Origin of the sequence: Streptomyces humi (assembly GCF_001005085.2) — a bacterium.
Classification (GTDB): Bacteria; Actinomycetota; Actinomycetes; order Streptomycetales; family Streptomycetaceae; genus Streptomyces; species Streptomyces humi.
The window spans coordinates 1-57,671 of the sequence record NZ_LBMU02000115.1 but is presented as its reverse complement, the minus strand read 5'-3'; the positions used below and the strand labels follow the sequence as shown (position 1 = coordinate 57,671).

The 57,671-nt window shown below is 68.4% G+C and carries 50 protein-coding genes, 1 other RNA gene and 2 pseudogenes (1 of these 53 running past the window's edge); 29 read left to right on the top strand and 24 right to left on the bottom strand.

Annotation, left to right across the window (positions count from 1 at the left end; genetic code table 11):
* From AAW13_RS40445 to AAW13_RS40425, 5 genes are all read left to right on the top strand, one after another.
* Positions 1-556: the 3' portion of a hypothetical protein gene (locus AAW13_RS40445; RefSeq protein WP_046732151.1), read on the top strand. Its footprint begins 134 nt before the window's first position; only the last 556 of its 690 coding nucleotides appear in the window; its start codon lies off the left edge, out of view; its stop codon occupies positions 554-556.
* 27 nt (positions 557-583) lie between these two features.
* On the top strand, positions 584-1,987 hold the full coding sequence (locus AAW13_RS40440) for an SCO6881 family protein (protein WP_046732150.1): 1,404 nt from the start codon (positions 584-586) through the stop codon (positions 1,985-1,987).
* Positions 1,988-2,062: 75 nt separating this feature from the next.
* Positions 2,063-3,535, top strand: a complete 1,473-nt coding sequence (locus AAW13_RS40435) for an SCO6880 family protein (protein ID WP_046732149.1) — start codon at positions 2,063-2,065, stop codon at positions 3,533-3,535.
* Between the two features lie 34 nt (positions 3,536-3,569).
* Complete coding sequence (locus AAW13_RS40430; RefSeq protein WP_046732148.1) at positions 3,570-4,022, top strand: DUF6238 family protein; 453 nt, start codon at positions 3,570-3,572, stop codon at positions 4,020-4,022.
* Between the two features lie 27 nt (positions 4,023-4,049).
* On the top strand, positions 4,050-5,621 hold the full coding sequence (locus AAW13_RS40425; RefSeq protein WP_046732147.1) for an ATP-binding protein: 1,572 nt from the start codon (positions 4,050-4,052) through the stop codon (positions 5,619-5,621).
* Positions 5,622-6,146: 525 nt separating this feature from the next.
* Here AAW13_RS40425 and AAW13_RS40415 read toward each other — a convergent pair.
* Positions 6,147-7,350: pseudogene (locus AAW13_RS40415) on the bottom strand (IS110 family RNA-guided transposase).
* Positions 7,351-7,561: 211 nt separating this feature from the next.
* On the opposite strand from AAW13_RS40415, the gene AAW13_RS40410 reads away from it, so the two are divergent.
* The 5 genes from AAW13_RS40410 to AAW13_RS40390 all read left to right on the top strand — a co-directional run bounded on the left by AAW13_RS40410 (position 7,562) and on the right by AAW13_RS40390 (position 15,303).
* Positions 7,562-8,260, top strand: coding sequence for a hypothetical protein (locus AAW13_RS40410; protein ID WP_240528893.1), 699 nt, complete (start codon positions 7,562-7,564; stop codon positions 8,258-8,260).
* A 509-nt stretch (positions 8,261-8,769) separates the two neighbouring features.
* Positions 8,770-9,465, top strand: coding sequence for a hypothetical protein (locus AAW13_RS45330; RefSeq protein WP_143145085.1), 696 nt, complete (start codon positions 8,770-8,772; stop codon positions 9,463-9,465).
* A gap of 97 nt (positions 9,466-9,562) precedes the next feature.
* Positions 9,563-10,333 (top strand): hypothetical protein, encoded by a 771-nt coding sequence (locus AAW13_RS40400; protein WP_046732145.1) that lies wholly within the window; start codon positions 9,563-9,565, stop codon positions 10,331-10,333.
* Between the two features lie 186 nt (positions 10,334-10,519).
* Positions 10,520-13,939: a serine/threonine-protein kinase gene (locus AAW13_RS40395; protein WP_052768678.1), complete on the top strand. Its 3,420-nt coding sequence runs from the start codon at positions 10,520-10,522 to the stop codon at positions 13,937-13,939.
* Positions 13,936-15,303 (top strand): hypothetical protein, encoded by a 1,368-nt coding sequence (locus AAW13_RS40390; protein ID WP_046732144.1) that lies wholly within the window; start codon positions 13,936-13,938, stop codon positions 15,301-15,303. The genes AAW13_RS40395 and AAW13_RS40390 overlap by 4 nt, the downstream gene beginning before the upstream one ends.
* Before the next feature lie 81 nt (positions 15,304-15,384).
* Here the strand turns inward: AAW13_RS40390 and AAW13_RS40385 are convergent, their stop codons facing one another.
* Both AAW13_RS40385 and AAW13_RS40380 read right to left on the bottom strand, forming a co-directional pair.
* Positions 15,385-15,816, bottom strand: coding sequence for a hypothetical protein (locus AAW13_RS40385; RefSeq protein ID WP_143145084.1), 432 nt, complete (start codon positions 15,814-15,816; stop codon positions 15,385-15,387).
* 44 nt (positions 15,817-15,860) lie between these two features.
* Positions 15,861-16,621 (bottom strand): IS5 family transposase gene (locus AAW13_RS40380; RefSeq protein ID WP_107483524.1). Its coding sequence is split into 2 segments (ribosomal slippage): positions 15,861-16,330 and positions 16,330-16,621, totalling 762 coding nucleotides; the frame shifts between segments, so codons are not numbered across the junction.
* Between the two features lie 636 nt (positions 16,622-17,257).
* Between AAW13_RS40380 and AAW13_RS47260 the strand changes: the two genes are divergently transcribed.
* The 6 genes from AAW13_RS47260 to AAW13_RS40345 all read left to right on the top strand — a co-directional run bounded on the left by AAW13_RS47260 (position 17,258) and on the right by AAW13_RS40345 (position 23,504).
* Positions 17,258-18,181 carry a hypothetical protein gene (locus tag AAW13_RS47260; RefSeq protein ID WP_240528891.1) on the top strand — a complete coding sequence of 308 codons (924 nt, stop codon included), beginning with the start codon at positions 17,258-17,260 and terminating at the stop codon, positions 18,179-18,181.
* 390 nt (positions 18,182-18,571) lie between these two features.
* Positions 18,572-19,249, top strand: a complete 678-nt coding sequence (locus AAW13_RS40365; protein ID WP_046732142.1) for a hypothetical protein — start codon at positions 18,572-18,574, stop codon at positions 19,247-19,249.
* A gap of 116 nt (positions 19,250-19,365) precedes the next feature.
* Entirely contained in the window at positions 19,366-21,153 is a 1,788-nt protein-coding gene (locus AAW13_RS40360; protein WP_046732141.1) for a type IV secretory system conjugative DNA transfer family protein, read from the top strand.
* Positions 21,150-22,073 (top strand): adenine nucleotide alpha hydrolase family protein, encoded by a 924-nt coding sequence (locus AAW13_RS40355; RefSeq protein ID WP_046732140.1) that lies wholly within the window; start codon positions 21,150-21,152, stop codon positions 22,071-22,073. Before AAW13_RS40360 ends, AAW13_RS40355 begins: the two co-directional genes overlap by 4 nt.
* A 37-nt stretch (positions 22,074-22,110) precedes the next feature.
* A complete protein-coding gene (locus AAW13_RS40350; RefSeq protein WP_046732139.1) occupies positions 22,111-22,344 on the top strand; it encodes a hypothetical protein in 234 nt (77 codons plus the stop codon).
* Positions 22,341-23,504 carry a DnaB-like helicase N-terminal domain-containing protein gene (locus tag AAW13_RS40345; protein ID WP_046732138.1) on the top strand — a complete coding sequence of 388 codons (1,164 nt, stop codon included), beginning with the start codon at positions 22,341-22,343 and terminating at the stop codon, positions 23,502-23,504. Before AAW13_RS40350 ends, AAW13_RS40345 begins: the two co-directional genes overlap by 4 nt.
* 245 nt (positions 23,505-23,749) lie before the next feature.
* On the opposite strand, the gene AAW13_RS46225 is transcribed toward AAW13_RS40345, so the two are convergent.
* The 10 genes from AAW13_RS46225 to AAW13_RS40295 form a co-directional block, all read right to left on the bottom strand.
* Entirely contained in the window at positions 23,750-23,977 is a 228-nt protein-coding gene (locus AAW13_RS46225; RefSeq protein WP_046732137.1) for a hypothetical protein, read from the bottom strand.
* A gap of 217 nt (positions 23,978-24,194) precedes the next feature.
* A complete protein-coding gene (locus AAW13_RS40335) occupies positions 24,195-24,770 on the bottom strand; it encodes a hypothetical protein (protein WP_143145083.1) in 576 nt (191 codons plus the stop codon).
* A gap of 566 nt (positions 24,771-25,336) precedes the next feature.
* Positions 25,337-26,623: an SAM-dependent methyltransferase gene (locus AAW13_RS44500; RefSeq protein WP_052768675.1), complete on the bottom strand. Its 1,287-nt coding sequence runs from the start codon at positions 26,621-26,623 to the stop codon at positions 25,337-25,339.
* A 41-nt stretch (positions 26,624-26,664) separates the two neighbouring features.
* A complete protein-coding gene (locus AAW13_RS40325) occupies positions 26,665-28,029 on the bottom strand; it encodes a cytochrome P450 family protein (protein ID WP_079179160.1) in 1,365 nt (454 codons plus the stop codon).
* Complete coding sequence (locus AAW13_RS40320) at positions 28,026-29,345, bottom strand: cytochrome P450 family protein (protein ID WP_052768674.1); 1,320 nt, start codon at positions 29,343-29,345, stop codon at positions 28,026-28,028. The genes AAW13_RS40325 and AAW13_RS40320 overlap by 4 nt, the downstream gene beginning before the upstream one ends.
* Positions 29,342-29,875, bottom strand: a complete 534-nt coding sequence (locus tag AAW13_RS40315) for a GTP-binding protein (protein ID WP_046732174.1) — start codon at positions 29,873-29,875, stop codon at positions 29,342-29,344. The genes AAW13_RS40320 and AAW13_RS40315 overlap by 4 nt, the downstream gene beginning before the upstream one ends.
* Before the next feature lie 49 nt (positions 29,876-29,924).
* The gene (locus tag AAW13_RS40310) at positions 29,925-30,287 is read right to left on the bottom strand and encodes a DUF742 domain-containing protein (RefSeq protein ID WP_046732136.1); all 363 of its coding nucleotides are present in this window, start codon (positions 30,285-30,287) and stop codon (positions 29,925-29,927) included.
* Positions 30,284-30,760: a roadblock/LC7 domain-containing protein gene (locus tag AAW13_RS40305; RefSeq protein ID WP_052768673.1), complete on the bottom strand. Its 477-nt coding sequence runs from the start codon at positions 30,758-30,760 to the stop codon at positions 30,284-30,286. The genes AAW13_RS40310 and AAW13_RS40305 overlap by 4 nt, the downstream gene beginning before the upstream one ends.
* The gene (locus tag AAW13_RS40300) at positions 30,747-32,102 is read right to left on the bottom strand and encodes an ATP-binding protein (RefSeq protein ID WP_046732135.1); all 1,356 of its coding nucleotides are present in this window, start codon (positions 32,100-32,102) and stop codon (positions 30,747-30,749) included. Before AAW13_RS40300 ends, AAW13_RS40305 begins: the two co-directional genes overlap by 14 nt.
* A 114-nt stretch (positions 32,103-32,216) precedes the next feature.
* On the bottom strand, positions 32,217-32,411 hold the full coding sequence (locus AAW13_RS40295) for a hypothetical protein (RefSeq protein ID WP_046732134.1): 195 nt from the start codon (positions 32,409-32,411) through the stop codon (positions 32,217-32,219).
* An 864-nt stretch (positions 32,412-33,275) separates the two neighbouring features.
* Here AAW13_RS40295 and AAW13_RS40290 point away from each other — a divergent pair.
* The 4 genes from AAW13_RS40290 (at position 33,276) to AAW13_RS40275 (ending at position 37,846) form a co-directional block, all read left to right on the top strand.
* Positions 33,276-34,673 (top strand): helix-turn-helix domain-containing protein, encoded by a 1,398-nt coding sequence (locus tag AAW13_RS40290; protein WP_052768671.1) that lies wholly within the window; start codon positions 33,276-33,278, stop codon positions 34,671-34,673.
* Positions 34,670-35,398 (top strand): HAD family hydrolase, encoded by a 729-nt coding sequence (locus AAW13_RS40285; RefSeq protein WP_046732132.1) that lies wholly within the window; start codon positions 34,670-34,672, stop codon positions 35,396-35,398. Before AAW13_RS40290 ends, AAW13_RS40285 begins: the two co-directional genes overlap by 4 nt.
* Positions 35,399-35,540: 142 nt before the next feature.
* Positions 35,541-36,974 (top strand): helix-turn-helix domain-containing protein, encoded by a 1,434-nt coding sequence (locus AAW13_RS40280; RefSeq protein ID WP_240528889.1) that lies wholly within the window; start codon positions 35,541-35,543, stop codon positions 36,972-36,974.
* Positions 36,971-37,846 carry a phosphotransferase family protein gene (locus AAW13_RS40275; RefSeq protein ID WP_046732130.1) on the top strand — a complete coding sequence of 292 codons (876 nt, stop codon included), beginning with the start codon at positions 36,971-36,973 and terminating at the stop codon, positions 37,844-37,846. Before AAW13_RS40280 ends, AAW13_RS40275 begins: the two co-directional genes overlap by 4 nt.
* Positions 37,847-38,106: 260 nt before the next feature.
* Here AAW13_RS40275 and AAW13_RS40270 read toward each other — a convergent pair whose 3' ends face one another.
* A complete protein-coding gene (locus AAW13_RS40270; protein WP_240528887.1) occupies positions 38,107-38,751 on the bottom strand; it encodes a hypothetical protein in 645 nt (214 codons plus the stop codon).
* Positions 38,752-39,074: 323 nt separating this feature from the next.
* Here AAW13_RS40270 and AAW13_RS40265 point away from each other — a divergent pair, with 323 nt between their 5' ends.
* Genes AAW13_RS40265 through AAW13_RS40250 form a run of 4 tightly spaced genes read left to right on the top strand, consistent with a single transcriptional unit; the run spans position 39,075 to position 42,436 of the window.
* The gene (locus AAW13_RS40265) at positions 39,075-39,431 is read left to right on the top strand and encodes a hypothetical protein (RefSeq protein WP_046732129.1); all 357 of its coding nucleotides are present in this window, start codon (positions 39,075-39,077) and stop codon (positions 39,429-39,431) included.
* A 5-nt stretch (positions 39,432-39,436) separates the two neighbouring features.
* Positions 39,437-40,738, top strand: coding sequence for a radical SAM protein (locus AAW13_RS40260; RefSeq protein ID WP_046732128.1), 1,302 nt, complete (start codon positions 39,437-39,439; stop codon positions 40,736-40,738).
* A 44-nt stretch (positions 40,739-40,782) separates the two neighbouring features.
* Positions 40,783-41,643, top strand: a complete 861-nt coding sequence (locus AAW13_RS40255) for a radical SAM protein (protein WP_046732127.1) — start codon at positions 40,783-40,785, stop codon at positions 41,641-41,643.
* A gap of 7 nt (positions 41,644-41,650) precedes the next feature.
* Positions 41,651-42,436 carry a hypothetical protein gene (locus tag AAW13_RS40250; protein ID WP_046732126.1) on the top strand — a complete coding sequence of 262 codons (786 nt, stop codon included), beginning with the start codon at positions 41,651-41,653 and terminating at the stop codon, positions 42,434-42,436.
* A gap of 50 nt (positions 42,437-42,486) precedes the next feature.
* On the opposite strand, the gene aspS is transcribed toward AAW13_RS40250, so the two are convergent.
* Positions 42,487-43,809 (bottom strand): aspartate--tRNA(Asn) ligase, encoded by a 1,323-nt coding sequence (aspS, locus tag AAW13_RS40245; RefSeq protein ID WP_046732125.1) that lies wholly within the window; start codon positions 43,807-43,809, stop codon positions 42,487-42,489.
* A 1,135-nt stretch (positions 43,810-44,944) separates the two neighbouring features.
* On the opposite strand from aspS, the gene AAW13_RS40240 reads away from it, so the two are divergent.
* Positions 44,945-45,469, top strand: coding sequence for a hypothetical protein (locus AAW13_RS40240; RefSeq protein WP_338059083.1), 525 nt, complete (start codon positions 44,945-44,947; stop codon positions 45,467-45,469).
* Positions 45,470-45,495: 26 nt separating this feature from the next.
* On the opposite strand, the gene AAW13_RS40235 is transcribed toward AAW13_RS40240, so the two are convergent.
* Positions 45,496-45,972, bottom strand: coding sequence for an NUDIX domain-containing protein (locus AAW13_RS40235; RefSeq protein WP_046732123.1), 477 nt, complete (start codon positions 45,970-45,972; stop codon positions 45,496-45,498).
* Between the two features lie 119 nt (positions 45,973-46,091).
* Here AAW13_RS40235 and AAW13_RS40230 point away from each other — a divergent pair, with 119 nt between their 5' ends.
* Together AAW13_RS40230 and AAW13_RS44495 are read left to right on the top strand one after the other, a co-directional pair.
* On the top strand, positions 46,092-47,294 hold the full coding sequence (locus tag AAW13_RS40230) for a helix-turn-helix domain-containing protein (RefSeq protein WP_206306366.1): 1,203 nt from the start codon (positions 46,092-46,094) through the stop codon (positions 47,292-47,294).
* Positions 47,295-47,851: 557 nt separating this feature from the next.
* Positions 47,852-48,481, top strand: coding sequence for a helix-turn-helix domain-containing protein (locus tag AAW13_RS44495; RefSeq protein ID WP_079179159.1), 630 nt, complete (start codon positions 47,852-47,854; stop codon positions 48,479-48,481).
* 1,371 nt (positions 48,482-49,852) lie between these two features.
* Here the strand turns inward: AAW13_RS44495 and AAW13_RS40215 are convergent.
* Positions 49,853-50,233, bottom strand: a complete 381-nt coding sequence (locus AAW13_RS40215) for a DUF6221 family protein (RefSeq protein WP_071659846.1) — start codon at positions 50,231-50,233, stop codon at positions 49,853-49,855.
* Between the two features lie 94 nt (positions 50,234-50,327).
* Between AAW13_RS40215 and AAW13_RS40210 the strand changes: the two genes are divergently transcribed.
* A complete protein-coding gene (locus AAW13_RS40210; RefSeq protein ID WP_046732119.1) occupies positions 50,328-51,098 on the top strand; it encodes an IS5/IS1182 family transposase in 771 nt (256 codons plus the stop codon).
* 21 nt (positions 51,099-51,119) lie between these two features.
* On the opposite strand, the gene AAW13_RS40205 is transcribed toward AAW13_RS40210, so the two are convergent.
* The 7 genes and pseudogenes from AAW13_RS40205 to AAW13_RS40170 all read right to left on the bottom strand — a co-directional run bounded on the left by AAW13_RS40205 (position 51,120) and on the right by AAW13_RS40170 (position 55,894).
* Entirely contained in the window at positions 51,120-51,512 is a 393-nt protein-coding gene (locus AAW13_RS40205; protein ID WP_046732118.1) for a nuclear transport factor 2 family protein, read from the bottom strand.
* 484 nt (positions 51,513-51,996) lie between these two features.
* Positions 51,997-52,403, bottom strand: an RNA gene (rnpB, locus tag AAW13_RS40200) — RNase P RNA component class A.
* Between the two features lie 115 nt (positions 52,404-52,518).
* Positions 52,519-53,241: pseudogene (locus AAW13_RS47915) on the bottom strand (DMT family transporter); the annotation flags it as partial.
* 79 nt (positions 53,242-53,320) lie between these two features.
* On the bottom strand, positions 53,321-54,199 hold the full coding sequence (locus AAW13_RS40185) for a helix-turn-helix domain-containing protein (protein WP_206306365.1): 879 nt from the start codon (positions 54,197-54,199) through the stop codon (positions 53,321-53,323).
* The gene (locus tag AAW13_RS40180; protein ID WP_046732171.1) at positions 54,166-54,675 is read right to left on the bottom strand and encodes a TetR/AcrR family transcriptional regulator; all 510 of its coding nucleotides are present in this window, start codon (positions 54,673-54,675) and stop codon (positions 54,166-54,168) included. The genes AAW13_RS40185 and AAW13_RS40180 overlap by 34 nt, the downstream gene beginning before the upstream one ends.
* Positions 54,676-54,682: 7 nt before the next feature.
* Positions 54,683-55,174 (bottom strand): DUF4260 family protein, encoded by a 492-nt coding sequence (locus AAW13_RS40175; protein WP_079179158.1) that lies wholly within the window; start codon positions 55,172-55,174, stop codon positions 54,683-54,685.
* Between the two features lie 93 nt (positions 55,175-55,267).
* Complete coding sequence (locus AAW13_RS40170) at positions 55,268-55,894, bottom strand: TetR/AcrR family transcriptional regulator (protein ID WP_046732115.1); 627 nt, start codon at positions 55,892-55,894, stop codon at positions 55,268-55,270.
* A 46-nt stretch (positions 55,895-55,940) separates the two neighbouring features.
* Between AAW13_RS40170 and AAW13_RS40165 the strand changes: the two genes are divergently transcribed.
* A complete protein-coding gene (locus tag AAW13_RS40165; protein ID WP_079179157.1) occupies positions 55,941-57,551 on the top strand; it encodes an FAD-dependent monooxygenase in 1,611 nt (536 codons plus the stop codon).
* Positions 57,552-57,671: the final 120 nt, after the last annotated feature.

Genomic DNA, 57,671 nt, shown 5'->3' with positions numbered 1-57,671 from the left:
CTCCAAGGCTCCCGCACCGCAGACGAGTTCGGCTTCCCCCTCCTCCCCGACCGCTCCTGCCTCCGCTTCGTCACGTCCGCATGGGAGCCGGGGCGCCCTGCCCGTTCCCCCCTCCACGCACGACCCGATCGCCTTCGGCAAGGCGGCAGCCGCGGCGCTTTGGTCCTACGACACCCGCGCCTACTCTCAGCGCAAGCTGCTGGCTGCCCTGCACGGGTGGCTGACCAGCGAGACGAAGTACGCCGACACCGCCTCAGTCGACGCGCTCGTCCCCTCGCGCGTGCTGTGGAAGGAGATGGCCGCCAACGGCCAGTTCGCCACCGCCAAGGTGAACGAGGCGCACTTCCCCGACTCGTTCACCCAGGCCCTCCAGGCGGACCCCGGGGCGATCACCACCGCGTACGTCTACGCCGTGACGGTCTCCGGCAAACAGTCGATCGCCTGGAACGGCTCGCCGCACGGCGGCACCGAGAACCGCGTCACCACCCTCGCGGTCCAATGCCGCCCCTCCCAGCCCTGCGCCCTGGCCGGTGTCCTGTCGGCCGTCGCTCCCTGACCCCCGTCCGAGAAAGGAGGTATCGCCATGGGAGTCTGCGACTTTCCGCTGATGGACAAGGTCTGCGGCGCCGTCGACTTCGCCACCAACCCCGCCGGGACCGTCACCGACGGTATCGGGGCGTGGATCGCGAAGTCAGCGGGTGAGCTCGCCACCAGCGCGGCAGATCTCGCCGCCAAGGCCGTCAACGAGACCACCGCCATCGATCTCAACGCCGGATGGTTCCGGGACAACTACGAGCTGCTGTTGCCCATCGGTCTCGCATTGACCGTCGGCACGTTCTGCATCCAGTTGATGCTCGCGGCCTGGCGACGGGACGAACGCGCCCTCGCTCAAGCAGCGATCGGCACGATGACCGGCGTCCTCTTCTCCTTCTGTGCCGTCGCCTTCACCTCAGTGGCCATCACGGTGGTCGATGCCCTGTCCGACGGCCTGTTCCAAGCAGCCAACAGCTCAGTGGACGACGCGATCCGACGCGTCGTCAAGGTCAACGAGCTGGGGGCGATGTACAGCCTCGGCTGGGGCGTCCCAGCCCTCGTCGCCCTCGGCTGCGCGATCGGCGCCTTCATGTACTGGGGCGTGATGGTCGCCCGCAAGGTCGGCGTCCTGGTCATGGTCGCCCTCGCGGTCTTCGCCGGCTCCGGCGGGGGCTGGGAGGTCGCCAAACGCTGGCGGAGGGGCTGGATCGAGGCCACCGCCACCCTCGTCGTGTCGAAACTGCTGATGACCATGGTCTTCCTGATCGGCGCCTCGGCCATGGGCAAGTCCGACGCCAAGGACGGCATGGCCGCCCTGTCCGACGCGATGGCCGGCCTCGTCGTGATGGTCCTGGTCCTGCTCTGCCCGTACGCCACCTACAGGTTCGTCCACTGGGCGAGTGATGGCGGCGGACACGACGACCTGCACCGCACCGGTGTCGCCGGCATGGTGGTCGCCGCGGGCGCGGCGAAGACCGCGGGCAGCCTCGCGATGCAGGCCGGCACCGGCACTCCTGCTCCGCAGGGACCAAGCAAGGTCCCCGGCGCGGGCAGCGACGGTGTCGCCTCCAGCATCAACCCCTCCGGCGGCAACCTGAGCAAGGAGGGCATCGACGCCGGGCCCTCGAAGCCGCAGACCCGCTTCCGGTACGGCGAGGACCCGAATGCCTCCGGCGACAAGGGCCGCGCCCTGATCCAGCGCCCTGGCATCCCCGCGCTAGTCACACGGCCTGCCGATACCGAAGCAGGAGGCTCCGAGGGGGGCGTTCCCTCCGCCGGCCAGCCCGCTGGCGCGTCGATTCCCGGCAGCAGCCTGACCCGCGTAGGTGCCGTGTCGCCCGCCGGTCCCGCCGGTCCCGCCGCATCGCCGCCGCCCTCCACCGGCCCGTCGGCTACCGGCTCCCCGACTCCGACGAGCTGGGTCTACCCCAACCAGCCACCGTCCGGGTCCTGACCCGCCACCGCCCGGGGGGGGGCGGGCTGCTTCTCTCCAGCCCGCCCCCTTCCCCGACCACTGTCTGGAACCGCCATGTCTGACACCTCCCAGGCTGAAGCCACCACGGCCACCGTGAAGTTCCCACACCGCAGCAGGCGCGGCATCCTGCTCGGCCTGACCGCGCCGCAGCTGATCGTCGTGAGCCTCACCGGGCTGCTCCTGCTCGCCGTGATCCTCGCCCGTGGCGTGGTCGGCGCTCTCGAACTCGTCCCGCTGTGGGCCGCCATCGCCCTGCTCGTCTTCGTCCGTTACCGAGGCCGGGCCCTGGCCGACTGGGCACCGATCGTCACCCGGTACGCGCTCCGTCGGATGCGGGGCCAGTTGATGTGGCTGTGCCGACCCTCCCGCCGTCCGGTCCGCGAAGGACTGCTCCACCTGCCCGGGACCGCCGCCAGCCTGCGCGTGGTCAGCGCGCCCGACCGCAGGTACGGCGCCGTCCACGACCCTCACACCGGCACGCTGACCGCCGTCGTCAAAGTGTCCTCCCGCGCCTACGCGTTGCTCGACCCGGGCACCCAGAACGCCAACGTCAGCGGCTGGGGCCGTGCCCTCGCCGCACTGGCCCGCACCGGTCAGGTCGCCCGGATCCAGGTGGTAGAGCGCACCGTGCCGGACTCGGGCGACGCCCTTCGCCGGTACTGGGAAGAGCACGGCCAGCCCGATGCCCCGGTGGCCGGCCAGGTCTACAGCGAGCTGATCCAGAGTGCCGGCCCGGCCGCGGCTCCGCACGAGGCGTACGTGGCGGTCTCGTTGGATGCCAAGGCCGCCAGGCGTCTGATCAACCAGGCCGGAGGCGGTCTGACCGGATCCTTCAGCGTCCTGGCACAGTTGACCTCGACGTTCGACCAGGCCGCGCGTACCGCCGGGCTCAACCCCACCGGCTGGCTCACCGTCCGTGAGATCGCGGCAGTCGTACGAACGGCATACGACCCCAAGGCACTTGCCCCGCTGGACCGTTGGTCCTCTTCTGGCAGCCCCGAGGCCGACGCAGCTGCCGCAGGCCCGGTCGTGGTCGTCGAGAAGTCGGACCACATCGCGACCGACTCCGCCGTCCACCGCACGTACTGGGTGGAGAACTGGCCACGCATCGAGACGTCGGCGGGTTTCCTGCACCAGCTGCTGTTCACCGCCGGGGTGCGGCGGACCCTGTCACTGTCGTACGAGCCGAAGGGGCTGGACGCCGCCCTGCGTGATGTCCAGCGCAGGAAGGCCAGCGTGATCGCGGACGCCGCCGAGCGGGCGCGGCGCGGCCAGGTCGACTCCGAGGCGGACTCCATCGAGTACCAGGACATCAAGTCCCGGGAGCGTCAGCTCATCGCGGGCCACGCGGATGTCGCCCTGACCGGCCTGCTGACCGTCTCGGCCGACTCCGAGGAGGAGCTTCGTTCCGCCTGCGCGGTCGTGGAGACCGCGGCGGTCGGCGCCCAGCTCGACCTCAGGCCGCTCACCTGGCAACAGGCCGAGGCGTTCACCGCCGCCGCCATGCCGCTCGCCCTCTCCGCCTGATGCCGGCCCTCCTCCCTGCCGAAAGAGCGCCCCCATGTCCCACACCGCCAGCCCGACCGCGCAGGACTTCGTGCCCTTCGCCACCGCCGCGCTCGACTTCCACCGCGCTCTCAACGTGCCAGGCGGTCCTCTCGTCACCACACGCGCCGAGCTGGACGCTCTGCACGCCCACCTCGTCTCGCTGCACGGCCTGCTCGACGCCCACGCCGTCCGCACGGGCCAGCTCGTGCCGATCGAGGGCGACCAGCTCAGTGCCGCCCGCACCCGGATCTGGCAGGCCGCCGACCACCTCCACGCCGCCTACCACGCGGCCCCCCGACCCGGTTCCGGCGAGGTCCCCGACCGCGATGCGTGCCAGGCCGGCCTGCCGGAAGGCGCACCGGAGCTGACCATCTGCCAGCGCCACCAGCGCACCGCACACCTGGTCCGACGCCGTAGCACCCCGGCTGCCCTCCACGCTCCGTTCACCGGCCTCGTCCGCCACTGACCCCGCCCTCCGTCTGGAGAATCGCTCATGCCTCGCACCCGCGCCAGCGCCTCCCACCTGTTCGTCCCTCGCAAGGCATCGCGGGCCGATCAGCGCGCCGCCCGCGCCGGTTTCGCCGAAGCCCGTCGCCAAGCCCGCCTCGCCGGAGCCCCGCCCACGCGCCACGACGAGAAGACCCTCGACCCGGAGCTACGGCCGACCTACCCGCCGTCCGGTCGCCCCGGCCCCTCCTCCGCACGCGGCGGCAAGCTCAGCCTGCCTGCCCACCGGATGACCACCGCCACCGTGTCCGGCGCCTATCCCTTCCTCGCCGAGGGCGGCCTGGGCGCGGAGGGCATCTTCATCGGCCGCGACGTCCACGCGGAGGCCGCGTTCTGCTACGACCCGTTCTCGCTGTACAGCAGCGGCCGGATCGAGGGCTTCACCAACCCCAATGCGGTCCTGGCCGGGATCATCGGCATGGGCAAGTCCGCGCTGGCCAAGTCCATCGCCATCAGGGCGATCGCCCACGGTTACCGGGTGTATGTGCCCTGCGACCCCAAGGGCGAGTGGACGGCCGTCGCGCAGGCTCTCGGCGGCTACAGCATCGCGCTGGGCCCGGGGCTCCCGGGCAGGCTGAACCCCCTGGATGCCCCGCCCCGGCCCGCCTCGGTGAGCGAGAACGACTGGTCGACCGAGGTCCGAAAGCGCCGCCTCCTGCTCCTGGCCGGCCTCGCGCGCACCGTACTGAAGCGCGACCTCCAGCCAATGGAACACACGGCCCTCGATCTCGCGCTGGACCTGGTCGTCACCGAAGCCGAGGCACGTGGCACCGTGCCCCTGCTCGGCGAGATCGCGCACACCCTCGGCTCGCCCGAGCGCCTCGACCGGGCCTTCGGCGACCAGGCCGGGCGGATGGGGGCCGCCGCACAGGACCTCGCGCACGCCCTGCGCCGTCTGGTCCACGGCGACTTGAGCGGCATGTTCGACGCGCCCTCGACCGTGGCATTCGACCCGACCACCCCGATGCTGTCCATCGACCTCTCCCGCCTGGGCGGCTCAGGTGACGACACCGCGCTGGTCCTCGCGATGACCTGCGCGAGCGCCTGGATGGAGTCCGCGCTCGCCGACCCCGACGGCGGCCGACGCTGGGTGATCTACGACGAGGCATGGCGCGTGATGAGGCACGTCGGCCTGCTGGAGCGCATGCAGAGCCAGTGGAAGCTCAGCCGAGGGCTCGGCATCGCCAACCTGATGGTCATCCACCGCCTCAGCGATCTGCTGAGCGCGGGCGACGCCGGCTCACGCGGCAGGGTGCTGGCCGAGGGCCTCCTCGCCGACTGCTCCACCCGCATCATCTACCGTCAGGAACCCGACCAGCTCGCCGCCGCCGCGTCGCTGCTCGGCCTGAGCGGAATCGAAACCCAGGCCGTGTCCGCCCTGACCAAGGGCCGTGGCCTGTGGAAAGTCGCAGGTCGGAGCTTCATCACGCAGCACATCCTGCATCCGGCCGAGCGTGAGCTGTTCGACACGGACGCCCGGATGCGAACAGAACCCCGTGAGTTCACCGGAACTGACGAGACTTCAGTTCCTACGCTAAGCGTGGAGGCGCGGCAGTGAGCCGCCGCGGGGTGTTCCCTGTTCGGTGCGGTCGAGGACGCCGCCCCGCTCCAGCGTCACCCAGCGACCGGCCCGGCCGCGAGTCCGGGCAGCGGCGCATCGGCAACTCACGGGAACGACCGCCTCGCCGCAGCCCGGACCGAGGAGTTCACCGATCTGTTCCGCGAGACGGTCACGGAGGACTTCGGCGCGGTGGCCCGCCTGCATCAGATTCTCGAAACCGCCTCCGAGTGGTGTCGCTGCCACGGTGCCCGCGGCAGCGCGTCCGAGCTGGACATCATCGCCTCCCGGCTGACCGACCTCGGCGAGGAGCTGCATCTCGTCGCGAAGAACGTCGACCACGAGATCCGCTCCCGGTCGCACCAAGCGGCAGCAGCGCCCCGTCTCTCGCCAGCAGCGTCGGCCCAGGGCACTTCCCCGGCCAGCAGAGCGTCCCTTCGGCTCCGGTCCCGCCCTCCGTCACGCGCTCGCTGCCGCGTTCGCGGTGAGGCACCCGCCCAGAAACGAGGAATCTCAATGATCGTGTCAAGCCGCCTGCGTGACCGGCGGGGCGGAGGTGAACAGCCTCTTGTCACGCAGCATCGCCCACAGCACGTCGACCCGGCGCCGGGCGAGGGACAGCAGAGCCTGGGTGTGCAGCAGCCCCTCGGATCGCTTCCGAAGGTAGTAGTCCCGGGATGGTCCGGGCCGCATCATGGCGGTCTGTGCGGCCATGTAGAAGATGTGCCGCAGGCGCCGGTTGTAGCGCTTGGGCCGGTGGTAGTTGCCGGTGCGGCGGCCGGAGTCCCGGGCCACCGGGGCCAGGCCCGCGTGCGAGGCCAAGCGGCCGGCGTCGCGGTAGCCGGACAGGTCACCGACGATGGCAACGAACTCCGCCCCGAGGATCGGGCCCATGCCGGGCATCGATTCGATGATCTCGGCGCGGTCGTCGGCGCGGAAGGGTCTCGCGGATCTCCCGGTCGTTGTCCTTGATCCGTTCGTCCAGAGCCAGCAGCTGGTGGGCGAGGTCACCGACCATCCTGGCGGCCCGCTTCTCCCCGGGCAGGGAGGTCATCTGGGCCTGAGCCGCTTCAACCGCTCTGGCGGCGACATCGCCGGCGCCTCGGACCTTGCGGCGCTCCAACCAGGTCGTCAGCCGCTTCACTCCGATTCGACGCAGAGCGGCCGGGGTCTGGTACTCGGTCAGCATGACGACCGGGCCCTTGGCCGCGGAGTAGTCGAAGGCACGCTCCAGAGCGGGACAGATGCCCACCAGCAGGTCACGGAGCCGGTTGACGAGCCGGACCCGGTCGGTGATCAGGTCGGCCCGGTAGTTGGTCAGCAGCTGGAGGGTGGAGACCAGCTCCGGCGGCGTGTCCAGCGGGGCGAAGTCCCGGCGCATACGCGCCTGGTCGGCGATCACCCTGGCATCGCGGGCGTCGGTCTTGCTCTCGCCCTTGTAGGCCGCGGACATGCGGTTGACCGTCCGTCCGGGCACGTAGACGACCTGCTGACCGTGGGCGATCAGCAGCGCCAGCAACAGCGTGGAGGAACGACCGGAGATGTCCACCGCCCACCGCACCTCACTGGCCCGCTCCCGGGCGGTCTCGATCAGTGTGAGGATCTGCGCTTCGTCGTTGATCACTTTCGTCGAGAACAGCGTCCCGCCGTCGGCGTCCAACGCCACCGCCCAGTGATGCCCCTTGCCGGCGTCGACACCGACCCATATCCGTGCGTGAGCCGTGCTCAAGCCCCTCGCTCCGTTCCACCGAGACCAACACCTTCATGGCCCGAGGAACACCCCGCCGACAGGTCCCTAACCAGCGATGACCGCAGTTCTCAATCAGTGGCCGGAGCGTCCCGGAGGACCGGGCGGCCATTCCTCGTGAGCCATCGACAGCAAACAACCATCAGCCACACCCAGTCCTCCCGGACCGCCAACCATTCTTAGGGAAACGACCATGCCTGTCCCTTCCCACCCCTCCGCCACCCCTGACCGCCAGCCGCAAGATGCCGGCGAGCGGGCGGCATGGCGGAAGCGCGTCCAAGCCTTGGCCTTCGCTGCTGACGGCATCAGGCAGGCTTCGGACCGATGGGACGCAGTCTCTGACTCGTACTGCGACGAGGACGGCTGGCCCGTCGACGAAACCGGGTACGCCGACGGCAAGGTGGCCCGGGACGCCGCCGCCTGGGAGCACGTCGAGACCTTCCTGGCCCACGGCCCCGAAGTCCTCGCCACTGTCCGGGCCGCCGCGCAACCAGCCGACTACGTTGACGGCCCGATCAGCGCCGACCTGCTGCGCCTGCGGGGAATCGACTCCGTACTGGAGCGAGCAGGCGAGATCCGCCGCGAGTGGGACCAGGTCATCGCGCTCATGCAGGGATCCATGCCCGGGTCGCGGGAGCTCTACGAAGAACAAGCCCGCGAGATCCGCAACTCCGAAGGCTGGCACTACGCCGACGAACTCAGCTACACCGGAGCGGCGTTGGCCAGGGCAGCCGATCACCTGACCGACCGGATCGGTGTCGACCAGTCCGCGCACACAGGACGTGTCCACGCGGCCCTGACCCGATCCACCTCTCCCCAGCGCGGTGCCTCCGCCGCTTCGCCGCCCGCCTCGGCGGCGTCCGACCACCCTGCCGTGCGCCGCTCGCGCTGACACCTCTAGCACCGACCTCCGGCGAGGCCAAACCGTCCGATCGCCGGATCCTCGACGAACGCCACCACCCCTGCTGTCCCCGCCTGGCTGCGGCTTCCCGCCGTCGCCGGCCGCTGGGACGGCCGACCACGGAGGAGTCCACGTGCGCCCCGATCAGACCCTGGTCACCCTCCAACGCGAGGGCACACACATCACGGCGCGCACCAGCGAACCCTTCGTCCAGGAAGCCGCCGCTGGCGCGTCGGAGCATGACCACCCGTACAGCCACCTGACCACGCCGCTTCGGAAACGCGGACTTTCCTGCACCGTCGAGTACGGCCTCAGCGACTACCTCGTCCACGCCGAACTTCCCGACGGCAGCGCCCTGAACATCTCTCCGCCCCAGGAACCGCCCACCGACCACCCGCCCGGATACCCGGAGAGCTGGTTGGTGACGCGCGGGCATCCCGACGACTCCACGCTCCACGAAGTGATCTACGACTCGGAGCCCGACGGTCCCCACGCCCGACATGGCGGCAGCATCCCCCCGCCTGTTCGCCGCCATCGACACCCGCCTCGATCAGCTCGGCCTGCCGCCCCGACCGGAACCGCGGCGACCTGCCCGGAAGAGTGCTGCCGACGCGGTGCTCCACCGTGCGGGCTTCGTCCCCGTCGTGCTGTTCCGCGAGCGCTTCCACCGGCTGCCCTCCGCCATGACCGACCTGGTCGAGCAGCGACAGATGGTGACCCGGGCCGTCGACATGCTGCAGGCCGAGGGCTTCGACGTCTCGTGCGATCCCGGCCTGCTCGACCCCAGCCTGCCGCCCCCTGGCGATCAGGGACTCAGCCTCGGCGACCGGCTCGGCCACCTGACCGAGTCCACCCAGTCGGCGGCGCGCACGGGCGAGGTCGTCGCCGCACTGAGCGAGCTGACCGCTCCCGGCGACGGCGTTCTCCAGCGTCTCGTGGAGTCCCTCGACACAACGGCCGACTGGTGGGAGGGCCTGGGCGAACCCGCCGATCCCCACTACGCGAACCGGCTGCGTTACATCGCCCAAAAGCTCGACTCCTACGCGTTGGACATTCGGTCCATGCGCGGCGAAATGGCCGACCGGCACCCGGGCTCGCCGGCCTCACGGCATACGACCCCGGCCGCGCTGCCGTCTGCTTCAGCCGCACCTCCCCCCCTGCCTCCTGCCCGGCCCTCGTCCGCACCCGGTCGCTGACCGCTGCCCAGCTTGGAGCCCGCCGTGTCCCGCACCAGCAGAACCGTCCCCGCCATCGCCCTCCCCTCTCCCCCTGCGCCCACCGGATGGACCCGCCATGCCCGCCCCCGAGCACGACCCGCTTCCCGACGTCGCGGTCAGCCGCCACCCCGACTTCGGCATCGTCGCCGCCAACGCCAAGCAACTGGCTGCAAGCACAAAGGGATTCGACTTCCACCCCGTCCCCGACCACCCCAACCTGTACGCGCTGGCCAACCAGAAGCGTGATGGGGAAGGCCGCGCCACCCGGGCCGTCGCACTGCTACGCAAGGCCGGTTACCGGGTCGACGTGGACGCCGTGTTCGACACCTCGCTGACCTCCGGACCAGCGCCCGCCCGTGGCCGGCCCTCGCGCGTCGAGCCGGACATCGCGTTCGCCGAGCATCCTCAGCTCGGCGTGGTCGCCGCCACCGTCGACGGTTCCTCCGCTCTCGGCGGCCCGCTCATCCTGGAAGAGCACGGCTGGCGGCACAACCCGAGCCTGGACATCTACACGCTGCCCACCACCACCGACCGCAGCGAGGCGCTCGACAAGGTCGCCACTGCCACGCTGGCGATGCACCGGTCCGACCTCCATGTGGCCGTGCAGCCCCTCCTCGCCCAGGACATAGCAGCGCGCCGCTCACCCGCGCCCACGACGGCAGCGCTCCACCAGCGTGGCCAGGGCTTCACCACTCCCAAGTTCCCCGTCAGCGCCGCCGCGCTCGCCGCCAGTCCGGCCAGCGCCGGCCTGCCGGGTAAGGCGCCGGTTGTCGCGCCTGCCGCCTCCGGCCCGGCGGCCAGCCCAGTAGACCCACGCATCGCGTTCTCCCGCAACCGCCGACAGTGAGGGTGAAGCCCAGCATGTGGGCCTGCACAGCCGGGCGTCGGGACTGTATCGGCGGCATCCGCGGCCGTGGCGCCTCTGCTCGCGGACAGGCCGGCGTTCCGGCCAGTTGTGCCGGTACTCCGTGGAATGAAATGATCTGACCTGCAGCCCGAAGGATGGGTGTGGTCGTCTTCGGGGAGGGCGAACGTGTCAGCACGAGACCAGGTCGGAGAGCACTTCACCCTGCTTGAAGTCGGTTCCCGCACCGGAAGCTTCGGCGTTGTTCGTAAAGGGATCGACAGGCGCGACGGCTCCTTTGTGGCCGTGAAGTTTATCAATAGCCAGGCCGACGAACTGAGCCAGCGAGTTTTTGAGCGCGAGCGGCGCACGCTCAAGGACCTGTCGCACCCCAATATCGTTCCCTACCGCGACTCAGGCATCGACGAGACCGGCAGTTACTACATCGTGCTGGACTGGGTTGAACGCAACCTCGACGACCTGCTTGCGGACGCTGGCCCATGGCAATCGTGGGATCGCCTCGCGAAAGAGATCGCGCTCCCCATCGTCGATGCGATGGCGTACACCCACCTCAAGCAGGTTGAGCATCGAGATCTGAAGCCAGCGAACATCCTGATCACATCCAGCGGGGTTCCGATGTTGGCGGACTTCGGCATCTCCAAGATCCGGGGCGACTTCGAGGAGACCACCAACACGGTCGCCGACTGGCACTCACGGCCTTATGCACCACCCGAGATCAATGCCGACATCCGCTACGTACGTGACGTCTACTCTCTCGGTGTCCTTCTGATTCAGTGCATGAGCCCCTCGCGCCTCAAGACATGGGATGACGTCGAGCAGGCCGTCCTGGACATCGGGGTTCCGCCGGAAATCCGGCGAATCCTGACCGCCTGTGTGGCACGTGTTCCGGGCGACCGCCCGAAGAACGCGAGCGACCTGCTCGCAGCGCTCACCGCCGCTCAGAAGAACCGCGTCGCGAACGCAGCGGCGGCATCACCAAAACCGATCTGGCTGCGCATCACGGGTAAGGCGACAGCAGGGCTGACCGGCGCGCCCGAGAAGCGCTTGGAGGCTCAGGCCATCGTTCAGGCCAACCTCACCGGAGACGTCCACGCAACGTTCCTGCTCGACCGCGATTCGGGAGAACCGCAGCGCGACAGCATCTTCATCATCGGCGACTCGTGGCGCTTCAACATCAAGTCTGACGCGGACGGTGCCGTGATGGTGTCAGCGCGGCAGATGGAACTGGACGCGCTGGAGGGATACCGGCGCCGAGGGCTCCTCCTGCCGAAGAGCTACTCGTGGACGTTCCATCGGCCTGCGAACCTCGAGGCTGCCAAACAGGCGATGGCCGACTTGATCCATGGACTTGACGAATTCTACGCTGAGAAGGCCGAGCAGATCGCTGCTGGCACGGTTGATCGAGCGGGCGACGACCTCTTCGATACCTGGCTTCGGATTCTGACTGCCCGTGAAGAGCTGGCGCGCGGTGAGAAAAAGCCTCTCCCATACAAAGCTTTCAAGGTCCGAAGGCGCGAGGCGACCTTCACACTCGCGGAACCGGTCGAGCAAGACCTCATCAACACCGAGTGGCGCGTAAAGGACCAGTACACCGACCGTCGTTTCGGTTGGGGCGAGGTCGTCGAACACGATGGAGACACCGTCGTCATTCTTGGCAATCGGTGGGAGAGCATCCCAGATCGCGGTGTGCTCATCCCCCACATCGGGCCGGACGAAGTGGCCATCGGACGCCAGCGCGAAGCCGTCATGTCAGTCAAGAGCGGTACGGCGGCACGGCCGGAGCTGCGGGAGTTGTTGCTCCAACCGGAGACTGCCTCGGCACCGACTCCAGTTGAGGTGACCGACTGGAGTCGCGACCTCGATCAGCGTAAACAGGAAGCAGTCAGCACAGCGCTCGGCGCCAAGGATGTGTACCTGGTGCAAGGCCCGCCAGGTACTGGCAAGACAAGCTTCATCGCTGAGCTGGTGGAGCAGTGCCTGCTCGCCAAGCCTGATGCCCGCGTTCTCATCGCCTCCCAGACGAACGTTGCGGTCGATAACGCCCTTGAGAAGCTCGATCAGGGCGGCTTCGTCCGCCTGGTCCGTCTGGCCAGCGCAGATCAAAGTCGGGTAAGCGAGCCGGTGCGCCACCTTCTGCTGGACGCCCAGATGAGGAAGTGGGCGCAATCTGTCCGTCGTAAGGCGGAGTCGTACCTCAGCGCGCAGGCCGAGGCTGCCGGTATATCGGGATCACACCTGCGGGCAGCGCTCGCGCTACAGCAGCTAGCGACGACCGTCCGTGAGATCCGGGCATTGCAATCGCGGGTCGTGGAAGAAGAGGAACTTCCCGAGCAGACGGAGCTCACGACCGCGCTGGGGGTGTCCGATTCAACCACTTCTGCACAGGAACGTGTCGACGCGCTGATTGACCTCCGTGATGAACTCTTCGAGGAAGCCCAAGCAGCTCTCGCCGGCGATCTGACGCTATCGCTCAGCATGTCGTCGGAGGAGGCACTCCACGCGGTCGACGCTCTCGTGGGTGAAGGCACCGAGTCGCGGGCACTGCTGACGCACCTTCGGCTTCAAGGTCAGTGGCTCCAGCGAATCGCATCCGACCAGCGCCTCGCGGCAACGTTCCTGGATCAGGTCAGCGTCATCGCTGGCACTTGTACGGGCTTCCTTCGTCATCCTGCTGTGCGCCATCTCGACATCGACGTGTGCATTGTTGACGAGGCATCGCGGGCGACACTGACTGAGGCGCTGGTCCCAGTTTCTCGGGCCAGCCGCTGGATCTTCGTCGGTGATACCAACCAGTTGCCGCCTACCGATGAAGAGCTGCTCCGCAGTAAGGAGCTCCTCGAGGAGCATCAGCTCACCAAGGCGGACATCCAAGAGACGCTCTTCCAGCGGCTCGCCACCCACCTGCCGGAGCACTCCCAGATCCTGCTGAACCAGCAGTACCGCATGATCCGCCCCATCGGCGATATGATCAGTTCCTGCTTCTACGGCGGTGAGCTGGTCTCGCACCGGCAGACCGGTCTATCGGGCTACGTCCAGGCGTACGGCAAACCCGTCCTGTGGATTGACACGTCGTCGCTCGGCGGACAGCGTCGCGAGTCAGCGCCGCAGGGCACTGCGACCAGCTACGCCAACCGCGCTGAAGTGCGCGTGCTCACCGACCGGCTCAAGGTGCTGAACAAGGCCATCGAACATAACCTCATTCAGCCTGCGAAATCCGGCACACCCTTGGACGTGCTGGTGATCGCGCCCTACGTCAGTCAGGTGACGGAGCTGAACGTGCAGCTCGCCGCAATGCGCCAGCGGCTCCCCTATCTCGCCATCACCGTGATGTCGGTTGATGCGGTTCAGGGTCGCGAGTCCGACGTCGCCATGCTCTCGATCACCCGTAGTAACAGTGCCGGGCAGCTCGGTTTCCTTGGTGCGGACTACTGGCGCCGTATCAACGTGGCGCTCTCCCGCGCTAGGTATGGCCTGACCATCGTCGGCGACGCCGGGTTCATCAAGGGCACGCTCGGCGCCCTTCGAAACGTGCTGTCCTACATCGAGACGCACCCCGATGACTGCGAGATCAGGATGGCCGACCGATGAGCCTCACCGCGTCAGAACAGATCCGGCGGCGGTTCGGGAACCAGAGGCCTGGACTGGAGCTGCTCGGGCTCGTCGAGGCCGCCGTGCCCGTCACAGTCCTCCGCGTGGACGTGCTTGCCCAGGAGCGCAAGCAACTGCCGCTGCTCGACGAGTTCATCATCCAGTTCGTATACGAGGGCGTGCAGACGATCGATAAACTGGCGGCGCTGCTCGGGCTTGAACACGAGCAGGTGCTCAACGCCACGGCTGAGCAGGTCAGCGAAGGCAACATCCGCCGGAGCGACGGGCGTCTCGCCCTGACAGCGCAGGGGCTGGAGGTTGCTCGCAACGTCGTGGCCATCCAGCCGGTGTTGAAGCAGCTGCCCGTCCCGTTCGACCGCATCATCTGGAGCATCAAGAACTACGCGCAGATCAGCTTGATCAAGAAGAAGGTGGCGGAGGAACGTGGTTACCTCCTGCTCCCGCGTAAGAAGCAATCCAGCGTCGCATTGACGGACCTCACGGTCGAACAGTTCAATGAGCTGATCCGCCACCGCGAGGACCGCGAGCGGCTTATCGAGATCCTCCGCATCCGTAAGATCGCGTCCCAGACTCAGCACCTCTACTTGCCGGCACAACTTCTCGTCTACGGCAACCCCGAGCAGGGTGAGGCTGAACTGGAACTGTGCATCGATGGCGAGCTCCAGTCGGCGCATGGGCTCGAGCTTGCGGCCATTGGCGCCTCCGAGAAGCTGGGGTTTCAGGTCGGTCAGCCCGAGCCCCGGCCGACGCTCAGCCCGGAGCTCGAAGAGGTGCGTGTCCCGGCCGAACAGATCGAGGCACTCGTTCAGGGCGGTGTGAAGACGCCCGACGGACGCACCCCTGCGACCGAAGCACCGCAGACGGTGGCGGAGATCCCCGTCCGGAGCGTCAGTATGTTGGAGCACCCCGATCACCTGACCGCCGCGCTCGACTCAGCCCGCAAGCGGATCCTCATCATTTCCCCGTGGGTCAAGGGTGGTGTTGTCAACACCCACTTCATAGAAAGGCTTGAGCGTCGGCTACGTGCCGGCGTCGAGATTCACATCGGCCACGGCATCGGTCCCGACGACCGAGGCAGCGACGAGTGGGTACTTCAAAAGCTGCGCAACCTTGCCCAGCGCTACGAAAACAGGTTCCACTTCGTGCGGCTGAACAACACCCACGCCAAGATCCTGATCTACGACGGGATCTGGATTAACACCAGCTTTAACTGGCTCTCCTTCAAAGGCGACCCGAACCGGACCTTCCGTATGGAGGAAGGCACGCTCGTGCAGATCCCGAGCGAAGTCGATAAGGCATACAGGCAGTACGTCGAAGTGCTAGAGACTGACGCCAAGCCGTAGCTCGACCGAGCACCGCACGCCATAGTCGGCGATGGCGACGGGTCGCCTCACTCGATCCCCGGATCACACTGGCCAGCTTAATCACACGCCGGCCACCCTAAGAACTCGTAACACGATCTTGGCTACGCGCCCGGGCGCTTTCCGTAGTAGGCGCTCACGGTCCTGGCCCAGCTTTCGCTGGATTGCCCGGAGGATCGGGAGGGTGGCCTCGTCGGTGAGCCCCGTGGTCGTTTGCCACTCGACGCCCGAGCCGACGAGGTCGCTGACGAAGACGATCTCTGCCGCCAGAAGGGTCCGCGCCCAATCGACCGGCTTGATTGGATCATCGTCACCCAGAGCGCGGCTCAGGATGCGGCACTGATCGAGCAGATCGCGAGCGTCCACAAACCCCATACCGAAGGCGAGTTCATCGCTGCACCGAGCTGGCCCACCCCATTCACCGAGAGCCCGTTGCAGCAGTCGGACCTCGTCTTGGGCCAGGACCTCGCTTGGCCTCACCACTTGTTCGGACACCCGTCCCGCCTTTCCGCCATTGCCTCCGCCGCAGGACGATCAAGCTACCTCTTCCGGATTCCCCTCCAGCAGATGAGGGCGCAGGCGAGCGAGGCGAAGGCGTCGTGGAGGTCCAGGCGACGTTCCCATCGGACGGCGAGGCGCTTGAACTGGTGCAGCAGGGCAAACGTCTGCTCCACGACGTACCGCAGCTTGCCCAGGCTCTGGATGTCGCGCTGCCATTTGCGGGAGATGATCGGCAGGATCCCGCGCCGTAGCAGTTCCTTCCGGTTGGGGTTGCTGTCGTAGCCCTTGTCGCCCAGGAGAGCGTCGGGGCGCTTGCGGGGGTGGCCGACGCGGCCGGCGACCGGCGGGACTCCGTCGACCAGGGCCAGGGTCTGGGTGACGTCGTTGACGTTGGCCGCGGTGGTGATGACCTTGAGTGGGATGCCGCCGCCGTCGGTGATTAGGTGGTGTTTGCTGCCGGTCTTGCGGCGGTCGACCGGCGACGGGCCCGTCGCGGCACCCCCTTTTTCGCGCGCACGTGGGAGGCGTCCACGCACGCGCGGCTCCAGTCCAGCTCGCCGGCCGCGTTCAGCTCCGACAGCAGTATCCGGTGCAGCTTGTCGAAGACCCCGGCTGCCTGCCATCGCTCCAGGCGCCGCCAGCAGGTCTGGCCGGAGCCGAAGCCCAGCTCCAATGGCAGCTGCTGCCACGGGATCCCGGTGTAGAGCACGAACAGGATGCCCTGCAGGCACAGCCGGTCGGGGACTGGTTTGGGTCCGGGCGAGTGTTCGGGCCAGGGCGGCAGGACCGGCTCGATCATCGTCCACAACTCGTCGTCCACGACCCACGGCTTGACGCTCACGCCTTCCCGAACGGCTCAATCGTCGTACCGGTTACGGCTGACCTGCATCAGACCACAAGATCGTGTTACGAGCTTTAATGACTTTTCAGCCTGACGGGACATAACGATCTCGCCACCGGCCAGAGCACGACGACGAAGACTGGTTCGAGCTGACGCGCGAGGTCCTCGACGTCACCGACATCGAGCCGGCCGGCGCCCTTGCGCACCACAGCCGACGGACTCGAAGTCGGCGCCGCTGGTCCGCCAGGACGGCCGCTGGGCCCTTGCTGCACAACGACGCCTACTTCTCCCGCTTCGCCGCCAGCGCGGACTTCGCCTACGATCACGGTCTCGACAAGCCGAATTGACTCAGGGCGTCTACCAGCCATCTCCGGCCGGGCCAAGTCGCGGATTCTGCGGATCCTCTCTCCCTGAAGGCCCGGCCTCCCGGGCTCCCGTTCGCCACCCCCTTCGAGGTAGACGTCGTGATCGCCCACCTGCAGCGCGTCAGCCACACCGCCAGCCTGCTTGAGTATCTGTACGGGCCGGGCGAGTGCGGCAACCACAGCAAACCCCACCTGATCGCGGGGGGACGGCCACGGCGCCCCGATCGAGATGCTCGCCCAGCCCAATGCGCCGACATACCTGGCCCACGCCCTCGACGCGCCCGTCGAGCGCCTCGCGGCCCGAGCGACCGAGCGGCCGGTGTGGGTCTGCTCGGTCCACTCCGATCCCCGGCACCCCGACCTGACCGACTGGCAGTGGGCCGAGGTGGCCCGCCGGTTGGTGGCGGCCACCGGCATCGCCCCGGAGGGCGATCCGGACGCCTGCCGGTGGATCGCCGTGCGCAACCAAGCCCGCCTGATACACGTCGTGGCCACTCTCGCCCGCGAGGACAGCGGCGTCCACCACGCCTACCGCGACGCCTTCCACCTCCAGACCGAGTGCCACCGCATCGCCACCGAACTCGGCCACCTGCCCCCAGCACCACGCCCAACACCCCGCGTACAGGAGACCCACGTGCCTGCCCCCTACATCACCATCAGCACAGAGCCCAGCGGAAGCATCTCGGCGAAGGGCGCCAGCGACGACCTGTCCGCCACACTCCTCAAGCACGCCGGATTCCAGCAGATCGAGGACTGGTACGGCCGCCGCCATCGCCTCGCGACCACCACCCCGCAGGCTCAGCGCGTCGCCATCGCCTCCCACGCAGCCGAGATGCTGCGCGCCGCCCGGTACAGCGTCGACCTGGACCCCGACCTCGACACGAGCCGGTTGACCACCCCTGCCAACCCTCTCGGGCTCTACACCGCCGGGGCCGAAGTCCTGCGGCTGACCGACCAGATCAGGGCCGCCGAGAACGGTGCCGGCCTTGCCCAGGCGGTCGATCACCTCCTTCACCCCGAGCACGGTGTCCCGGAGCGCCTCCGGGAGGCTCTGGAGACGGGAGGCGAACAGATCACCGACCTCGATGACGAGGTGTACTCGCTCGCCGACCGGTTCGGCTTCGCCGCGGAATTCGTCAGCGCCGCGCATTAGAACTCGTCGGAGCGGAACGCGAATTGCACCGTGTCAACGACTCGCAACAGGACCATGCAGGGGCGCAGACGCAGTCCCCCGCTCCGCCCGACGCCCGAAGCGCGGCCCTCGCCACGTCGCCCGTGACGGACAAGGTGAAGGCGTCTTCGGCGCTCGGAACTTCGTCTCAGGGGGTCAGTACAGCCGTAGGTCCGCCGCAGGTTTCCTGCCGACGGGCCCGGTGATCCCAATGCTCTCCTCCCGTACTCCTTCCGGCGGTCTGAGCGCGCCGGCCTCATGCGGACAGCCATAGACGCGCCGGTCAGCGCATCCGCTGTCAGAACGACCAAGGTCCGAGGGGTCTGTCCCACCCACCCGGCACCGACCCAACACCGCGCCCAAGGAGGAACAGTGCCCGAGTTCTACCCGAGCATCGGCGATGCCGTCGGCGCCGCGATGCTGCACAACATCCGGCTTGCCTACGGCGGCAAGGCGTCCGGCCCCGACGCGCCCCTGCAGGCCCGACACCTACCCCACCCGTCGGCCGACCTGGACTCCGTCCCCGGGATGATCGCCCGGCTCACGGAGACAGCAACTCCCCATGAGGTCGCCGGAATCATCGAGGAGGTCATCGGAGCCGTAGTCGGGGCCCTCCCGCAGCTGACCGAGCTTGTGGCCGCAACGGCCGACTGGACCCGAGCCCGTCTGACCTTCGAGAACCCGCACCACAACCCGACCTTCGAGACGTGGACACGGCTGGCCGCCGCCACTCGCATGCTGCGGGACGTCCAAGAGGAGCTGGAGGCCTCCGAGGACATGATCGCCGCGTGCCCTGCGGAACTCAGCGACCCCAGGTACCGCGACGAGGTGCCTGCCCTGCGGACCAGGGAACTGCTCACCGACGTCCTCGGCAACGACGCGGTCGCGGATACCCAACCGTCCGCCGCCCAGAACCCGGAAGCGGGTCGGCAGCGAGCCGCCCGCGCCTCCTCCCCGCACGCCGCCATCCAGCGGACCGCGCCTGTCGCCGGCACGACGTCCGAGTCCCCCACCAGCACCCCACCGCCCCGGCCGCCACGCTCCCGATGACTGCGGCCTGATCCCCGACCGCCGTCCCCTGCCCCGACTGGAGCTGCCCCGATGACCAGCAGAAGAGCGCCGCGCGCCCCGCCTCGCCCTGTCCGCTCTCCCTCCTTGGACCCGCCATGCCCGCCCCGCGTACAAGCGCGCCCTCGACCACCACCGGCACCGACGCGCTTCTCTATCTCCTGTTCGGCGTCCTCGGCGCCGCCATCGCCTTCGGCTCCCTTGCCTGGCTGACCGGCAGCCTCACCAACGCTCTCGTCGGCGCCAGCCCCTGGGCGCCATTCGAGGCCACCAACGCGCTGCTGCACCCCGACGCGCTGTGGCCGCACCTGAGCCCCACCGCCCTGCTGGTCGGCGCGCGGCTCGCCCCCGGGCTGCTCTCCGTCTGCCTCACCATCACCGGCCTGGTCGTGTGGCTGCGGCTGCGGGACGGTGCGAAGAACGGCCTCGCCCGCAAGCAGGATCTCGCCCCTCTGATGGACAAGGAGCTCACCGCCAAGGCGAAGAGCCTGCGGCCGAGCCTGTCCGGTCTCAAACCGAAGGAGGTCGCTCCCGCCGACCGCGGGATCCTCGTCGGCACGCACTCCCCGGGTCGAGCCGAGGTCCGCGCCTCCTGGGAGGACGTGATCGTCGCGATCATGGCCCCGCGTTCCGGCAAGACGTCCGGGCTGGCGATCCCCGCGATCCTCGCCGCTCCAGGCCCGGTACTACTGACCTCGAACAAAGCGGCGAACGACGCCTTCACCGCGACAGTGGACGCCCGCGCCGACGTCGGCACGATCTGGACGCTCGACCCGCAGCAGATCGCCCACCACCCGCGCGAGATGTGGTGGGACATCCTGGCCGACGCCCGCGACCTGGCCGGGGCGAAACGTTTGGCCGGGCACTTCGTCGCCGCCAGCGTCGACGAATCCAGCGGCACCGACTTCTGGTCCACCGCTGCGAGCAACACGTTGGGCGCGCTGTTCCTGGCCGCCGCCAGCCACCGGCGCCCGATCACCGACGTCCTGGCCTGGCTCGCCTCGCCCGCTGACCGCACGCCGGTGGACCTGCTCACCGACGCCAGCCACGAGGCGGTCGCCGCCCAGCTCCAGGGCACCGTCAGCGGGGCCACGGAAACCCGTGACGGCATATACGAGACCGCGCGACAGTACGCGAGCTGCCTGCTCGACCCGGACGTCGCCGCCTGGGTCACGCCCGACACGCGCATTCCCGAGTTCAAGCCCTCCGCGTTCGCCACCTCCCGCGACACCTTGTACCTGCTGAGTAAGGACGGCGGCGGCTCGGCATCGGCGATCATCGCGGCGGCAGCCGACGCGGTGATGCGCGCGGCCGTGGTCGTCGCCGAGCGCTCCGGCGGGCGGCTCGACCCGCCTGCCCTGTGCGTCCTCGACGAGGCCGCCAACGTCTGCAAGATCTCCGATCTCCCGGACCTGTACAGCCACTTGGGCTCACGGGGCGTGATCCCGATGACGATCCTGCAGTCCTACCGGCAGGGCCAGCGGTGCTGGGGGGAGGCAGGCATGGACGCGCTCTGGTCCGCCGCCACGATCAAGATCATCGGAAGTGGCATCGACGACGCCGACTTCGCCGACCGTCTGAGCAGGCAGGTCGGTGACCATGACGTGCAGACCACGTCGGTGTCGACCAGCGACGGCGGCAAGTCCACCTCGGTGAGCATGCGCACCGAGCGGATCCTGCCCCCCGACGCGATTCGCGCGCTCCCGAAGGGGAAGGCGCTGTTGCTCGCCACCGGCATCCGGGTGGCGATGCTCGACCTGCGGCCCTGGTACAAGGAGCCGTCCGCCAAGGTGGTCGGTCCGGCCGCGGCCCGCGCGACGAAGGCCATCACGGCGCGGGCCATCGCCAAGTCCCCGGGCCGCGACGACTTCGGGCTGTCGGCATGAACGCCCCGACGCTCAAGGTGCTCTCGCTCGGTGCCGGGGTCCAGTCGACGTGTCTGCTGCTCATGGCCGCCGAGGGCCATCTGCCCGGCCTTGACGTGGCGATCTTCGCGGACACGGGGTGGGAGCCCCGCGCGGTCTACGACCATCTCGACCGGATCGAGCGGGAGATCGCCGCGCCCGCCGGCATCCCGGTCCTGCGGGTGTCCTCCGGCAACATCCGTTCCGACGCGCTTGACCCCTCCAAGCACTTCGCGTCGATGCCGTTGCACATCCTCAACTCCACCGGCAGCGAAGGGATGTCACGGCGCCAGTGCACCGGCCAGTACAAAACCCGGCCGATCAAGGAGAAGGTCCGCGAGCTGCTCGGCTGCCCCCACCCTCAACGTATCCCCGCCGGGGTCCACGTCGAGCAGTGGATCGGTATCTCGGTGGACGAGTTCACCCGGGCGAAGGACGCGGACGTCTCCTACATGAAGAACCGGTTCCCGCTGATCGAGCACGGTTTCTCCCGCTCGGACTGCCTGCGGCTGCTGCGCTCGCGGGGGTTCGGCCAGACCCCGAAGAGTGCGTGCCTGGGGTGCCCGTACCACGGCAACGCCCAGTGGCGATCACTGCGCGACAGCTCGCCCCAGGAGTGGCACGACGTCGTGGAGTTCGATGCCGCGATCCGTTCGGGCAACGCCCGGGCGACTGCGGAGGGCACGCCTCTGCTCGGCCAGGCGTATCTGCACTGCAGTCGCCGGCCTCTGGACCAGGCACCGACCGACCGGGTCACCGCCCACGAGTGGTCGGGACGTCAGGGCGACATCTTCGACGCGCTCGCGGACGCCGAACTGGAGAACGGCGATCCGGACGGCTGCTCGCCCTGGTCCTGCCGCTCCGGCGCCCCCGTCCAGGCCGATGTCGACCTCACAGCCTGACCCTCCCCTCTACCTGTTCAGGAGTTCCCTCGTGTCCATGCGCACTTCGTCCTCCCCTCTGGCGCGCTCCGAGCGCCTCGCCCGGTCACCGGCCATCCAGCGCGGTGACCAGTGGTGGCTGGTCACCGGTTCCGGCTCGATCCTCGCCACCGATCCGACGTTCACCGGCGAGCTGGACCGCTTCGCCGCCGCGATGGCCGCCGCCGACCGCGCCGTCGTCGATCTACGCTCGTGTCAGGACGTTCCGCCAGCTCCCCGGTGGCAGCGATGAACCCGCTGCTGAGTGCCCAGCAGGCAGTGCTCGGCTCGGTGCTGCTCGACCCCGGTCAGCTCGCGCACCTGGAGTGGCTGGCGCCGGATCACTTCTACCGGCCTCTCCACAAGGCGCTGTTCGCTGCCCTGCGTAAGCTCCGGACCGAGGGTCACCCCGCCTTGGCGACCGAGGAACCGGTGCCGCTGTCCTGGGTGACCGACGCGGTCGAAGAGGCCAGCCACCACGTCCGGGGGCTGAGCGCCTCATACCCCCACATCCTGATTTCGGCGTGCCCGCGCCCCGAACACGCCCCTGTGTACGGCCGGATGGTGCTGGAGGGAGCGATCCACCGCACCGTGACCGAGCACGCGATCCGGCTCCACCAGGCAGCCCGCGCCGACGCCTTCCAAGGTGGGGCGGAAGGAGCGCTGCACCACGCGGACGTCCTGACCGGGGTGCTCGGGGACCTCGCGCGCCGCTGGGGGTCCGAACCGCGCCCGGTCGCCCCGGCCACACCGCCCTCCACAGCTCCAGTAGCGTCCCCGCCGGGACGAGCGGATCAGGTCGCCGAGGACGAGCAGTTCCTACTGGCGGTCCTGGTCGAGCAGCCGAAGGCGACGGACGAGGTCGTCGGCTGGCTGCGGCCGGGCGACTTCGCCGACCCCGCACACGGCCAGCTCTACCGCTGCCTGGGCGCACTTCACCACCGCGGCGAGCCCATCGACCGGATCACGGTGCTGTGGGAAGCCCAGCGGCGCGGTCTGCTCGCCGACGGCACGCTGACCAGCGAACAGCTCACCGCCATCTGCGACGGCGTCGGCGCCGGCAGCGCCGAGTGGCTCGGCGAGCAGGTCATGCGTTCCTTCGTCGCCCGGACCGCCGCCGCCTCCGCCCGCGCCATCCGCGCCCTGGCTGAGAACGAGACCCTGGCCCCCGGGAGGCTCATCAGCCACGCCCTGCACGCGCTCGGGCCGCTCGACGAAGTGCGCGCCCGCTGGCAGACCGCGAACGGCAACCCCGCTCCGCCACCCGCCGTGCCGCCGGCCGAGGGGCCGCCGACGGCACGGGTCCACGCCGCCCTCGCCCGCAGCACACCACCGGCCGCACGGCCCTCGAAGTGCCCTGGACCTGCCTCTACGCCATCGGCCGCACGGCCGCCATCGCGCGCCCACGGCTGAACCGTCCTCGCCCCACGAACCCAGCCCACCGACTGTCCCCAACTCTGGAACGCCCCGTGGACAACACCTTGCTCACCGATGCCTTGGCTCTGTGCGCCACGGCCTCCGCCTTCGACGCCCAGCGCGGCAAACTGCCGGTGCCAGGAGATCCCCACCGCTCACCCGATGTCGTCGCCGTCGCACGCCAGATCTCCGAGCTCGGAAAGCTGGTCACCGATCTGGGCGAGGAGGTCCTCTTCCGCGCCTCAGATGACGACCAGGGGGCCCATGCCACTCGCGTGATCACCGACTTCGCCGCCGCCGTCAAGCCCGCTGGCGAAGCGGCTTCCGCTCTGGGAGCGGTGGCCCACCAGCTCGCTTTCCTGCAGCAGACCGAGAGGCTGCGCGACCAGCCCGACGCCAAGGATGCCCGGGAGGCAGCCGTACGGGCGATGGAGGAAGGACTCGCCACCGCCAGCGCGGCTCTGGACCACGGTGCCAACTCCCTGCACGCCGCATCGGCGACGGCCTCTCCCCCGTCCGCGCGGCTCCAGGCTGCCCGCAGCCGGTCCGCGACCACCACGCCCGCTCCTGGGGCGCCGCCGCCCGGCGGAGCAACATCGGCAGGAACGGCGGGGTTGATCTCGGCGTGCCAGGCCACGGTGCCGCCGAGCGTCCTCGGGTGTGTGTCCTCACGGCCGGTTTCCCCTGTCAAAGACGTCTCCGTCGCCGGCCCTCCGCTTCCGGGGCCGCCTCCGCCCACGGCGGCAGGACCACCGCCAGCTTCTCTTCGTCCGACGACAGGCGGTCGCTGACCGTATCGAGGTGACGAGCCGCGTCGTCGGCCAAGCGGGACAGGACCGTCGGCGCGTCGTGGTGCGCGGTACCGGTGTGCCTTCCGGCCTGGTGCAGCTGGGCGAGGAGCAGGCCGGCCCGCCAGTGGACCGTCCTGAGCATGGCCTCCTTCAGCCGCAGCTCGGCAAGGGGTGTGCCGGGCAGGGCCGTCACGATCAGGGCCAGGTGCGCGGCGGAGGTGGCCAGCAGGCGTGGGGCCGCACCAGGGCCGAGGGCGGGCACAGCGTGTCGGTGGGCGAAGGTCTCTTGGGTGAAGGCACCAGGGTTCTGGGCGATCTTGATGTGGAAAAGAGCGCCGTCACTCGTGCGTACGACGTCCCATGCACCTGCGAGCGACGGACCGGCCGTGGCGTTGCGCAACAAGGCGAGTGGGCCGAGGGTCCGTTCCGCCCAGGCCATGACGGGTGCCGAGGGTGATTGCTCTCCGGTCATGCCCCCCACCTCGGTGTCAGGTGTCGCGTATCCAGGGCGTACGCCGGAGTGCTGCCAGGCGCAGTCACCCTGTGGCTCCGGAGGACTGCCCGGGCGGCCTCGGGGTGAGCGGTGAGCGGATGAACGAGGAGAGGCACAGGGACGGGATTCATGATTCCTCCGGTGGTTGGCCGAGCGACGACACGGTGGAGTGACGGCGGTATGCCGGGGCACGACCGTCCCGGATGCCGCCAACAACGCGACATCTGAACCGTGTTGGGGATGACTGATGATGACCGGGACAACGACCCGACGGCCCGACTCGAACACGCGTGTTTGAGTCGGATCCCCAGCCGTGTGAATTCGGGGGTCTCGCCTCGCCGACCGCCATCCAGCACGCTTCCCGAGGCACGGAGGATGGCCGAATCGCCGCGAACGGATACGTAAGTGATCCATGGGGCTGGAGTGAAAGTCGGTTTGCGTACCAAACCCGGAGCCCGCCCCATCCGCGACGGGGGGCACGGACGGGACGGGCGGCATGTGGGTCTGGCGCATCGCTCGGAAGGCCAGCTTGGAAGTTGGCGCCGTCACGGCTTTACGGCGATGGCCGCGAACGCTGCCGACGAACCAGAGGGATACGCGGTACCTGTAACGCCATGCCAGTGGGCGGTTTCCACCAGCCCGGGGGCGAGTAGACGCCATCCGTCGAAGAACCGGCCGAGTTCATGAGGGCTGCGCAGGGCGATGGGACCGATCGACTCGGTGTACAGACCTCCGACCCGGTTCATCGAACCTGGGTGCAGTGCGGCGGTGGGGTGGGTGATGGAGAGGGCACTGCCTGGGACCAGCCGACCCGTGAGAGCGGAGATGGCCGGGTAGGCGAGGCGGTCGGGTACTTCGTGCAGGACGGCGTGGGCGAGTACGGCCACCGGCCGGGACAGGTCCAAAGCGCCTCGCAGGTCCGGGTCGGTGAGGATGCTGTCGGGCTGGGCGAGGTCCGCGTGCACATGCGCCGTTCGGTGGGGGCGTGGCGCCGTGAGCAGTGTGGCGGCATGGGCCATGACGATCGGATCGTGGTCGACGTAAGCCACGGCGATCTCGCTTCCACGGGGCAGGACCGCGGCGGCGGTCTCGTACAGCGTCGGGGAAGTGGGGAGCCCACATCCGAGGTCGATGAACTGGGTGATGCCCAGCTGGCCAGCGAGCAGAGCGACCGCTTGGATGGCGAACGTGTCGTTGATGGCGACGGCATCCCGGAGGAACGGAGCGACGGTGAGGAGTTGTTCGGTCATTTCGCCGTCGACGGGGTAGTGGTCTTTGCCGCGTCGGAGGCAGTCCTGGACCCTTGCCGAGCTGGGCTTCGCGGTCAGCTGCCGCAGAGTGACCGCCGAACCCAGAGAAGGCAGTGGGGCAGGCGGTCCGACGGCCTGGAGGGCGGGCGCGATTCGGCTCTCCCCTACAGGCCGGACGGCGTGGTGCGCCGCATGCCGACGGCTGGCGGCAGCTTGGATGCGGCGCGGTTCGATGTCGTGCGCCTGCTCCAGCCAGCGCAGCAACTCCTGGGTCTGTCTGAGGAGCACCAGCAGGTGTTCGTACGCGAGATCCGGCCGCGGCTTCGAACTGGCACGGTCTTTGACCCTGCCGATCAGCGCCCGGAGTTCCGCCTGCTTCTCTCCCCCGATGCTGCTGGCAAGCGGCTCGGCGGCCGTCACCAGGCGCAGGGCGAGTGCCCCCAGGGAGGTGAGCGCTGCGGCGACAGCCATGGGAGCGTTCGGGACGCGGAATGCGATGGCGTCCAGCTCCCGCCGCGCGTTGGTCAACAACGTGGGCACGTCCGTGCCCTTCGTGGACGCGGCGGGAGTGGTGCTCGTCATGGGAGTGCTCCGTACGGTGCTGTAGAGGTTGAGGGACCAGGTCAGGCAGCGGGCGTCTCGGCGATGTGCGCAGGAGGTGGCGTTCGGCGGGGAGCTGCTGAGGGTGCGGCCCGGGCCGTGAGGTGATCAGGGGCCGGGGGCTTGGCCGGTGCGCCGTCGAGGTAGACGGGGATCTGCTGGTGGCCGTTGGAGATGAACGAGGCGAAGGGACTCAGGTTCTCGGCCGCCGTGGCCAGGGTGAGGCGAGGGAAGCGGCCGAAGAGGGCGTCCAGTGCGATGCGGGCTTCGAGGCGGGCGAGGCCGGCGCCGAGGCAGTAGTGCGCTCCCACGCCGAAGGACTGGTGGTTCTTTCGCGTGGGCCGGGTGGCGTCGAAGCGATCAGGGTCGGTGTGCACGCGGGGGTCGCGGTTGGCGGCGGAGTAGTTGATGACGATGAGGTCGCCGGCGCCGAAGGTCACCCCGGTCTCGGGGTCGTGGATGTCGACCGTGGGGAAGCGCGGAAGGATGTTGGCAACCGGGGCTTGGTGGCGCAGGGTTTCGTCCACGACGTCGTCCATAGTGATGCTGGCTTTCTCGGCCTCGACGAGGGCGAGCTGGTCGGGATGGGTCATGAGGTTGACCGCGGCGTGGTCGATCAGGTTGACCGTGGTCTCGTGGCCGGCGCCTATGAGCAGCAGGAGGCTGTCGATGAGTTCCTGGTGGGACAGTCGGGTGTCGGTCGCGGAGTCGTGGGCCCTGATCAGGTCGGAGGTGACGTCGTCTCCGGGCATCTCGCGCTTGGCGGTGACCAGTCCGTCCAGGGCCTTGTAGAGGGCGAGGTTGCGCGCCTCGGCTTCGGCCTCGGTGATGTCGGTGGCGAAGGCGCCGCCGATCAGCTCGCGGAAGGTGCCGTGGAGGTTGTCCGGGACGCCCAGGAGCATGTTGACGACGCGCAGCGGCAGCAGCCAGGCGAAGTGCTCCCGCAGGTCCACGGGGTTGCCGGTGCCCCGGTGGTGTTCGAGGTCGTCGAGGAGGGCGTGGGCGATGTCCTCGATGGAGGGGGCGAGCGCGCGGACCCGGCGGATCTGGAAGCCGGTGCCGATCAGACGACGCAGTCGCTTGTGCTCCGGTCCGTAGGCGGTCAACGCGTTGCGGACCTGGACCCAGAGGCGGAGCGGCCACTTCTCCGGGATCTGTCCGTCGACGAAGGCGGGCCAGTGCTGGTGGGCGTCCTTGGAGACACGGTCGTCCAACAGGAGGCGTTCGATCAGCCCCGGATCGGTGACCGACCAGGCGGCGACCCCTCCGGGCAGTTCGATCCGGGCGGCCGGGCCGAGGGCGCGCAGCTGACGGGCCTCGGCGTGGAGGTCGGAGCCCGCTGGGTCGATCGCGAACGGGCAGCGGGAGGGAGGGAGCTGGGTGGTCATCGCGGTCCTCTGCTGGAGTTCGGGACGGTGGAGGTCGTGCGAGGGAAGGCGACGGGGAGATGTGTCCAGCCGCTCTGGAAGGTGCCGGGGCGGCGGACGAGTTGGGCAGATGAGCAGGCGAGGGTGAGGTCGGGGATCCGGTCCAGGACGCGTTCGATGGCGGTCTCGGTGATGACGCGTGCGAGGTCGGGTGCCGGGCAGGCGCGGATGCCCGCGCTGAAGGCGAGGTGCGCCCGGTTGCCCGAGCGTCGGTCGGAGCCGGCGGCGAGGGCGGGGTCGCTGTTGGCGGCGGCGAAGGACACCAGGATCGGCATACCGGGAAGCAGCCGGATGCCCTCGTAGACGTGTTCTTCGCGCAGGTAGAGGGGGCAGTAGCTGGACACCGGCGGGTCGTCCCACAGGACTTGGTCGAGCGCGTCGGAGACAGGTCGGACGCCGGTGTGCAGGTCACCACTGAACCGGTCGTCTGTGATGAGCAGGAGCACGGCGTTGGCGATCAGGTTGGTGCACGGGGTGGTTCCGGCCCCGATCAGCAGGAGGATCTGCTGGATCATCTCCTCGTCGGACAGCTGGGCCTGGTGGGACACGAGCCAGGAGGTGACGTCGTAGCCCGGCCGGTGCCGTTTGAGCCTCGTGAGGGCCAGGCAGGCTTCTTCGAGTTCGGTGTTCACCCGGGCTGCGTCCTGGGTGGTGTCGAAGAGCCTCGCGATGGAGGTGACGATGGTCTGACCGATTTCGGGCGGGCAGCCGAACATCTCGATCAGTACCTGCATGGGCAGGGGGTCGGCGAAGTGGGCGACCAAGTCGGGGTGTTCCTGGTCCATGAGGCGGTCGAGCAGGCCGTCGGCGATGCGGGCCACGCCGGCGGTCAGGGCGTGGGTGTCGACCCAGGAAAGACTGTCGGTGACCGCGCTGCGCAGGCGTGTGTGGTCGTAGCCGTCGAGCCACAGCGCGTTCCTACGCGGCCGCATCATCATGAGCGCGGGGGCGTCGGCAGGTACGCGGCCCTCGCGAAGGGCCGACCAGTGGTGGGGGTCCTTGAGGAAGATGCTCGGGGTGTTGCGCAGCAGGTACAGGGCGGAGCGGTAGGTGGTGGTGATGTAGCCGTAGACGCCGTGGTCGATCTCGCATGGCGCGATGGGGCCCTGGGCCCGGAGCCTCTCGTACGTCTGGCGCGGGTTCGCGCTGAATTCGGGCCCGTGGATCGGTAGCGGCTGCGGCGGGACAGGCGCGGGCGGGTATCCCGCCGGGCTGTGGGGGCAGCCGCCGGCCGCAGGCGGCCAGTGGGGCGTGGGCCCGGGAGTCGGCATGGTCATCGGGGTGGCTCCGGCAACAGGGTGAGGAGATAGGACACGAGGCTGATCAGGGCGTTCTTGGAGCTGGGGCGGTCGCGCGCGTCGAAGAACACCAGCGGGGTCTGCTCGGACAGGTCCATCGCGGCCCGCAACTCGTCGACGGTGTGCCGCGGAGCGTCGGGGAACTCGTTGACCGCGATGGCGTAGGCCAGCCCGAGCTCCTCCACCGCGCCGATGACGGGATAGCTCTGCGCAAGGTGGCGTGTGTCCACCAGGACCAGCGCCCCGAGTGCGCCGTGGGCGAGGTGACGCAGGATGGGGAAGAACCGTTGCTGCCCGGGCGCGCCGAAGAGGTAGAGCACGAGTTCGGGGCTGAGGGAGAGCCGGCCGAAGTCGAGGGCGACCGTGGTCGCGCTCTTGTCCGGGCGCCCGTCCAGGTCGTCGACCGGGACGCTGGCGGCGGTCATCACCTCCTCCGTCCGGAGGGGACGGATCTCCGACATCGTGCCGATGACGGTGGTCTTGCCCACGGAGAAGGCGCCCGCGACCATGATCTTCACGGTGGTCTCGTCACCGCGCAGATGGGTACCTGCGGCGGGGTTAGAGCTTGCGGAGCCCCTCAAGGACTGCCTCCAATACCTCTCGGTCGGCCGCCTGGACGGCGTAGAACTTGCCGTTGGTGGTGATGTGGCCTCGTTCCATCAGGTCGGCGAGGAGGACTCGCAGGACACTGAGGGGAAGCACGAGATACGCCCCGATCTCGGCCACGGTCAGTGCTCCCGGCTGACACAGCTCCAGCACACGGCGCTGCTCCGGGGACAGGCCCGTGCGATCCAGGCCGGGGGTGGAAATGCGTACGGTCGTGACGAAGTCGAAGTGGTTGCGGCTCGGCTCGGAGCGGCCGCCCGTCACGACGTGCAGGCCCACCAGCCCCGGCCCCCGGACACGCCGGGACGCGGTCATGACGCGGACGGTGCCGGTTGCCGCGGGGGAAGGCCGAGGTAGTCGCCGATGCGGTCGACGACCTTCTCCATCTGGTACGACACGGCCTCGACGTCCGCCTTCTGGCTCATGGCCACGGCCAGGTACGTGCCGGCGCGGGCGGCGATGATGATGATGTACGCCTGCTCGTACTGGATCAGGGTCCGCTGCCATGGGCCGGCGGAGAAGGGCTTGTCTTCGCTGCTCCTCGGCTTGCTGGCGAACTCGGTCGACTCCTGGCTGACGGCCTGAAGCCCGGTGACGGCCGCGGCCACCCGCTCGGACATGGCCCTGGGGATGTCCTGGCCGCGGTCGATGTCCTTTGAACAGACGACCGGCAGTCCGTCGGCCGACAGCACCATGGCGCGCAGGACGCCGGGCTGCCCGAGGAGTTCCTCATCGAGCATCCAGCCCAGCCCGCTCAGCATGTCGAGCTTCTTGTTAACGGTCGTCATCGGTGTGCTTCCCTTCGTCGGGGAGGTGGGAGCCCGGGCCTGAGGGTTGGCCGCCCTGGGTGCCGGCGCGTTCGACGCCGCGCAGGAAGGCGCCCACGGCACGGCCGCCGTCACTCGGGGTCTGGGTCTCGTGGACAGGGGAGGCGGCGTGCCGCGGCCCGGCGCCTTGTCGGGTGCGTTGCGGGAGGCCGCTGTCGGCGCGCGTCGGATACTGCGGCGGTTCCCCGGCCACTGAGGCAGGCTCTGCCGGTGGCGCCGGGGCGGAGGTAGTGACAGGCGGGTGCGTGCGTGCTTGCTCGGCGGCTTTCGGTACGTCTGCGAGGGGCACCAGCAGCTCCTGTGGAATGAACACCCAGGCCCGTACGCCGCCGGTTGCGGATATCTGGTCGGCGCCCGCCCGGAAGCCGTAACGGTCGGCGTACTGTCCGGCCGTCACGAACCCGAGCTGGGGCGGGTTACGCATCTGGGTGATCCAGATCTGCTGGCCACCGGAGAGCAGCAGGCCGGCGTTCGCGCGGTTCTCGGGCGTCATCCCGATGCCCGCGTCGTCGATGAACACGGTCACCCCGTTGGCTGCCGAGACGTACCAGACCTGGACCTTGGTGCCCGGCTCGGAGTGGCGGGCCGCGTTGTCGAGCAACTCGGCCAGACTCAGCACGATGGGTTCCACGGCCCGGCTGGTCACGGCGAAAGGAGCCTCGCCGGTGATCTCGATGCGGTCGTAGTCGCGGATTCGTGAGACGCCGCCGCGCACGACATCGATCAGGGGTGCGGGGTCACGCTGGCGCCCGGGCCAGGATCCGATCAGCACGCTGAAGGCCTGAAGTCGCCGGGCCAGCTGGTTGCCACCATGGGAGATCTCGATCGCGTCCGCGAGCACCTTCGGGTCGTGGTGACGCTCGACCATCTCTTCCACCGCGCCCTGCAACTCGTTCACGAGCGGCTGGATCGCGCGGATGAAGGTGCCCAGTGTCGTGCGGGTCACGTTCTCCGCGCGGTCGGCGGACTGGACCGTCGTCTCGTGCACCGTGCGCAGGACTTCAGCCAGAGCCCGGCCGAACTCGGTCTTGCTCAGTTCCGGGTGGAGCGAGGGCGGGGCCGCCGCCTGTTGGCCGCTCAGCACGGTGTGGATCAGGTGGGGCACCTGCTGCTGAGCGAGATGCCGTACCTCGTCGTCACGGGCTGCGACCGCCTCCCGCTCCATCCGCAAGGACGTCTCCAGGCTGGCGACGCGACGCTTTCCGTCGAGTGACGCGGCACGAAAGCGCACGGCCGTGGCCACGGCTGCGAGAACAGCCAGGGCCGACAACCAAAGGGCCGGATCCAATACGCGCGAGGTCATCAAATCCCCGAAGTAGAAAGAAAGGTTGGCGATGGGGAGGCATCGGTCCCGATGCCACGCAGTGCCGGAAATGTGACGCACTTGCGATTCAGCCGGACGGCTTGAAACCGGCGGCTAGAAACTGATCTTTCCGACGATCTGGGCAACGCTGTTCACGGCCTGCGAGACGGTGGGGGCGATCGAGGAGTCTGCGAGGTAGAAACCGAAGAGCGTGCAGACGACCGCGTGGCTCGCCTTCAACCCGCTCTTTTTGACGAGCAGGAACGTGATGAACCCCAGCAGGACGACGGCCGAGACGCTAACCGCCATACCGGACCTCGACGTTCCGTACGCCGGCGGACCGTGTCAGGGACAGCCAGTGAAGGAGCGCGGGCGCGTGTGTGCGGGTGTTCCGCGGACCGGGCGGAAACAGCCACACCCCCGAGCACCGCGACCGTGGTGTCGGAAGCCCGCTGGTCGAGCACTCCCAGGCTCCCGGGCGGCACAGCGTCTGCGGAGCGTGCCAGCGGTAGGCGGTGTCCGACTCGGCAGGGATGTGCATCCTGACGTGGGACTCACAGCAGAAGACCGGGCCAACAGGAAGGCCGTCCTGCCGGATGCCCTCCACCGCACGGAGTCCCACCCCGAGCCCGACCTGCACGACGTCCACCGCGCCCAGCCGTGGCCTCGGGAACGCCGCCAGTTGGATCCCCCAGCTCAACTCGGACTGCGCGGGAGACGGCGACCGGGCCTGCGACGACACGGGGCGGTCGGGTGGAGCGCCCCAGCCATGCGACGGCCCCGCGAGCCCCGCCGGCCTCTGCGGCAGGGAGTCATCAGAAGCGACGCCAACTCGACCTGAAGCGAACATCATCGGGAGACTCCTGTGCGTCCGAACGGACCGGTTGAGCCGCTCGACCGGGCGACTTCTGTCACCGGAACGCGGGCTGGCCCCCAAGACTGTTCACTGGACGGTGATTACGCACATGCCGAAGGTGATATCACTAAGGTGATTCCGGCTCCGCGAAAGGACGCCCGGAGAACCGCACATCTCGCTCGGGGGAGGGAAGAGTGCCTCGCCAGGCGCAACGGCACTGCGATCGATGCGGCTGCTCCCTGAGCCAGTACAACTCGGATTCCCTGTGCGCTTCCTGCGCCCGCTCTCAACCCAGGCAAGCTCATTTCACGCCGCTCGTGCCGGAATACGTCTGGACGGACACGGAAGTCCGAAGTGCGCTCGGCAACTGGGATTTCAGCCGGGCCAGCCGCCTCATCCGGCTCCGAAGTGGCCTTCGTCAGGGAGACATGGCCCAGCTCACCGGGATGAGCCAGTCCTTCCTGTCCATGCTGGAGTCTGGCAACCGCCGGCTCACCAACATCGACAAGATCATCGAGTTCCTGACAGGCCTCGGCGTACCAGCCGAGTTGGTCGCCCTTCCTCTCCCACATGCTCACGGGCCAGCCCAGCAAGCGCCCCAGGCCCCGTTCGCCGGCGACGCCGATCCGAGCCTCCCCTGGACCTCGGCCCGTATGGTGGAAGCACTGGACAGCGCGGTAGGAGGCAACGCGATGAACCGTCGACGATTCCTCACCGCTGGCGGCATCGCCCTCACCACCTTCGTCAACGCCTGGGACACCGCCGAAGCCGAACCCCTCACCAGGGCAGCGGAGGGGAGTCAGCTCACCGGCGACCTGCTGGACGCCCTGCAACGCACCACCGACAGTCTCCGCACCATGGACGCGAGCGACGGCAGCGGCACCCTCACCGCTCTCGGGGACAGCCACCTCCGGTTCCTCAAGCACCTGCTGGAGGAGACCTCGTACGACGAGGAGACCGGACGCCGCCTCGCGGCGATCATCGCCGACACGGCCACGCAGACCGGCTGGTTCGTCTTCGACTCCGGCGACCGGGATCGTCCACTCAGCTACCTGTACGCGGCCCTGCGCGCGGCGAAAGCCTCGCAGGACGTACGGCTGGGCGCCGGCGCCCTGTCCTACATAGCCATCCACGGCTACTCCACCGGGGCCCCGCACCATGCCGTGGCCGCGGCCCAGCGTGCCCGGGACAGGGTCAGGCACCTCGGCACACCGGCGCTCGAAGCCATGCTCCTTACGCGGCAGGCTCGCGGGCACGCCAAACTGGGCGAACGCCAAGCCACCCTCACCGCACTCGGACGAGCGGCCGAACTCTGCGCTCAGGGCCGCTCCGAACAGGACCCGCCCTGGCTGTACTGGGTCAACGAGGGCGAGATCCACGGCCAGGCGGGCAGCTGCCACCTCGACCTCGGCGACCCGAGCAGCGCCGCCGCCAGCTTCACCAGGGCACGGCAGGCACTCAACCCGGCGGACCACCGCACCCGCGGCCTGTTCCTCTCGCGTGCCGCCACCGCCCACGTCGAGCAAGGCGACATAGAAGCCGGGGCCGCCGCGGCGCACGAAGTCCTCGACCTGGCCGCGAGGCTCCGGTCGGCCCGGCTCGACAGCCACGTCGCGGACATGATCCACGGGCTCCGTCAGGTCGCCCACAGCCCGTACGCTCAGGACGTACTGGAGCGACACGTCGCGATGCCGGCAACAGGGAGCCGAACTTGACCGCCGCACCTCGGACCCTCGTCCTGTGGGACATCGACCGCACCCTGTTGTACGTCGGCGACATCGACAGGCAGGTCTACCGGGAGACCTTCGCCGAGATCGTCGGTCGTCCCGCGGAGCACCTCCCGGCACGAGGTACCGGCGTCACCATGCCCCTGGCGATCCGCTCCCTCCTGACGGACAACGGCGTCCCCGATGCAGAGGTCCCGCATTTGTTGCCGCGCATGGTGGAACTCCTCCCCCGACGCCTCGCCGCACACACGGAAGATCTTCGCCGACAAGGTGTCCTCCTGCCCGGAGCCGTCTCCGCCCTCAAGAACGTGCAGGCCCAACCGGGATACGTACCGACGGTGGTCACGGGGAACCTCAAGCCCAATGCCCTGCTGAAGCTCCAGGCGTTCGACCTCACCGGCTTCCTGGACACGGAGATCGGGGGGTACTCGTCCGACAACGACCACCGCCCGAGTCTCGTATCAGTCGCCCAGACACGCGCCCAGACCGAATACGGCACACGCTTCTCCCGCTCCAACACGGTCATCATCGGCGACTCCCTCGAAGACGTCCGCACGGGCCTCGAAGGCGGAGCACCTGTGATCGCGGTCGCGTCCGGAAAGACCTCCGCCGTCGATCTGGCGGCAGCCGGAGCCGACGTCGTACTCGACAGCCTCGAAGACGTTCCGCAGCTTCTGGACGCGATCACGGCAGTGACCCGCTCCGACGTCTGAGCACACCCCGCCGCCCACCAACTGGGGTATCACCGGCGTGATTCCCGCCCGCGAGTGCCCGCACGTACGCTGCCGTCCGCAGACGAGGAACGGGGGCGCGATGCCGAGGAACCCTCGCACATGCGCCGGCTGCGGATGCCGGTTGAGCCAGTACAACCTTGACGAACTGTGCGCGGCGTGCGCCCGCACCAAGGGGACGTGGGAGCCGCAACCAGTCCGCAGCATCCCGGACACGGTGTGGACCGACCGCGACATCCAAACCGCCATCGCGGCGTGGGACTTCGGCCGTGCGAGCCGACTCATCCGGGAGAGAGCCGGTCTTCGGCAAGAAGACATGGCGTCCATGGCCGGCCTGAGCCAGGGCTTCCTGTCGATGCTCGAAGCCGGCAGCCGACGTCTCACGAACCTCGACAAGGTCGCGCGGTTCCTCGACGGCATCGGCACGCCGGACGCCCTGCTGGCTCCGCCTTTCCGCGAACAGGGGACGTACGACGTCTCTGTCCCCGCACAGATCGGATGGTCACCCGTCGACGTGCCTCCCGGGGTGACCGAGGCCACCGACCTGAACCAGTTGGCGGCCCAGGCCGCCGTGCAGTCCCTGAACTTCGCCAGCGACATCACGCGGAGCAACGTCAGCGACGTGGAGCTCGAAGGGATCGAGGCCGTACTCGCCGGGATCGCCGGTGACTACGTCCACGCACCGCTGCACCGGATCTTCACTGACCTCGTGTCGACTAGGGATCACCTCTTCGGCCTGCTGAACGGCCGCCAGCCTCTCGGCCAGACCAGAAAACTGCTCCTGCTCGCTGGCACCAGCTCCCTGTTGCTCGCTCACGCCTCGCAGAACCTCGGCGACGAAGACGCCGCTGTCGCGCAGTTGCAGACAGCCTGGACTCTCGCCGAACAGTCCGATCACAACGACCTGCGAGCCTGGGTGAAGGGCACGGCCGCGCTGATCGCCGAGTGGTCGTCGCGGCGGCAGACAGCTCTCGACTACACAAGGCAGGCCGCCCTGCTGTCCCCCGGTGGGGAAACCCGAATCCGGATAGCGGCGATCGAAGCCCGGGCGGCGGCTCGCATCGGCGACCGCCGGACTGCCATGGACGCCATCGAGGAACTCAAACGGGCCCGGGACCGGCATGGGGCTCCAGACGCCCTGACCCGGTTCGGAGGCCTCCTCACGTTCCCCGAAGCGAAGCAGCACTACTACATCGGCGGAACCTTCGCGCTGCTTGGCGAGCATCGGCTGGCCGAGCAGCACGCGGCCACGGCCATCGAACTCTACGAATCCGGCCCTCCGGAGCAGAGGTCGTACGGCGACGAAGCCCTGGCGCGCCTCGACATCGCGACAGCGCGCATCACCGCAGGGGAGATCGAGGGAGCCGGAGAGCACCTTCGGCCCGTCCTGGATCTCCCGGCGGACCAACGCATTCGGCAACTCGGCGACGCCGTGCAGTCAGTGGCTAGGCTGTTGGAGCAACCGCGGTTCGCCCGGAGCTCCGTCGCGCGTGAACTCGCCGAAGCGGCCCGCGGGTACCAGGCGATAGACACCCGAACAAAGGTCCTTGCCCCATGACGACGACGGTCTCTCCCGAGTCCGCCGCCCGCATGGCCTGCCGAGCCTCAGGCCTGACAGACCAGTCACTCACCCGACTCCACGACCACGCCACGTCCGTGTTCCTCCTTGCCGACGAAGGCCTCGTCGTACGCGTCAGCCCCCTCTCCCAGCGGCCACGTCTCGACACAGCGGTCTCGCTGACCCGCTGGCTCGTCGCGAACGGCTTCCCGGCGACGGAGCCCGCGGATCTCCCCCAGCCGCTCGTCTACGCTCCGCACGCGGTGACGTTCTGGCACCACTACCCGCAGCCAGAAGGCAGCGGGCCACCGGCCGGCCCCTTGGGCGCCCTGCTACGTGAACTCCACTCCTTGCCGGCGCCGCCGATCCCGCTTCCCCGGTTTCAGCCCCTCACCTCGTTCAAGAACTCCGTGGAGTCCAGCTGCTACTTGGCCTCGGCGCAGCGTGAGTGGTTGGTCGCGCGGCGGGAGGAGCTTCTGGACAGCTACGGCAGGCTCGACTTCCCTCTGGGCCAGGGTCACATCCACGGCGACGCCTATCCCGGAAACACGCTCTGGAGTGGTGACGGCGTGCGGCTCGGCGACTGGGACGAGGCAGCGTTCGGCCCTCGTGAGATCGACCTGGCCAACACCTTCCAAGGGGTCCGGTTCGGGCGTACTGTCGCGGACCTCGACGAGTTCAGCCTTCGGTATGGGTACGACATCCGACAGTGGGATGGGCTGGCTGTGCTGCGAGCGATTCGAGACCTGCACACACTCGGCGCCTTCATACGACGCGCGGATCGAGGGGACAAGGCGGCTGGTAAGCAGCTTTCACACCGAGTCGCGACGCTCATGGACGGGCGAGAGACAGCCTCCTGGAGTAGGGCCTGAACCGGGGCTTGCCGGGAAGCGATCGAGGGCGCACGTCCCACACAGCTTCGTTGGGCATGCAGTGATGCATACCTTGGACCCTATCGACCTGTACGAAATTGGTTGTGACTGCAATTCCGTGACGGATCACTCCGGCGCATTTGCCACCGTCTGCCCAGTACCGGTCACCCCTCTCCTCAAGACGGCTTCGCCAGGGTCCATATAGCGGAGCTGATCCCTGGCTACGGCCAACTCGGAGCAGACCTGAGCCTCCTTGCCCGTCAGCTGGACCTGGCGGACTGTGCGCGTTCCGCAGCAAGTAGACGGTCAAGGTTGTCCCGCGCGCTGTCGAGCACAGTGAGGATCTGCGTACTGGTCTGCTCGAAGTGGGAGTCGACCTCGATACCGAGGTCATGCCGCAGCGTGACCCGCAACAGGTAGACACCGTCGGACAACGGACCGCTGAACCATTCCTTGGCCCGCTGGTACGCCTCGTCGAGGTCTCGGCTGCCCGGCAGCTGTTTCACAACCGTGTACCCGACACCGAGCGATCTGTTGAGCGTCGAGGCGGCCTCCAGAACACTCTTCGCCAGCGCCATCTGGGCCTGGGAGTACTGGTCGGCCCAGGCCTCCTTGGCGGCGTCGAGAACTGCCGGATCGACACTTTCGCCACGCTCGGAAGCCAGGACGGCGTCTCTGGCGGCGACCCGGTAAGCGCGGGCCGCGGTGTTGAGACGGGCATAAAGATCACGCTTCGCCTGCAACGCTCGCTCATCACGCTCGTGCTCCCGCTCACGATCGGCACGCCGGTTCTGCTCCGCTGCTTCGGCGCGGCTTGCACGCTGGCTGAGCACCGCCCCACCCAGGGTCCCGCCCAACGTCCCTCCGACGCTGATGAGCGCGACCGCAAGTGTCGTCACATCCACAGAGACCCTCTCCACCAGAGGCTTCGCATACTCGTCTATCCGTTTGGGTCGACGTGTCCAGCTCCACCTTGCGCATTCTGTCGGCACGACCGCGGCCCCACCGCCGATGACGCGGACCCGCTGGCGGTGTCGGGGCGTCGACCAGCAGGTTCGGAGATACCCCATTTACCCTCCATCAGCATGGAGCGCGTATCTCCCGGGTTATATCACCCGCGAAATGTGCCGTCCGCCCTGCGCTGCGGAAGGCTGCTCCCCGCACACCTCTCGTTGTGCACTGGCACCGCCGAAGCCGACACAAGCCGAGCACGGGAAAGGAGAGGGTCATGCCGACTCCTCGACGTACCAAGGGCGATCACCTGATCTACGCCGACGTCGTCGACTCCAAGAGCAAGGCGGGGGTCTGGATGGGCGAGCGTGACGCCTTCCAGGCCAAGCAGGCCGAGATCCTGGAAGCGTTGAAGGACAACACGGACTGGGTGCCCGTCGAGAACGCGATCATGGTGGTCAGCACCGAGCCCGCCGGCATCACGATCATCGCCGCGAACCCCACCCTTCCGGGCGTGATCGTCCTGGCGGACGGCGGCTCCCCGGAGGCCTCGGCACAGCTGCAGGCCTCCGGAGAGGAACTCGTCCGCAAGCTGATGGCCGAGCGCGGCATCATGGAAGAGGAAGCCGCGTAACACCTGTGGCCTCCTCGCAGCTTCTGTGGGGGAAGTACATCCGGTACGACCGGGACGGCGAGGCGGCCCTCCTCGACCCGGTCACGCTGGACAGCGTGTACCTCGACCGCGGGGAGGTCACCGATCTCTCCGCGGTTCCCCCGACCGCAACGCACACAGCTCTCGCCGAGCTCGGCTTCACGCCGGACGGTCCCGACCTCGACCGGCGCGAAGCACTCCGCAGCCGACTTCAGAGACTGGGCCTGGAGCCCTTACCCGTACGGATCAGCGGTCTCCGGATCGTCCTCACCGACGCCTGCAACATGAAGTGCAGCTACTGCTTCGTCGAGACGAACACCGGCAAGCCGGACATGACGGAGCAGGAACTCGCTGACGGCCTGACCTACCTCTTCGAGACCAACGCCGGCCGGGATGAGGTGGCCATCCAGTGGTTCGGGGGCGAGCCGACGACTCGGTTCGACCTGATGCAGCGCGGGGACGAACTCGCGGATGCACTCGCCGAGCAGCACGACGTGCAGCGCGTACGCCGAACCGTCGTCACCAACGGCGCCCGGATCACCGACGCCATGATCGATCACTTCTCCCGCTATCGCTACGGCGTCGGGATATCCGTCGACGGCCCACCCTCGGTCAACTCCGAGCACCGGAGACTGCTGGGCGGGCAGCCGGCCGACGACCGCATCCGGCGCAACGTCGGCCGGCTCCTCGATGCGGACGGCATCCACGTGGGCTGCAACCTCACTCCCACGCCCGCGAACATCGGGCGCCTGGCCGAGACCGTCAAATGGATCATCGACGAGCTCGGTCTGAAGTTCATCTACGCCAACACGCCCATCCCCGCCAGCGGGCGCTGGACTGTCGACGGCACAGAACTCGCCGAGGAGCTGTACCAGGCGCGCCTGGTGGCCCTCGGCCGAGGCGGCATGATGTTCTCCGTCCTCGACCGGGCGTTCCAGGCCCTCGACCGGCGCCGCCCCATGCTCTTCGACCACATGCAGAGCGACCGCACGCTCAACGCCGCCCTGCTGCCCGGCAGCCGAGTCAGCCTGTGCGACATCAACTTCACCGAGCCGGCCTTCCTGCATACCCTTGAGGAGTTACGAGCCGACCCGGCACTGTTGGGCGGCGTCGCCAAGGAGATCGCCCCTATCCCCGAGTGCGGCGAGTGCCCGGCGCTCGCGATCTGCGGCGGTCCCTCCCGCAACGAACAGCTCCTGATCGCGGGGGACCGACCGGACCCGCAGATGTGCGCCTTCTACCAGAGCACGGTGGAGATCGCCGTATGGGACAGCACGGGGCTCCAGTGAACGCGGTTGTCGTCCACCCCAAAGCACCGACCACGCCACCTCGCATGCGGTATCGCACCGCGCTGGTCAGCACAGCGGGCCATTGCAGGATCGCCTGCGGGTTCTGCTTCCGCGCCGACCGTGCCCACGGGTTCCTCGGCGTCTCCACCTACACCCGGACCCTGTCCCGGTTGAATGAGATCGGCGTCGAGGGAATCTGCCTCACCGGAGGCGAACCCGCACACCACCCCGAGCTACGCCAACTGGTTCGACTTGGGCACCAGTTCGGCTTGCCGGTGTCCGTGGTCACTTCCGTCCGCGACCCCGAGGACGTGCACCGTCTGGCCGACCTGGCCCATCTGCTCGCGAACGTCACCGTGTCCGCAGACTCGGCCGGCGCCATGGAAATCGGCCTCACGACCCGGTCCGTCACCTCAGCCATCGAGACCCTGAAGCAGATCCCCACACACCAGCAGGTCCTCCACCTCACGTACTGGAAGCTCAGCGACCAGGAGAGTCAGGACATCTACCAACGCGCCGCCGCGGCAGGCGTCGAGATCCAGCTAAGCCCCGTCGCCCTCGATGACGCGGGTCGACGGCGCGCCGGTCACACCGTCCACAGCTACCTCGACCAGCAAAGAGCCGACACCACCCACCTGGGTCGCTACTTCCAGCTCACGCCAAGGTTCCTGGAGTACCTGACGGGGCTTCGGACCATGCACCTCCATCCCGAGGACCGCCCCCTCTGTTCATCCGCCTCTCTCTACGTGTCCGCAGGCGGCGAGATCCGCCGCTGCCCGTACAGCAGTACAGGAGTGAACGTCCAGGCGCCCCGAGCGGAGATCGCCCAGTTCCTCGACTCCGATCCCCAGGATCGGACCACGCCTGAATGCGCGGCGGTCTGCCGCGCCGACGAGACCCGGTGAGAGGCCCATGACCACGCTCGTCACCACAGCCGAGGACTTCACCAAGCGGTGGCGCACTCCTCCCAACCTGCGCGTCGGCGGAGCTCTGGCCGGCACCGGCTATCCCTTCCCTCCCGCACGTGACGTCCTCGACGTCATCCGGCGGGACGAAGAGGTACGGTTCACGCTCCTTGGTGACGAGGACTGGTCCGTGCGCATGGACCGTACGGCGGCCTTCCGCACCGCCCCGATCGAAGAAGTGGTCACGTGGAGCTTCCGCCTCGTCCACTTCAACCTCATCCGCTTCTACGACGGCCTCCTGAGCGGGTTCCAACAGCACGTCATGGTCCCGTGGCGGACTCAGATGTCCAGTTGGGGGTTCACATGGCAGAGGTGCGCACCGATCCTGTTCATCTCCACAGCCGGGGTGTCCTCGACGTACCACAACGACAACTCGCACGGACTCGTGTGGCAGATCGAGGGCACCAAGACGTTCCACAGCTACCAAGACCCCGACAAGCACCTCAGCGCCGAAGCCGCCGTCGTGAGTGAGACGACTGGAGAGGAGCCCCCCGAACACGATCCCGCTGATCGCCAGTCCGTGCGGATGGACCCAGGCGACCGGCTGTGGAGCCACGCGCTCACCCCGCACTGGGTCACCACCGAATCCCCGGTGGGCATGAGCGTCACTCTGGCGCACGGAGGCCTGTGCCATCAGGGCCGCTTCTCGGAGCGGGAGCTGGCGCTCCGCGCGTACTGGGACAGGCATCCCGAAGAGGCGTGGAAACTGGACCTGCGCAACGTCCGCTACTGACAGCAGGAACCGGGTCCGCCCCTTGAAGGGGCGGACCCGGTTCCCTGTCTCTACGGAGTCAGCCGGTTCGGCCCCCGGAAGAGGAACGTGGCTTCCCGAAGCGAGTCGAGGCCGAGCAGCACCATCAGCACGCGGCCGAGCCCCATACCCAGACCGCCGTGGGGCGGGCAACCGTAGCGGAAGCAGTTCAGGTAGTCCTGCATGGGCTCGGTGCTCATGCCCTTCTCCGCGGCCTGCTTGAGCAGCACGTCGTAGCGGTGCTCACGCTGGGCGCCGGTCGTGACCTCTAGCCCCTTCCACAGCAGGTCGAAGCTGAGTGTCAGGCCCGGGTTGTCCGCCGGCCTCATGTGGTAGAAGGGCCTGATACTCGTCGGATAGTGGGTGATGAACACCCACTCGTGCCCGGTCTGCTCCTTGACGTAGGAGGCGATACCGCGCTCGCCCTCCGGGTCCAGGTCCTCCTTCACCCCCTCCGGGTCCCAGCCCTTCGCCCGCAGGATCTTCTGCGCCTCGGCCATCGTGATGCGCGGGAACGGCGTCTGGGGCACCACGACCTCGACGCCGAAGGTCTCCCTGATCGCGTCGCCGTGCAAGTCGGCGACCTTGGCGATGCCGTGCGTGAGCATCTGCTCCTCGAACGTCATCACGTCCTCGACGCCGTTGATCCAGGCAAGCTCGACGTCCACGCCCGTGAACTCGGTCGCGTGCCGGGACGTGAACGACGGCTCGGCACGGAACACGGGTCCGATCTCGAAGACCCTGTCGATGCCCGCCGCGATCGCCATCTGCTTGAAGAACTGGGGCGACTGTGCCAGGTACGCGGGCCGGTCGAAGTAGCCGAGTTCGAACACCTCGGCTCCGGACTCGGACGCCGTGCCCATCAGCTTCGGCGTGTGCATCTCGGTGCACCCCTGCGCGTAGGCGTACTCGCGCATTCCCTGCTCGAACGTGGTCTGCACGGCGAACAGCAGCTGCGCCTGAGGCCGGCGCCGTACGTCCAGGAAGCGCCAGTCGAGGCGGTGCTCCAGCCCTGTGTGCTCGTCGATGGGCAGCGGCGTCTCAGCTCGGTTCAGGAGCTCGACCGACTCGGGAACGACCTCAAGGCCGCCGAGCTTCACGATCGGGTTCTCGACCACGCGGCCGGTGATCCGGACGGCGGACTCCGTGGTCAGGCCCTCCAAGGCGGCCTCGACCTCGTCGCCTCCGCCCGAGCGCTTGTGAGTGACCTGCGCCATGCCGGTGTGGTCACGGACGACAACGAACTGCATCTTGCTCTGTAGGCGAAGCGTGTTCACCCAGCCCGACACGGATACGGTCTGCCCGACGTGTTCTCGCAGGTCAGACACCAGTACGCGGCTAGTCGTGTGGATCATCGCAGCCCTCCCAGGGGCGTCGTCATGATCCCTTGGGGGCGCGGACGAGAAGGGTACTCGCGGTGCCACCGCGCCTTTACCGCCACTCGGGGAGAGCGGCGGCCTCATTCATGCCCGATGACGGGGGCCGGCCGACGGGGCATTGGGTCGTAAGACCGTTCCTCCCCGCACTCAGGAGTGTCTTCGCATCGGGGCGCGAGATTGCCTTCCCAGCTACCGGCAATTCTCTCGGCTCACGTGATCCCGAAGCTACTCGTCTCCATCAACGCGTTGCCAACGAGCATAGCGGGAACACCAGAGATGCGGTGGCAAGATCACGCCAAAGTCGGTACGTCGCCCATGAGCCGCCTCTCGGTACTCACCGGTCTACGTCGGGCAGGTTCAGGCACGGGCGCGTGCGCTACCGCAATCACGGCCTCCGACACCGGCCTGTTCGTGGTCGCACCGACCGTCTCCCGGGCCCGTTGGAGCGGACATCCATGTCGTGGCCCCAGATCTGCCATTGGTCCATACCCAATCGAGGCGGGAAATCGACAGAGATGAAAACTTGTACCCATCTACACGGGGGTGTATCACCCGTGTGATTTGAATCCGTCGTCGATCAGGTTCTACGCTCCGAGGGAATTTAAACGAAGATACCCACTCGTTTGGCCGCCAACACACTCAAGCGATACGCAAAGGAATTCTGGCGTCCTTATCACGAACTTCGCCGTAGTCCTCACTGAAGGGCATCCTGACGATGGATGGAACGTCACGCGCCGCAGTGCCCGTTGAGATCCTCTCGACCCTCAACGTGCCGCCCGGCAGGAGCACGAAGTACGTCTTCGGAACGTCCGACAGGTCCACCTTCGAGGCCGTACGGCTCTGGGAAGGCGACCGTGAAGCCTACTCGGTGTGCATGTCCGCCCAGGCAGGATGCAGGTACGGCTGTACGCATTGCGCTACCACTTTCGCGCGTACACCCTTCGTTCGGAATCTGCAGCCGGAGGAGATCACCGCGGCGGTGCAAGCGGTGGCGCAGCCCGTTCGAACCCCACAAAGCCCCCTCGCCTGGGTCGACTTCGCCGGAGTCGGAGATGCCGCCGCGAACTGGACCCACGTCACCTCAGCGGCGAGAACCATTGTGGACCGTGGCTTGGCAAAGCAGGTGAAAGTAACCAGCATCGCCCCGCAGGGGTGGGTTCGAAGGCTCCTGCGGGCCAACGCCTGGTTACCGGACCGCTTCATGTTCTCCCTGCACGGCGCCACCGCGACTCAGCGCCGCGTGGTCATCCCCCGCGCGGACGATCCCGCGACCGTGCTACCACTGTGGGCCGCTATCGCCGAGCAACGCCCGGTGGTAGTGAACTACGTCCTCTGCGAGGACAACACGCGGCCGGCGGACGAGGCCGCGCTCACACAACTGCTCGCTCCGTACGCCGGCCGCTTCGTCCTGCTGCGGCTCTCCAGCATCAACCCCGTGCACGGCAGTCCCCTACGCCCGAGCACCAGGGAAGCGGACTTCATCGCCGCGCTGTCCCGCGATCTGGAGGGCTGGGTCGTCTCGCATCACCTGTCCGCCGGGCGGGAGGCGGCCGCCGCCTGCGGGCAGCTGCGTTCGGAGATCCTGGACCTCGCTCCGCCAATCAGCCGTACGGGGCGAGTCAAGACCTCGGGATGAGTCGATCGCCCGCCGCGGCATGAGAACTAAGTCCTCGGCTGCTCCCCGTGTTCCAGGTACACGGGGCCGCCGTTGGCTCGCGAGGCAATCGCGACCTTCACCCTGCGTGACAGCCTCGGGATCAGGAGCTCGTCGAGTTGTTCGGATGGAAAGAACTCGGCGGCGAGAAGCTCGTCGGGAGCGACCTTGATGGAAGCGAAGTCCTCTGGGGTGAGTTCTCCGCCGTCGAAGACGTACAGAACCTTGTCGCCCTCGGCGTCACTCGGAGCCCAGTCGACGGCGAGGAGAATGCCGATCGGCGGAGTGATCCCGAGCTCCTCCCCTACTTCCCTTCGGCAGGCGGCCAAGGGCGACTCCGCATGCTCGACATAGCCGCCGGGGATCTCCCACATCGGCTTGTAGGAAGGCTGGACGAGGAGGACGTGTCCGTCGGCGTTGAAGAACAGCGCACCGGCCGCCATACGGGGCCGCGCCATGCGCTGTTCCTGCTCATTGAGGGCCATGGGCCTCAGCCTACGATCCGGGTCCGCTGCGGCCTCGCGCGGCTACTCGTCCGGCGCGGGCTGTCACCGTGCGTGGATACTCCTGGCAGCGGCGCGACGGGAACGAGCCAATGCGAGGCATGACTGATCATCTGCCTTTCGGCAAGCGCGTGCGGTTCTACCGGCAACGCCGCGGGCTGAGCCAGCGGCAGCTCGGCCAGCTCCTGGGGCGTTCCGAGGACTGGATGTACCGGATTGAGTCCGGGCGTATCCCGGTGAACAACGTGAAGATGCTGGCGGACCTGGCCCAGGCACTGCGCGTGCACCTGGAGGACCTTCAGGGCACGCCCAGGTTGCTGGAAGACCGTGAACGCGACGCAGGCAGTGTGCCGGCGATCCGGGCGGCGCTGATGCAGTCGCGCCACCTGGCGGGCTCGCTCTACAACGACCGTGAATCGGTTCGCCTGGAACGCCTGCACCTGGAGGTCAACGAGGCCTGGGAGCTCTACCAGAACGGGCGGTACGCGAAGCTGGCGGAGCGGGTGCCCGGGCTCCTCGCGGACGCCCGTTTGGCGACGCGTGAGCGGTCGTCCGGTCGTGAGAGATCCGAGTCGCTACGGCTGTTCGCGTTGACGTGTCACGTGGCGGCGGTACTCCTGCGGAAGCTGGGGGAGACCAATCTCGCGTGGACCGCAGTGGACCAAGGCGACATGGCCGCGGTGGAGTCGGGAGACCCGTCCGCCGTGCTCGCTCTCCGACGGGGCATTGCGCACGTGCAGCTCGGAGCCGGAATGCCGGCGGAGGCGGTCAACGTCACGCTCGACGCGGCCGACGGCCTCGAACGCGGGTGGTGGTCTTCTGCCCCGTCCGCACTCTCCCTGTACGGGACCCTCTTCCTCAACGGCGCGGTCGCCGCGGCAAGGATGAGAAACCGGGCGCTGGCCGATCACATGATGGGCAAGGCGCACGAGGCAGCGCAGCGGCTCGGCAGCGACCGCAACGAGCTGTGGACCTCCTTCGGCCCCACCAACGTCGAGATCCATCGATTGGCGCTCGCCCTTGAATTCGAGGACGTCCAGCTGGCCGTGGACATGGCCCCACACATCCGAACCACCGGACTTCCTGTGGAACGGCGGGCCCGGGCCCGGCTCGACGTTGCCCGCGCGTATGCCGAAGCCGGACGAATCGACGATGCCGTCGAGGAACTGAAGCGCGCCTTCCGCATCGCGCCCGAACAGCTGCGGGCCCACGAGTTCGCCCGCGAGTTGGCGCGCCGACTGTACAAGCTCTCGCGTCGCCGGGACGTTCAGGATCTTGCCTTGAGCCTCGGGGCCATCAAGTAGCGGCCCGGTTCAGCCACACCGAGGGACCCGGAATTTTTCTCCGGGTCCACTCCCACGTGGACGCTTACGGTCTTCACCACCGAGCGTCGCTTGAACGGGAGGTAACAGGGTGCCTGTCCGCCGACTGGACGACAGAGCTGAATCCGACGGCATCGACGACACGGTGGTGCTGCGCTGGAGTGGCCACCCGCGGTGCGTCGGCTTGGCCCGCAACGAACTACGCCGTGCGCTACATACGTGGGGTTTATCCCGCGTGGAGGACACGGCCGTACTCGTGCTTTCCGAGATCTTCAGCGACGTCGTACGCCACGTTCGAGTACCGCCGGGCAGAGAGATCGAGTCCCGGTATATACGCACCAGTGAAGGCCTCCGGCTGGAAGTCCACGACGATACTGACGGCTCATACCAACCGGCTCTTGAAAGGCCTGTTCTGCAGGACGAGTTCGGGTCACAGCTCCTGCAGGCATTGACCCACCGCTGTGGCACCGCACAACGAGGCGCAAACCGCTGGGTCGTATGGGCGGAGCTGGCCCCTGACTTCTGGATGGGGCCCCGCGATGACCGCTAACCGACGGACTCACCAGCTGTTCGCCCTGGCCGAGGAGATACAGGTCCTGCCCGCCTCCGCCAGCGAAAGAAGCGAAGACCGTGAAGCCGACGTCTGGGAGGGGATCGACTTACGCAACCACAACTCGTACACGGGACGCAGCGGACGCTCCGTCCGGCGCTGCCGCCGCTGCCAGTGCATTCTCAGCCGCTACAACGAAGACTCCTACTGCGGTAGTTGTGCCCGCAACGCACCGAGCAAGCCCCGAGTCGTACCAACTGTGCCAGCCGAGGTGTGGAATCGCGCCGACATTCAGGCGGCACTCTTCGCGCGGGATTTCGGCCAGTTATGTCACCTCGTACGCATCGCGAGCGGATTGCGCCAGAGCGACATGGCCGACCTCACGGGATTGAGCCAGGCATTCCTGTCCATGCTGGAGTCCGGAGGAAGACGGCTGACCAACATCGACAAGATCGTCGAACTGCTGACAGGACTCAACATCCCGGCTGACCTCGCTGGCCCCACGCTCCTGCCAACGACCGAGTCAGCCGAAGAGGCCTACCACGCCAGCTATAATGTGCGCCGCCACCCCGGCGAGTTACCGGTTCACCGCCTGGAAGCTAAACCCGAAGGCGGATAGCCACATCGCACTCGATTCCCAACAGTGCTCCCCGCTTGGCCAAATTAGCGCAGCCTGTTGGCTATGGGCGAGCTTTACGAGGTCTTTCTCCGGGCGGCTTGGTAGCAAGATCGCGCGATTAGCCTTGTCCAGGAAACGGGTGTAGTCAGCCAGCTGCCCGATTGCCTGACGGATGTCATCACGACCAGCGGAAGCCTTTGCTTCAATCAGCAGGTTTGCGCTTCCGACCCAGACGTCCGTGAATAGAGGGGAGCAATCTTTAGTGTGGCGAATCTGGAGTCGAGAGACTGGGTGCCCCTGCCTCATCAAGAACAAACATAGACGCTTTTCAAGCCGAGCTTCCGGTCGCAGAGTTGAGAATGATGAAATGCCGGAGCGGCTGCACATTAGTTCGTGCCGCTCTACAGGAACCACGCTCACTTGATTTCTACGACCTGGGCAAGGGAGCGTCCCGGGTTTGTGAGTAACCATGTCAACAGGGGCCAAGCGAAAGATTGGGATGGGCCATCCCTCGGGGCTTATCGTCTCTAGTACATCATCCAGAACAAGTGACTCAACGTAACGATAGTGACGCCGCGACATTTTTGATATCAACTCGCCATGCATTAGGTGCAAAGCGCGACCCATCTGCCAGGCTGTAAGAATTACTTTGTTGTACGGATTCTCGAACGGGTCGACAGGAGGGTTTCTTTCAGAGTTTGGATCCCCCCGCCTGTGTGCCCCAACATAATAGAAGAAGCCGTCGTCTGCCCAGCCAACCTCGACTTCAAGGTTGTTGGCAATTTCGGGTACGTGGTAAAGGGCCACGTGCGAGCTGATAGAGGACGGGGCAATTCCACTTTGGAGCGCCATCCCATATCCCTCAGTCATGAACTGCCGTGTTGTAAAATCGCCACGGTTGAGCTTCCATTCTTCAGGATTCTTGATCAGCAAGGCCACCAGCCCCCACGAGACGCTACTAGTTTCATGCACGAGGGTACTGACCAGGTCTGACATTCCTCGATCAGCGCACGAGGTCGGCTGAGCGGGGAGGTTGCTAACGCCATGGAACCGACTAGCCCCAGCCGCGACGCACCCCTTCTCATCTCGGGAGGTCAGGCCCCCGGACCGACTACGGATCACCACATGCCGACCCGCCAAGGGCGCTCGGCCAGGGGAGACCGCCCAGCGTCTTACCGCGTCATCAGCAACGCAGGCCCGGCCGGGAGCCGGGCCACGCGGGGCGAGCAAGGCGAGCCGCCTTGCTCGGGCAGAGAGATTTCCAACCGGGGTTCAGCACCTGCTCGGCAACGGTGGGAGCGCTCTATCGGCAGAGGCGAAACTTGGGCCGTCGGGCACTGCCTAAGGGCTGTCCCGCAAGCGATCTCCGTCTTAGGGGCGACGCGGATAGTCAGGGTGATCGGCGTAGGGCGAGGCGAGGTCGAGCAGGTCGTCGCATGGCCAGGTCTCGCCGTCATACTGACAGTCATCGCGGTTGTCCCACGGTATTTCAGGGTCACCCGCAGCCGGACTGAGCACATGGCGGGCGAGTACGCGTCGCTTGGCTTCGACCTCCCGCAGAACGCGAGCCGGGTCGTGCAACGCCACATGTATGGCGATCGTGGGGTGGAAGCCGGGGAGCTCTCCCTGGCAGAAGTCGACCGTGTGCCCGTGAGCGGTCCACTCCCCGCAGCCGTCACCGTCGCAGCGTCGGGCCAGCTCGGCTTCTTCATCCAGCCGTGCTTGGAGGAACGTCACCAGGTCTTGGCTCATGGGGTCATCCTCGACGATGTGCCGAGCCCGGTCCTCTGATTTCCATGGTGCAGGCAAGGCTCGGCCGACTGGCCGACAGTGGAACGATCTTGCCGTGGCAGGTGTGATCACGGCGTCGGAACCGTCCTGGATAGCCCCGTTCACCGGGCTGAGTCCGCAGCAGTTCGGCAAGTTGGTCACCGCGCTGCGGCGCGAAGATGCGGACCCGGTCCGCAAGGGCCGACCGTGGAGTCTGCCGCTGCAGGACCGGGTCCTGTTGGTCACAGCGTACTGGCGGACGAACCTGACGCTGCGACAGCTTGGCCCATTGTTCGGCGTGTCCAAGTCGGCCGCCGCCCGGATCGTCGATCATCTCGGGCCGCTACTCGCCCTGCATAAGCGCAAACGGTTCCGCAAGGAGACCGTGCTGATCGTGGACGGCACCCTGGTCCCGACCCGAGATCACACGGTCGCCGAGCAGTCGAAGAACTATCGGTACTCCACCAACCACCAGGTCGTCATCAACACCGACACCCAGCTCGTCGTCACCGTCGGCCGGCCTCTGCCCGGCAACCGGAACGACTGCAAGGCATGGCAACTGTCCGGAGCGAAGACCGCCGTCGGCAAGGCCGTTGTCATCGCAGACGGCGGATACCGGGGTACGGGCCTGGTCATCCCGCACCGGCGCCAGCCTGGCCAGGACGAACTTCCCGCTTGGAAAGAGGAGCACAACGCCTCTCACCGCAAGGTTCGAGCCCGTGTCGAGCACGTCTTCGCACGCATGAAGACCTGGAAGATCCTTCGCGATTGCCGCCTCAAAGGCGACGGTGTCCATCACGCCATGCTCGGCATCGCCCGCCTGCACAACCTTGCCCGCACCGGCTAGGACCAGGCGAGACATGCCTGATCAGCCGGACTCTGTCATCCCACCCAAGGGAGTGCGGCGGGGCGATATCTTGCGACGGCTGATCCGCCAGCCGTCAGCGGTGCGCACGATGGTGTCGTCATAGGAGACGGAACCGCAGGAGCCGTCCGCCTTGATGCCCAGCGCCTTGGATCGGACTTGCACCCGGCCGTCTGCCGACACCGTAACGACGACGTTGGTGACGTGATGCGCAACGGGGTTGGCGGCTCCCAGTGCCCATGCCGCTTCTCGGATGGCAGCCACTCCCAACAGCGGCTCTTGGCCGAAGTCGGTGAGGTCGTAGACAACATCGGAGGTGAACAACTCCTCCAACCGGTCAAGGCTTCCGTCGTCAACAAGGGGGGCCCCGGCCGACGAGCCCGCCCACCACGCCACCGGACGTTCGTCGGCGGGCTGAGCACGAAATCCACCTCGCCGCAGACGGCCAGTGCCGCCTGCTGTGCTTCCACCTCACGCCCGGCCAGGCCCGCCCAGTGGATGGACCAGCTGGCCGAGTTCATCGAAACGGTGGCCGGGTAGCTGGAAGAGCTTCGAAGGATGCACCCCCGACTCACCGCAGCCCGCGCCGAATGGGCAGCGCGGGCTGACACTACGGCCGACACCGAGGCCGCGTAATCCCATCGGGCCAAGGCCGTACCAAGCTCTGCGACCGCAGGGTGCTGCTCCAATGGCTGTCGCGAATGCCCAGGCCAGGAGCCTCGTTTGCTCTCCGCTCCAGGGACTTTTCAGGGACTTTCAGCGCTGTCCGAGGGACTTCCGAGGGACTTTCCGCCACCTAACGCGGCAAGCCGTTGAAAGATCAGAAAGGGCCTCCGACGCAGGTCAGAGGCCCTTTCCCAGGTAAAGCCGCAGGTGGCGGCAGACGAGTCGGGCTGTACGCCGGGTTCTGTGCCCCGGTCCCTCGCGGGAGTCGGGGTGACGGCCATCCATCTAGGGCCGGTGTTGCCACCGGCCTCGTGCGGTCTACCCGGGGGCTCGGGCGGGCAGCCCTCGAACGTCCCCGCAGGGCCGCCTTTTACAGCGGCCCCTCTTGACCTTGCTCCGGGTGGGGTTTACCTAGCTGCCCAGGTCGCCCTGGGCACTGGTGGTCTCTTACACCACCGTTTCACCCTTACCCAGCACCGAAGTGCTGGGCGGTTTGCTTTCTGTGGCACTGTCCCGCGAGTCGCCTCGGGTGGCCGTTAGCCACCACCCTGCCCTGTGGAGCCCGGACGTTCCTCGGGAAGCCCCCCTAGGGGGACTCCACGCGGCCGTCCGCCCGGCTCGTCTGCCGTGGCGACCATGTTACCGGGCGGGCCGGCCTCCTCGGTGCCGAGGCCATCGTGGCGAGCACGGAACCCGTCAGGATCAGCGCGAAGGACGCGGCGATCGTCGGGGTGAAGCTCTCGCCCAGGAAGAGTGCCCCGGCCGCCACCGCCACCGCCGGGTTGACGTACGTGATGACCGTCGAGCGGGTCGGGCCTATCTCCTTGATGAGTTCCAGGAAGGCGACGAAGGCCACCGCCGTGCAGAGGACGCCCAGCGCGAGGAGGGAGAGCAGTGCGTTCGTGGAGGGGAGGGCGGAGGGCCAGGTGACCGCCGCCGCGGGGGCGTAGACCAGGGCCGCCAGGGTCAGGCACGGCGCTATCAGCTGTAGCGTCGGGACGTCCTTCAGGCGGCGGGCCGCGATGAGCGGTGCGGTCGCGTAGCCGATCACCGTGAGCAGGACCTCGCCGAGGGAGCGGGCGTCACCGCCGGTCAGGTGCGGGACGGTCAGGACACCCACGCCGGCCAGGCCGATCAGGAGGCCCGCGATCCGGCGGGCACCCAGGTGCTCCCGCTCACCGCCGAAGTAGCGCGCCGCCACCACGCCCACGATCGGCACGCCCGCGATCAGCAGGCCCGCCGTCGAGCTGGAGAGGTGCCGTTCGGCGTCCGTGAGCGTGAACCACGGGCCCATGATCTCGATGCACGCGAAGGCCAGCATCGGACGCCAGTGGGCCCGCAGGGTGCCCAGCAGGCCGCCCTGCCGGATCGCCAGCGGCAGGAGCAGCAGCGCTCCCACCGCACAGCGCGCGAAGACCACCATCGACGGGGACACCTCGTCCACCGCCACCTTGATCATCAGATAGGGGATGCCCCAGACCACTCCCATCAGGGAGAACAACAGCCAGCCGCGTGCAGTCATGGGGAGAGTCTCGCGGTCAGCGCCGTGCCGCGTCTTGAACGCTGTTGCGGTACGCCGCCGGGGTCACCCCCAGCACCCGCCGGAACCAGCGGGTCAGATGGGCCTGGTCGGCGAAGCCCACCAGAGTCGCCACCTCCGCCGGGCGCAGGCCCGCCTCCAGCAGCCCGCGGGCCCGGTTCACCCGGTGCTGGGCCAGCCAGGCGTACGGCGGCACGCCCATCGTCGTACGGAACGCCCGGAGCAGTTGGTAGCGGGAGAGGCCCAGGTCCGCGGCCAGGTCGGCGAGCGAGGGCGGGCAGGTCAGCTCGTCGGCCAGGCGGTCCCGGACCAGCAGGGAGATGCCGTGCGCTCCGGCGACCCGGTCCGTCGCCGGCCGGGCCGTGGAGTGACGCCGGGACAGGGCCGTCAGCAGCCAGGGCAGCCGGGACTCCGCTTCCAGCGGGTCGGGGCAGGCGGCCAGTTCGGCGTGGGTCCGGCGCAGGACCGCGGCCAGCTCGGGGTCGTCGAGGACGGCGTCCCGGAAGTGCGGTACGGCGTCCAGGGTGCCGTCCGCCAGCAGGGCCGGGTCCGCGTACAGGGCGCGGTAGGCGTAGCCGTCGGTCGCGGTGGCGGGGCCGCCCGTGTGCATCTCGCCGGGAGCCAGGACGACGATGGAACCGGGGCCGGTGCTGATGTGGCCGCCCCGGTAGTCGATGACCTCGGAGCCGCCGACGCACACCCCGATGGTGAACTCGGCGTGTGCGTGCGGGGCGTAGGTGTGCCGTTCGAAGTTCGCCGTCAGCAGGTCGAGTGACGGGCCGCAGCGGCCCAGCCTCGCCCTCGTCCACCGTGCCTGTTCAGCCACGTTCGCACCCCCTCGCGCTAAGGGTGCAACGCCCTCACACCTCGTTTCCATGCCGCGTCCAGGTCGGCGTCGTCCGGAAACCGGCCGTGGATCTCCAGGACGACCATGCCGTGCGCGAACGCCCAGGTGGCGCGGGCCAGGTCCTGGTCGCCGCCGCAGGCCCGCAGGAGCGGGAGGGCGGCCCGGGCCTCCAGGCCGTCCGGCAGCCGGGTGCGCGGCAGGGGGCGTTCGGTGGCCAGGCAGTAGAGGTGGGGGTGGGCCAGGGCGTAGGCCCGGTACGCCTCGGCCAGGGCCTCCAGGGACCCGGGGTGCCGGGACTCGGCCGCCTCCATGGCCGCGGCCGCCTCCTCCAGCATCTGCGCGGTCAGTTCCACCTCCACGGCGTGCTTGTCCGGGAAGTGCTTGTAGAGGGAGGGGGCCTTGATGCCGAGGCGGTCGGCGAGGGTGCGCATGGTGAGGTCGGCGGGGCCGGACTCCTCCAGCAGTTCCCTGGCCGCCGCGACGATCTCCCGCGCCCTCGCCGTCAGCCGGTCGTCAGTCACGCTGGAGGTCCTGCCGGAAGTCCTGCCGGAAGTCACGCTGGAAGCCCTCTTTCGTCCGCAGTCCGTAGCCGAAGGCGCGATCGTACGAGATGTGGGCCAGCCAGCCGCAGAGCGCGGCGAAGGCCGGGGGCCAGAAGAAGAAGGGCTGCACCGCGTACGCCGTGAGCAGCGCCAGCGGGACCAGCGCACGGTGCATCGCGTTGTAGTACGGCACCGCGCGCGGCGGCAGCTGCCCCTTCGCCATCCGGGGCGCCTCGTCGAGGGCGATCAGGAAGGTGAGGTCCGGGAGGAGGAGGAAGAGCAGGGCGAGGGCGCCGGCGAGCCAGCCGTGGTTCACGCCCTCCAGTACGGCGAAGGCCGTCCAGAACAGCGCCCCGGCCAGCCAGGCCGTACGGCGGGCCACGGTTACGGCACTGCGGACCAGGGGGGCGGCATTCGCGGTCGCGGTGGTTGCGGTGATCGCTGAGGTGGTCGTGGTGGTCATGGCTGCCTCCCGAAGGCATTTCGGCTAACGCCGTTAGCCACGACCGTACGGCTAACGACGTTAGCCGTCAAGGGCGGTCAGCCGGACCACCGGTCACGCGCCGGGGACCATCCGCTCCAGCGCGTCGAACGCCGCCGCCATGCGCACCCGGTGGTCCACGGCGACCTCCTCGAACGGTTCGCCCGCGAGCTCACGGCTCACGGAGACGACACACACCGAGCGGTACGCGGCGACGAACACGGCCGCCACCAGCTCCGGGTCGCCGAGGCCGGCCTCGGCGAGGGCGCGGGCCAGCGCCCGCTCGACCTCCTCGGCGCCCTCCCGCGCCCGCGCCAGCAGTGCGGGCGAGTCGGCGACGACGAACCAGAAGCCCGCGAAGCCCTCCCCCAGGCCGCCCAGCGGATGCCCCGCGTCGATGAACCGGAAGGCGAGACCGCGCAGCGCCGCGAGCGGGGTCTCGTCGGCCGCGCGCCCCCGTACCGCGCCGGCGAAGGCCTCGACCGCCTGCGGAATGCGGTCGAGGAACAGGTCCTCCTTGCGCGGGAAGTAGTTGAAGACGGTCATCGCGGACACGCCGGCCTCCCGCGCGACCTCCGCGACGGTCACCCGGTCGAAGCCGCGCTCCCGGAACATCACCGTCGCGACGTTCGAGATCCGCTGCCGCGTCTCCCGCTTCTTGCGCTCCCGCAGGGTCTCCCCCGGTCTGCTGTCATCGATCACAAGAAAACTATAGCCGCTCGAAACTTTTAGTGACTACAGTGAAGCCATGACGACGACAGAAGCCGTGAGCAACGGCAAGAACGGCAACGGCAAGAACGGCGACGGCACCGACTACGACGTGGTGGTGGCCGGCGGTGGGCCCGTCGGGCTCTTCCTCGCCTGCGAGCTGCGGCTCGGCGGGGCGCGGGTCCTGGTCGTGGAGCGGCTGACCGAGGTGGACGAGACCATCAAGGCGGGCGGGATCAACACGGCGGGCGCGGTGGCGCTCTACCGGCGCGGGCTGCTGCCCGAGCTCGCGGCGGCCTGGGAGAGGAACCGGTGGCGGATGCGGGCCTTCCTCGGGGAACGGGGCGGGGAGCAGGCCGCGGGGCAGGGGGACGGCGCACCTCGCACGCCCCCGAAGTTCGCCGGGCACTTCGCCGGGATCATGATGCGCGGTGACCTGTTCGACCAGTCCGACCCCGCGTTCGCCGACATCGGCCCCGCCGACGGCGTCGGCCTCGGTGTCCCGCAGGCCGACCTGGAGCGCATCCTGGGCGCACGCGCCGAACGGCTCGGCGTCGAGGTCCGCCGTGGCGCGGAGCTGACCGGCTTCGACACCGACGACGACGGAGTGGTCGTCCGCCTCGCCGACGGGGCACGGATCGGGGCCGGGTGGCTGGTGGGGTGCGACGGCGGGCGGAGCACCGTCCGCAAGCTCGCCGGGTTCGACTTCCCGGGGACCGAGCCGGAGATCACCGGCTATCAGGCGGTCGTCGAGATGAGCGGGAGCGAGCGGCTCGGGGTCGGCTGGAACACCACCGACGTGGGGACATACGTCAACGGCCCCTTCCCCGGCCGGATCCTCACGGTCGAGTTCGACGGGCCGCCCGCCGACCGCTCGGCGCCGATCACCGCCGAGGAATTGCAGACCTCCCTGCGCCGGGTGTCGGGCGTCGACGAGGTGACCATCCACGAGGTGCACTCCTCGACCCGGTTCACCGACAACGCCCGGCAGGCGAGCACCTACCGGCGGGGCCGGGTGCTGCTCGCGGGGGACGCGGCGCACGTGCACTCGCCGTTCGGCGGGCAGGGGCTCAACCTCGGGCTCGGCGACGCCATGAACCTCGGCTGGAAGCTCGCCGCCGTGGTGCGCGGGCTCGCGCCGGACGCCCTCCTGGACAGCTACACCGCCGAACGGCATCCCGTCGGCGCCTGGGTGCTCGACTGGACCCGCGCCCAGATCGCCGTGATGCGGCCCGACCGGCACGCCCGCGCGCTGCGCCGGGTGGTCACCGATCTGGCGCTGACGACGACCGGGACGACGTACCTCGTCGGGCGGATCTCCGGTGTCTGGCAGCACCACGACCTGCCCGGCGAGCACCCGCTGACCGGCCGGAGCGCCCCCGACCTGGAACTCTCCGACGGCAGCCGGCTCGGCGACCGGTTGCACGGCGGCCGGGCCCTGCTCCTGGACCTCGCGGACGACCCCAAGCTGCGGGCCCGCGCGGAGGGGCACGCCGATCGGGTGGACGTCCTGACCGTGGCCTGCCCCGCACGTCCGGACCTGACCGGCCTGCTCGTACGCCCCGACGGCTTCGTCGCCTGGGCGGCGGACCAGGACCACCAGGGAGACGACCTCGACGACGCCCTCGACCGATGGTTCGTCGCCGCCTGAGACGGAGACGGGTGGGGGAGACGGCGGAGCCCGGGTCGTAGCTCGGCCAGTCGGTCAGCAGGTCAGTCGGTCGGCAGGCCAGTCGGTCGGCAGGCCAGTCGGTCAGCAGGCCAGTCGGTC

Bases quoted from the DNA above. Each gene is read 5' to 3' on its own strand.
- AAW13_RS40425 (WP_046732147.1), top strand. From the start codon at position 4,050: ATGCCTCGCACCCGCGCCAGCGCCTCCCACCTGTTCGTCCCTCGCAAG.
- AAW13_RS40185 (WP_206306365.1), bottom strand. From the start codon at position 54,199: ATGGAAACGAGGTGTGAGGGCGTTGCACCCTTAGCGCGAGGGGGTGCG.
- AAW13_RS40440 (WP_046732150.1), top strand. From the start codon at position 584: ATGGGAGTCTGCGACTTTCCGCTGATGGACAAGGTCTGCGGCGCCGTC.
- AAW13_RS40175 (WP_079179158.1), bottom strand. From the start codon at position 55,174: ATGACCACCACGACCACCTCAGCGATCACCGCAACCACCGCGACCGCG.
- AAW13_RS40230 (WP_206306366.1), top strand. From the start codon at position 46,092: ATGACTGATCATCTGCCTTTCGGCAAGCGCGTGCGGTTCTACCGGCAA.
- AAW13_RS40410 (WP_240528893.1), top strand. From the start codon at position 7,562: ATGCCTGTCCCTTCCCACCCCTCCGCCACCCCTGACCGCCAGCCGCAA.
- AAW13_RS40335 (WP_143145083.1), bottom strand. From the start codon at position 24,770: ATGACCGGAGAGCAATCACCCTCGGCACCCGTCATGGCCTGGGCGGAA.
- AAW13_RS40275 (WP_046732130.1), top strand. From the start codon at position 36,971: ATGACGACGACGGTCTCTCCCGAGTCCGCCGCCCGCATGGCCTGCCGA.
- AAW13_RS40435 (WP_046732149.1), top strand. From the start codon at position 2,063: ATGTCTGACACCTCCCAGGCTGAAGCCACCACGGCCACCGTGAAGTTC.
- AAW13_RS40320 (WP_052768674.1), bottom strand. From the start codon at position 29,345: ATGACCATGCCGACTCCCGGGCCCACGCCCCACTGGCCGCCTGCGGCC.
- AAW13_RS40430 (WP_046732148.1), top strand. From the start codon at position 3,570: ATGTCCCACACCGCCAGCCCGACCGCGCAGGACTTCGTGCCCTTCGCC.
- AAW13_RS40390 (WP_046732144.1), top strand. From the start codon at position 13,936: ATGAGCCTCACCGCGTCAGAACAGATCCGGCGGCGGTTCGGGAACCAG.
- AAW13_RS45330 (WP_143145085.1), top strand. From the start codon at position 8,770: ATGGCGGCAGCATCCCCCCGCCTGTTCGCCGCCATCGACACCCGCCTC.
- AAW13_RS40255 (WP_046732127.1), top strand. From the start codon at position 40,783: ATGCGGTATCGCACCGCGCTGGTCAGCACAGCGGGCCATTGCAGGATC.
- AAW13_RS44495 (WP_079179159.1), top strand. From the start codon at position 47,852: ATGACCGCTAACCGACGGACTCACCAGCTGTTCGCCCTGGCCGAGGAG.
- AAW13_RS40360 (WP_046732141.1), top strand. From the start codon at position 19,366: ATGCCCGCCCCGCGTACAAGCGCGCCCTCGACCACCACCGGCACCGAC.
- AAW13_RS40345 (WP_046732138.1), top strand. From the start codon at position 22,341: ATGAACCCGCTGCTGAGTGCCCAGCAGGCAGTGCTCGGCTCGGTGCTG.
- AAW13_RS40350 (WP_046732139.1), top strand. From the start codon at position 22,111: ATGCGCACTTCGTCCTCCCCTCTGGCGCGCTCCGAGCGCCTCGCCCGG.
- AAW13_RS40295 (WP_046732134.1), bottom strand. From the start codon at position 32,411: ATGGCGGTTAGCGTCTCGGCCGTCGTCCTGCTGGGGTTCATCACGTTC.
- AAW13_RS40215 (WP_071659846.1), bottom strand. From the start codon at position 50,233: ATGAGCCAAGACCTGGTGACGTTCCTCCAAGCACGGCTGGATGAAGAA.
- aspS (WP_046732125.1), bottom strand. From the start codon at position 43,809: ATGATCCACACGACTAGCCGCGTACTGGTGTCTGACCTGCGAGAACAC.
- AAW13_RS40355 (WP_046732140.1), top strand. From the start codon at position 21,150: ATGAACGCCCCGACGCTCAAGGTGCTCTCGCTCGGTGCCGGGGTCCAG.
- AAW13_RS40250 (WP_046732126.1), top strand. From the start codon at position 41,651: ATGACCACGCTCGTCACCACAGCCGAGGACTTCACCAAGCGGTGGCGC.
- AAW13_RS40235 (WP_046732123.1), bottom strand. From the start codon at position 45,972: ATGGCCCTCAATGAGCAGGAACAGCGCATGGCGCGGCCCCGTATGGCG.
- AAW13_RS47260 (WP_240528891.1), top strand. From the start codon at position 17,258: ATGCTCGCCCAGCCCAATGCGCCGACATACCTGGCCCACGCCCTCGAC.
- AAW13_RS40165 (WP_079179157.1), top strand. From the start codon at position 55,941: ATGACGACGACAGAAGCCGTGAGCAACGGCAAGAACGGCAACGGCAAG.
- AAW13_RS40265 (WP_046732129.1), top strand. From the start codon at position 39,075: ATGCCGACTCCTCGACGTACCAAGGGCGATCACCTGATCTACGCCGAC.
- AAW13_RS40325 (WP_079179160.1), bottom strand. From the start codon at position 28,029: ATGACCACCCAGCTCCCTCCCTCCCGCTGCCCGTTCGCGATCGACCCA.
- AAW13_RS40310 (WP_046732136.1), bottom strand. From the start codon at position 30,287: ATGACCGCGTCCCGGCGTGTCCGGGGGCCGGGGCTGGTGGGCCTGCAC.
- AAW13_RS40305 (WP_052768673.1), bottom strand. From the start codon at position 30,760: ATGACGACCGTTAACAAGAAGCTCGACATGCTGAGCGGGCTGGGCTGG.
- AAW13_RS44500 (WP_052768675.1), bottom strand. From the start codon at position 26,623: ATGACGAGCACCACTCCCGCCGCGTCCACGAAGGGCACGGACGTGCCC.
- AAW13_RS40400 (WP_046732145.1), top strand. From the start codon at position 9,563: ATGCCCGCCCCCGAGCACGACCCGCTTCCCGACGTCGCGGTCAGCCGC.
- AAW13_RS40300 (WP_046732135.1), bottom strand. From the start codon at position 32,102: ATGACCTCGCGCGTATTGGATCCGGCCCTTTGGTTGTCGGCCCTGGCT.
- AAW13_RS40315 (WP_046732174.1), bottom strand. From the start codon at position 29,875: ATGGTCGCGGGCGCCTTCTCCGTGGGCAAGACCACCGTCATCGGCACG.